We start from the raw sequence: 40,959 nt of genomic DNA, 5'->3' as shown, positions 1-40,959 counted from the left end.
CGGCAGCGGCGTGACCCGACCGCAGGGCACGCGTGATCCGGCACGTCAGGGGATCTGGGTCTCGATGTGGGCGAGGTGGGTGGCGAGGATCTCTTCGAATGCGGCGCGGCGGTCTGCTCCGAGGGGGCGGATGTCGCGGGCGAAGTGGGCCAAGGCGGGGAAGCGTTCGGGGTCGGCGCCGAGCACCGCGACGCGGAACTGCTCCATGCCCTGTTCGTACTCCTTGGGGGTGAGGGTGCTGATGCCGGCCTCGGAGGAGATCAGCGCGGCGAGGAGGATGACGATGCGGTGGTATCGCACCGGGACCTCCTCGTCGGGCAGGCCGGATGCGCGCAGGGCCTGCAGCAGCTCCTCCATGACCAATCGGGATCCGGTGCCGCCAGACCCGTAGTGCCCCCACACCACGGCGAGTTGGGGCTGCTCGCCGAACGCCTCGCGCAGGCGCAGGCCCAGGGCGGTGATGCGCTGCTGCCAGTCGCCTTCGGGGCGGTAGCCGTCCATGGCGGCCAGCAGGATCCGGTCGGCAGCGGCGCGCAGCAGTTCGGTCTTGTTGCGGAAGTGCCGGTAGAGGCTGGAGGAGTCGGTCCCGAGCGCTGCGGCGAGTTTGCGCACGCTGAACGACTCGGCGTCGCTCGTGCGCAGCAGTTCCGCCGCCGTGTCCAGGATCTCCTCGGTCGACCATCGCTTTCGACCAGTCATTTCGCCCCTCTCATCCGGGCCCAGCCTAACCTATGCACTTGCTGATGCACGCACTGCGTGCATAATGAGGGCAACGCACTGCCCGGCCACAACGACGCACCCGGCATCCGGCCGGGAGGGAAGAAGGAGACATGAGCGAGCTCACTACCGCGTTACGACCGCCGGAGCCGGACTTCTCGGTGATAACGACCGAGGAACTGTGTGCCTACCGCGACGCGGAGAACCGCTTCCGGGCCTCCAGCGCGGCGCGGGCGATCCTCGGAGAGCCGGACACCGGCGCCGCGATCGATTGGCAGGAGATCGCGCTGCCCGGCCGCGACCTACGGGTCCGGGTCTACCGGCCGGCGCCGACGGGAGACGACGAAGCCGCAGCCCGAACCGACCTGCCATTGGTGGTCCATGTCCACGGAGGCAGCTTCGTGGGCACGGCGGTGCAGTGCGACTGGACCAACAGCCACCTCGCCGCGCGGCTGCCCGCCCTCGTCGTCTCGGTCGAGCACCGCCTCCTCGCCCCCGGCAGCCCACTCGTGAACGCCGCCGACGACGGCTGGGACGTGCTCCGGCACGTGGTGCGACACGCCTCGCAGTGGGGCGTCGACCCGGCGCACGCGGCCGTCTTCGGTGAGAGCTGCGGCGCGCTGATCAGCGCGCTGACGGCCATCCGGGCCAGGGAGGCCGGGCTGGAGCTCAAGGCGCAGGTGCTGGTCAACCCCGCAGTCGACGTGACCGGGACGATGTTCGAGTACCCCTCGATCGCCGAGTACGCATACAGCCCGACCCGGGCTCTGCCGCTGCTGCGGCTCTTCCAGCGGCTCGCCGTCCCGCCGGGAGTCGACGCCGGCGCCGTCTCACCCCTGTATGCGGACGACCTGAGCGGGCTCGCCCCGGCGCTGGTTGTGGTGCCCACCCAGGACGCGGTCGCCGACCACGGCCGCCGCTACGCCGAGCGGCTGCGCGAGGCAGGGACCTCTGTGCGGCTCTCCGAATACCCGGGCGCAAAGCACGCGTTCCTCACCCTGCCCGGCGTGGAACCACAGGCCGAGGCCGCCCAGGCGGAGATCCTCGCGTTCCTCCGTGCGGCCCTGGCAAAGTGACGGAGGAATAGTGCACCGCACCCTTGGACCCGAGGGCCCGGCAGTCTCCCGACTTGGCCTCGGCTGCATGAGCATGACCGGCATATACGGCTCCACTGACCCGCACGAGGCCGCGGCAACTGTGCTGGAGGCCCTCGACTACGGCGTCACCATGTTCGACACCGGCGACTTCTACGGCGACGGAGCAAACGAGGAACTCCTGGGCCGAACCCTCGCACCGCACCGCGACCGCGCCGTGCTGGCCACCAAGACCGGAGTCCGGCGCACCGCCGAGGGCCTGGTGCCCGCCGGCTCACCCGACGATCTGCGGCGTGCCTGCGAAGCGTCGTTGCGCCGGCTGCGCACCGATCACCTCGACCTGTACTACCTCGCCCGTATCGATCCCGCCGTCCCCGTCGAGGAGTCCGTGGGCGCCCTGGCCGACCTGGTCGCCCAGGGCAAGGTGAGCCACATCGGCCTGTCCGAAGTCTCGGCCGCTACCCTCCGCCGCGCCCATGCCGTCCATCCGATCAGCGCCGTCCAGACCGAGTACTCGCTGTGGGAACGCCATGTCGAAACCGACATCCTGCCCACGATCCGCAGTCTCGGCGCCACCCTGATCGCCTACAGCCCTCTCGGGCGGGGCCTGCTCACCGGGGCCGTCGGCAGCACCACGCGGTACGAACCCGGCGACTTCCGCGCCACCGCCCCCCGCTACAACGGCGACGACCTCAAGGCCAACCTGGCCATCGTCGACGCCATCACCCACCTCGCCGAGGCCAAGAACGCCACCCCCGCCCAGATCGCCCTCGCCTGGCTCCTCACCCGCGGCAGCGACGTCATCCCCATCCCCGGCAGCTCCCGTCGCACCCACCTGCGCGACAACCTGGCCGCCCTCGACCTGCACCTGACCGCCACCGACCTCGGCAACATCGACGCCGCCGTCCCCGATACCGGGGCCCAAGGGGCCCGATACGGCGACCACGGCATCGCCCTGATCGACCAATGAAGAGACATGAAGAGGACTGACGAGAGAAGCATCCTGATGACGCAATCACCCCGCCCGAGGGCCGCTCGCAGCGATGTGCGTGGGGCCTGGCGCTCACTGTCCTCGCGACGATCGCCACGTACGTCGACTGCGGCACCACCCATCTGCCGGCCGATCACATCCGGGCCGGCTATCCCGACTAGTCCCAGGCGCGGGTCGACTCGGCCGTCACCACGTACCTGGTCGTGTCGTCCGTCATCGGAGCACTCGGCGTCCTTGGCTGGCTCACGGCGGCCTGGGCCGTCAAGGCAGGCAAGCGGTGGGCCTGCCCCGTCGCGACCGTGATGTTCGTGCTCTCCGCCAGCGCCGGACTGGCCGGGCTGCTGACCAAGGACACCTCCGGCGCGACCGGATTGCCGCCCAGCTGGGCCGGGCCGGGACGATTCCCTGTCTGGCGGGCGTTCTCGTGGTCACATCGCTGTGGAGAAGAAGGCGACCAGCGTGACGACGGCTCCGTTCGACTCCGTACGCAACCATCGCGACCGTACAGAGCCGCACCACACGAGCCACGACCACCGCGCACCACGGAGGACGACACAGTGCAGCGAATCGGCATCATAGGAGTGGGCGAGATCGGCAAGGCCCTCGTCGAGGGCCTGCGCAGCGGGGGCGGTGCGTCGCCGGAGATCTTCCTCTCTCCCCGGGGAGCCCGCGTCGCCGCCGAACTGTCCGAGCGCTTCGAGGACATCCAGGTGTGCGCCGACAACCAGGAGGTGGTGGACCGCTCCGAATTGGTGATCATTGCCGTGCGCCGCCAGGACCACCACGAGGCGCTCGCCGGGCTGAAGGTGGACGACGACAAGACCGTGGTCAACCTGATGGCCGGCGTCGCCATCGACGACCTGCGTCGAACCCTCGCCACCGGCGCCCCGATCGTCCACGCCATCCCGCTGCCCGCCGTGCGCGAGCGTCGCTCCGTCACCGTGACCTGCCCCTCGCACCCGGTGGTGGACGCTCTCTTCGAAGAGCTGGGCGGGGCGCTCTCCGTCGCGGACGAGAACGCCTTCGACGTCTTCTCCGCACTGACCGGCACCCTCACCGCCCACTACGCCTACCTCGCCACGCTCACCTCGTGGGCCACCGGCCACGGCATCGCCCCCGACGCCGCCGAACAGTATGTGCGCGGCCTCTTCCAGAACGTCGGCCGCTCACTGAATGAGGCGAGCCGCCCTCTGCATCAACTTGCAGCCGACCACGAGACGCCCAATGGGAACAACGAGCGGATCCGCACCACGTGGTTCGATCCGGCCAACGCCGCAGCCCTCAAGGAGGCCCTGGACGGCCTCCTCTCCGATCTGAAGTAAGAGCCTCCCGGTGGGGACTGGCGCCCGCGACCTGGAACGGCGACCCCTTGCACGCCTCTCGCAAACGGTGCCGTCCTTTGTGCGAGCAAGATCAAGGAGTGACCGCCGGGCCACGTCCGACCCTCGATCGACTCTCAGAAACCGTTCTCACTCGCAAGCGGGACGGACCCCATTCTGAGACGTGCATGGTGCGAAGATCCGGGCCTATGACGGACCCTCAGCAGCCCTCTACGGCCGAGCGGTCGGACGCCGACGACGTCGAGCAGAGCGCCTGTCCGCAGTGTGACGCACCACCCGGCTCACCCTGCCCCTCGCGCGGCGGCGCGATCGCCTCCGCGTACCAAACCCGCCGCTTCACCATGGTCCCCCGACTGAAGAAGGCGCAGCATGCCAACCCCGGCCGGCCGCAGCCCCGGGCGCCCCTTGGGCCCCTGGCGGCCCGGCACCCCGCCCTCGGCACCCATCGACCCGGATCTGCCAGCGCGGACATCCGCATCGGCTACGCCCGTTGCTCGACCCTCGGGCAGTCACTCGACTCCCAACTCGACGCGCTCAGCAAGCACGGCATCCCGAGGGACAAAATCTTCAACGAAGAAGATCAGCACCCGCGTCCGCGTACGGCCGGCCTTCGACGTGGCGCTGAGGACGGCGCGGGAGGTCAAGGCGTACACCCCGCACTGCCGGGTCATGTGTGCGAGCTGAAGCGGCTCGGCCGCGACGCCGCCGAACTGACCGCGCTCGCCGACCACCTCACCGCCCGCGGCCTGGTCCTGGAAATGCCGGCCGGGGCCCCTGCCTGGCATCTACGACCCCACCGGGCCGGGGAAGCTGCTGTTCGCATTGTTCGCCGCGATGGCGGAGACCGAACGGGGAGTCGGTCGAACAGATCCAGCCCGACCTGATCATCCCCACTTGGCAAGCGCAAGGGACAGAATCCCTCCGTCGCCGGCATTCACCGGGCTCTCGCGGAGCACGCCAAGCGCGAGACGTACCCCGAAGCCGTCGCCCAGGCGCACCACGGCTTCGCCGCCCTCACCGGCAGCGAGGTTCCTGAACCTCACACAGAAGCCAAGGCCCTGACGACACGCTGAGTCACTTTTCACTTCGCGGCAGCTTCGGGGGGAGAACAGGGCCAAGTCGGCCACGAGCGTGGGGGCGGAGGCGGCTGTCCAGGACCGTCGATCCCGAACTCGCCGGCGTGCGCATCACCCGCCGAGCCGCCGAAATGCTTTGGCGCGCCGTTCACGTGGACGCCGATCTCCTGCACCGCATCGCGGAGGGGGAACAGCGGATCGAGTCGTGGGTCCCGGTTTCGCCGGACGTCCCCTGCCTGGTCGTGGACACCACACAAGGCTGGAAGCCGTCCCTGGACGGACCGGATCGTCGAATTCGCCATGCTCAGGAGATCGCCCGCAGGCGGGCCGGGGTCGGCTGGGTGAGCCGGTCGAGGTGGGCAGCGGTGTCCTCGTCTGCGGGGAGCAGGACGAGGAGCTGCTGGGCGTCGGCGGTGAGGTCCAAGGTCTCGCGCAGCAGGCGGAGTTCGGGCCCGGCCGGGTGCTGGAGGCGGAGCGGGCCGCGGCGGGGAACGCGGTGGTTGCCCAGGCGGCGGGTGAACTCGGGGCCGGCCACGGGGGCGAGTTCGGTGCTGAGCCATTCGGAGTTCTCGGCCGAGGGGCCGAGCCAGAGATCGAAGGCCTGCTCGTCCGCGACCTCGTCCCAGTCGGGGAAGAGGGTGCGGGACCGGGGGTCGGTGAAGACGTAGCGAGTGAGGTTCGGAGCCGGGACGTCGAGCAGGCCGGCCGCGCCGAGGACGGCGGCGTAGCCGGTGGTGTGGGCGAGGATGTCGCCGAGGCGGTTGGTGACGGCGGCGACGCCCGGTTCGAGCAGGCGCAGGGTCTGGTGGACGGCCGGGCGGACATCGCGGGGCGGCGGGGCGGGCCGGGTGCGGCCGGCGCAGGCGCCGCCGGTGATCTTCGTGAGGTAGCGCAGGTGGCCGCGCTCGGCGGGGTCGAGGCTGAGGGCGTCGGCGAGCGCGTGGACCACGGCGGGGGAGGGGTTGCGGTCGCGGCCCTGCTCCAGCCGGGTCAGGTACTCGACGCTGATGCCGGCGCGGACGGCCAGGTCGGAGCGGCGCAGCCCGGGCGAGCGGCGGCGGCCGTGGTCGGGCAGGCCGAGCGTCTCGGGCTGGATGCTGTCGCGCTTGGCGCGGATGAAGTCCCCCAGTGGTGTGCCCATGCGACGAGCGTAACGGTTGGCGGCAGCACGGAGGGTGGCCCTGCGGGGGCCAGCCTGGGCACGGTCTGGTTGCGGCCGGCGGGCGGGCCGATGGTGGTGGCCATGGAGAAGAACACGCACAAGCTGGTGATCCTCGTCGGTAGCGTCCGGGAGGGCCGGTTCGGCCCGGTGGTGTCCTCGTGGGTGGCCGAACGGGCCGTCGCGCACGGCGGGTTCGAGGTGGAGGTGGTCGACCTGGCCGAGGTGGACCTCCCGCTGGCCCTGCCCGCCGCCTCGCCGAAGTTCGCGGGCGCCGACTACCCCCGCCCGGCCGGGATGGTCGGGCTGACCGAGGCCCTGGAGGGCGCGGACGCCTTCCTGATTGTCACGCCGGAGTACAACCACAGCTACCCCGCCTCGCTGAAGGCCGCCATCGACTGGCACTTCACCCAGTGGACGGCCAAGCCGGTCGCCTTCGTGAGCTACGGCGGCGCGGCCGGCGGCCGGCACGCCGTGCTGCACCTGGAAAACGTGCTGACCGAGCTGCACGCGGTGACCATCCGGGACGGCCTGGCCTTCCCGAACTACTTCACCGCCTGGACGGACGGCCGCCCGGACGACCCGCAGGCGTCCGGCTACGCCAAGACCATGCTCGACCAACTGTCCTGGTGGGCAGGCGCGTTGAAGCACGCGCGGGCCGCCGAACCGTACCCGGCGTGAGTGGGGGGAACGACGGAGTACGTCAAGCCCGGCGGCACCGACCCGGCGGTCAGCCGGATCGCGCTCGGCTGCATGGGCTTCGGCGGCAGCGGCCGCGGGCACAACCCGTGGGCGCTTGACGAGGAGGCCGCAGCGGCGGTCTTCCGGCGGGCGGTCGAGGTCGGCATCACCTTCTGGGGCACCGCCAACGTGTACGGCGGCGGTGCCCCGGAGGAGCTGGTCGGCCGCGCGGTCCGGCAACACCCGGCGCGAAGACGTCGTAGCGCGACGAGGGTGGCCTGCCGATGCGCGACGGCCCGGGCGGCTCCGGGCTGTCCCGCAAGGCAATCCTGGCGCAGGTGGACGGCTCGCTGACCCGCGTCGGTACCGACTACCCGGACCTCTGCAGGCTGCACCGCTTCGACCCGGCGACCCGGGTCGAGGACACCGTGGCGGCCCTGCGGGAGGTGGTGGCGGCCGGGAAGGTCCGGTACGTCGGCGCCTCCTCGATGTGGGCCTGGCAGTTCGCCAAGCTGCAGCACACCGCGGCGCGGGGACGGCGGCCCGGCCTTCGTGTCGATACAGCACCAGTACAGCCTGGTGCAGCGCGAGGAGGAGAGGGAGATGTTCCCGCTGCTCGCCGACCAGGAGGTGGGCAGCCTGACGTGGTGCCCGCTCGCCTCCGGGCGGCTGGCCTGCCCGTACGGGCAGGCGATGGCCCGCTCGGCCGGGGATCCGGTCGCCAGGCGGCTCTTCGCGGACGTCGACCGGCCGATCGTGGACTCCGTGCAGTCCTTCGCGCGGGCCCGGGCCTGTCGATGGCGCAGGTCGCGCTCGGCTGGGTGCTGGGCAACCCGGTGGTCACCGCCCGGTCGTCGGCGCGACCCGCCGGGCCACCTGGACGACGCGGCGGCCGCGCTGGACGTCCGGCTGACCGCCGACGAGCTCGCGGTGCTGGAACGTCCGTACACGCCCCGGCTGGCCACCGGGTTCTGAGCACGTCCTGGAGCACTACGACTTCGCCGCCCTCACCGGCAGCGAGCACACACGAGGCGAGCAGGGCTTTTCGGTTCACCGCGCGGAACCGGGAGGGTGGCTGTCGGTGAGGGCGGTGTCCACGTCACCGTGCCGGACGTGATGCTGGTGCTCGATGTTGTCCGGCCACTGGGGGTACAGGCCTCGGCTGAACACGCGCGCGCGAAGTCTCCGGCCACCCCCGGGCTCGCGAGGCTTCCAGAGGCGGCACGGCACGCACCGCCGCTGACGCACCTGCCACGAAACCCCGCGGCGCGGTCCGGCCAGGGCCCGGTCACAGCAGTGGCTGGCCTGTCAGATCTCCCACCTAGGCTGGCTTTCGCAGAGATCTACCAAGGAGCAGGGCAGTGCGAATAGAGCGTCACCAGGTGGGCGGGGCCGTCGTGTCGGCAGCACGCGAGGACTTCACGAACCGCATCGGGGGGCAGGTGCGGTCCATGTCGAGGGGCGGCCGGATGGCCACCTACGAATGGCAGTCGATCGCGGACGAGTTCCTCGACTACCTGGGCGCCCTCTCCGTCGAGACACCCGACCTCGACACCCCGGAGGCCAAGGCCGCTCTCAAGGACGCATCCGAAGCAGCGGTCGGCGCCGTCGCCTACGCCGCCTACCACCCGCACTGCAGCTTCCAGGTCTTCCTGGATTACGTGAACTTCGGCATGAGCTACGACCCCGGTGAGGATGCCCCCGAGGAGAGCGTCACGCCCGGGGAGTGGATCGATGCGCTCTGCCTGACGGTCCTCAGGGACAGAGCCAAGTGGCATGGCGAGGCCTTCCACTTCGCCCGGGAGAAGTTCGCAGAGAAGGCGCAGGGGACGCCCGTCGGCGAGCTCGCTACGGGATTGATGGCCGTGGTGCTGGACGACACCGGCAACGACGAGGAGTATCCGCCGAGCGCGCAGGCCAAGCTCACCGCCGTCGACGCGGCCCTGGACCGCGTCCGAACCCGATCCCAGGAGACGGGCGAGCCGCTCCTGGACCGACCGGACAGTGCGGCGCTGCTCACGCTGCGCGCCCTGACCGCCGAGGACCGGGAAGCCTTCGATGCCGCGCTGGCCGACCTCCTGGCCAGGCACTCCGCCCTGCACGGCCCGGCGGCCTCCCCGAGCACTCTCCTCCCGCTCGTTCCCATCGCCCTCGCCGCTCTCGCGTACCGGACCCTGGGCTGGGCCCCGGCCGTCCGCACCGACTACCTCCCGCACGCGCTGATCACCGGCTTCGAGACCCGAGGCCCCCGGGTCGGCGGGTTCGGCCGGAACCGGCGCCCGGACGCGGTCGCCGCGCTCGCCGCGGGCCCGCTGGTCGTGGAACGGCCCGTCTGCGCACGGACGGTAAGCCCGCAGATGGAGGCCAGGTACGAGGAACACGTCCAGGAGGCGTTCACCGCCGCCGACGGAGAACCCCTCGCCGTCTGGCGGCTCGGCGACGTCATGGGTGATCAGGAGCGTCTGTTCAAGTGGCGTGCGGGAGACTCCGCGGTCACAGACGCCCTGCTCGAGAACCTCCGGCTGGCCTCCCAGGCAGGGGCGGCTCTCTTCCGTATCGCCCTCGCGGAGCCGGGCACCGAGGCCGAGGTGACTGTCGGCGGCCGCACGCTGCGCTACCCGGCCGAGCGGGACGAGGAGGCCGGAGCCGGCAACTGGCAGACGGCCACCGCCTTCGCCCTCATCACCGGCGCACGCGAGGACCTCGCCCCGCTGGTCCTCACCGGCCCCACCTTCGCCGGCCCGGACGGTTCCGCCTTCAGCGCGTACCGCGAAGCCCTCCACGCCTATCTGAAGGGCACCGATCCCGAACCGGCCGCGCAGCGGGCGCTGCAACAGGCCGAGAAAGCCACGGACTGGGGCTTCGCCATGCCGCCGGCCGTGCTGCTGTCACAACTCGTGGAGGGCGACGAGGAAAGCTTCAACCTGGCCCTGGCCGACGCGCTCGAAGCCCACCGCGACTACTACCAAGTCGCCGACCGCGCCGACGATCCGGCCGCTTCCGTGAACCTGGACATCCTCGCCCTGGCCTGCCACGCCCGCCGCCGCGGCTGGGCCATCCGCGTCGAGTCCCCCTACCTTCCGCAAGATCTCCTGCGGGCCGCCGAACCCTTCTAGGGGGGCGGGCCGCAGCGGGATCCCCCTGCCGGCCCTCAGGCCGAGGACCGAGGGCGGACCGGCGCCTGTACGTGCCCAGGCGGCCGGTGGCTCCGGGAGGCAGTACGTTCCCTCACTCCAGGTCCATGAAGCCGGGAGGGGGAAGCTGCAGCTGCCCGGTCAGTTGCCGGCCGTGGGCCGGAGCTGCTCGAAAGGGCCCGGCGGGTACAGCGGAAGGTCCAGCGCGAGTTCGAGCAGGAGGACTGTGGGGGAGGCGGGCAGCCGGGTTCCATCAAGGACTGCCTGGACCGTGGGGTGGCTTGCCTGGGCCGGCCGGGCGAGCTCGCCGATGCCGAGGTCTCGCTGGCCATGGCCGCGGCCAGGATCTGTGCGAGGGCCTGCCCGAGGTGAGCACCGGGCGGGGCGTCGGCCGTCAGGTCGCCGGCCGGCCATCCGCCCTTGGCGAGGCGGTCCCGGGGACCACCTCCCGCGTCACGACGGCGTGGCGGTGATCCGCCTTGTGAACGTGAAGAGAAATCCCCAGGGCTGCTTGCATTCCCCACTTGGTTGCGCGGTGAACGGATGGGCTGGATTCGCCCGCCAGTTGAGGGTTCGGACGGCCCCTCCCCTCAAGGGCGCCTACGGCGTCATGTGTCCGCTCCGATCGCTGGTACGGCGTGGCATTGCCGCTCTATCGCTCGGCGGTGCCGTCCTCACCGTCAATCTCGTAGATCCGCTTTTGAAGCCGTTCACCGGCCCAGTCCAGCCCGACGCCCAGGTCAAACCAGTGCCGATCCTTGCGGACTCCGGGCGGTGAGAGGTTCACCGCCGCCCAGGAGAACACTCCCAGGAGGATGGAACGCCCGTGCTGCGTTGTGCGCACGGACAACGCAAACGGCGCGGCGAGTGCCGCTCGGGTGACCAACATGACTTGTTCGTCCTGAGAATGTCGACGCCCACCCGTGAGAAACCGGGGCGTTTCAAGGATCTTGACCCACTCAAGCACTGCGTCTGCCACTTGGGCGCGCAAGGACTCTTCGATGCCCTTGCGGACGGCGGTCGCGGGATCATCGCCGAGCCAGCCAAGCCAGTGATCAGGATCAGTGAGCTTGCTGAAATCGTCCTGTGGCACCCCGTGACGGGGATTCTCCTGGTACTCACCTGTCAGTTTCCCGCTGCTGTCCACCAACCACGCGCCGCGGATCGCCTCGGGAGGTACGTAGCCGTTCGGGTCGTCGATATACGTCGGGTCGATCTCGGCGACGCTGCCACCGGGATTCTCGGCAGCCGCAGCCAGCAGCGCCGGCTCGTTCGGTATGCCCTTACGCCTGCTTCGCGAGCCAAGACGCCCCACGTTCCCACCCTCACCGTTGTCCGCCCAGTTGACCGCGATTGTGCCGCACGTCAGGACCGGATGAGGGGATGCGCGACGGCGACGGGTGGGTGGGGAATCTCAGCGAGCAGGTCTGTACCACCCCTAAGCAAAGCGGTCAGCCAACGCTCAACCAGGTCACGACAGTCAGAGCGCGTGGGACCTGGGCCCGGCTCGAGCCGCACTTCGGGTCCGTGCCCGCCAGGAACATGCCATCGGCCGGATGGAGAACTACAAGATTCTCCGCGACTGCCGCCAGCGTGGCGAGGTCTCCATCACGCGGTCCAGGCCGTTGCCCACATGCACAACCTCGCCCTCGCGTCATGACCGGACGACCCCGTCCACGGGCTCTGACCTGAGCGCCGAGCGACGGGCTCCTTTCACGTGACTCTATACAGAGGTGTTACCTGTTGGTAACTTGAATCGGCATCAACTGCGTGGCCTGTTTCACGATCCCGGGGGAGTCATGAGAGAGAGCACCGTTCGGTACCTGGCGACCACAGTGGTTGCCGCCCTGGCCGTTACCGTCACTCCGGCCGCCGCGGCCGTGGCCGCTCCTTCCGTACCGTCGAAGGTTGCGGCGGATGACCCGTTCTACACCTACGACGGCGGCAAGCCGCTGTCCTCGTACGAGCCCGGCACCGTGCTGAAGAAGCGGACACTGACGTACCACATCGAGGGCATTCCCACTCCGGTGAAGGCGGTCCAACTGCTCTACCGCACGGCGGACGCGCAGGGCCGGCCGACTGCCAACGTGACTACGGTGGTGCGCAGTCTGCGAGGCGAGAGCAGCATGGCTGTGTCCTATCAGTCGTACTACGACTCCCTCGACCCTGCGGACGGGCCGTCCCGGGCCGTCGCCGGTGACGTCAGTCTGGGCGGTGTCATGGCCAACTCCGAGAACCTCTTCCTGGTGCCGCTGCTGTTGCAGGGTTACAACGTCGTCATCCCCGACACCGAGGGGCAAACCGCCGACTTCGCGGCCGGGCCGGAGTACGCGGCCAACACGCTGGACTCGATCCGGGCCGCGACCCGGTCGTCCGCGGACACCGGCATGAATGCCGACACCCGGGTCGGCCTGCTCGGCTACTCAGGCGGTTCCATCGCGACTGGTTGGGCGGCCGCGCTCGCGCCGAGCTACGCGCCCGATGTGAACGAGCGGCTGGTGGGCTTCGCCGAAGGCGGCCTGCTCGTCGACCCGGCCCACAATCTCACGTACGTCGACGGCTCCGTCCTGTGGTCCGGTGTCATCCCCATGGCGATCATCGGGGCCGGCCGGGCGTACAGGATCGACCTCAAGCCGTACCTGAGCAGCTATGGCCTGGAGGTGTACAACAGGCTGGAGGAGCACGGTTCGCTCCTCGACGCACTGGGCCACTACCCCGGGCTGACGTGGAAGAAGATGATGAAGCCGCAGTACGCCGACCCGAACTCGGTGCTCCCCTTCGTCGAGGCGGTGAACAAGATGAACCTCGGGTCGGCCGCCACCCCGACCGTGCCCGGGTTCATCGCCCAGGGCGGCGAGGGCGTCACGGAGGGAACCTTCAGCAACCCTGCGGGTATCGGATCCGGCGATGGGGTCATGGTCGCCGGAGACGTCCGCGCGCTCGCCCGGCAGTACTGCTCCACCGGCAACGAGTCGATCAAGTACCAGCAGTACAACCTGCTCAGCCACGTCCCCACAGCCGTGGCCTGGGCGTCCGGCGCACTAGGCTGGCTGAGTGACCGGTTCGCGGGCAGGACGGCCCCGTCCGACTGCGGCCACATACCCGCGGGCAACTCCCTGGAGCCGCAGAAACCGGCCTCCACGTCCTGACACCTGGTACCCCCGGACGCCCCGGCGCGCCCGAATCCCGCAATGAGGCACCCCGCCTGAGGTGTAAGAGGTCTGTTGCCGGAGTACGGCACCTCCTGGCCGCCACCGCCGCCGCGCATGCCGTCGCAGCGGCGCTGTGACGAGCAGCAGGGGGGGCCGCGAGGACTGCGAGGACCGCGAGGTCCGCGGCGTCTTCACTGCCAAGCCGAAGACGCCGGATTCGGACCACTATCGGCGGCTGTTTGACAAGGAGGCGGTCATGGGGCCCGAGATCGACGACCGTTGGCGGAGATGACCCCGCAGCTCACGGACCAGCGACCCTCGGTCGATATCCGGCTGAACGCCGACGTCTCCGGCAGCGGCCGGGTCTACCAAGCCGGACGCGACCAGCACATCACCGAGCGATGAGCGAACGGGGGCGCCGGCGTCGGAGCAGGGTCGGATCTTTCAGACGTCGGCGGATCCAGGCCGACCGCCCCCGACTCCGTCCGTGTTGCGCTTGTCGGGCGCCCGCCCAGGCCGCTGCGCGACCGGACGGAACTCTGCCAGGCGCTGAGCATGGCCGTGGCTGGCCACGGTGGCGCGATGTACGTCGTGCACGGCATGGGCGGCTGTGGCACTTCCCACGGGCAGCGCAGCGTCCTCGGTGAGGTGGCCGTACGGCTGGTGGAGGAGGCGCTGCCAGAGCGGGGCACGCAGGCGCCCCTGGTGCGCCGCCCGCTCGCCCTGCTGGCCCCGCACGGTTCGCGCCTGCTGGAGACGGCACCGGGGGAGTTGTCGGCGGCCCTTGGCGTGCGGCTGGTGCGGCAGGTGTACGAGACAGCGGACTGCGGCGTGGCCATGGTGCTCCCGCATTCCGTCGCCGACCGGGCCGGGGCGCGGCTGGGTGAGGACCATCCGGTGGCGCTGGACGCGCGGGACGTGGTGGGCAGGCCCGATGACCGGATCGGTGCGGCGGCCCACGCATCATCAACCCCTCCGGTGCGGCATCCCCCGCTGTGTTGGTGCCGATGGGGCCGAAGTCCAAGGTCGAGTTGTACGGAGTGATCCGTCGGGCTCCCGTGCCGGTCCGGCCATCGGGCCGTGATGCGCAAGCGCGGCATGGTCCACGCCACGGTGCAGGACGCCTTGTAGCCGGCCGACGGCACGGCGGACGTGCTCGGCCGGCTCCGGTCGTCGGGCGGGCGTCGAGTGCGTGGGCGGGCGAGCCGGCCCGGCGGAGCCGGCGGACAGCCAACTCCTTTTGGACACACAGCGTTTACATGCGTTCGACCTGTCGACCCGTGGGACTTGTTATCATGTTACTCATTGGTAGCAAGTTGAGTGGGGGGACACGGGGAGACCTGTGCCCGTCTCGCCGCCGGGGGAGTGGCGAGATGGATGACCTGGCAAGGGGGCCGGGTCAAACGGCTTCTGTGCGTGCACATGACGCGGCCGTCGAACTCCAGTTCCCTCACCCGCTGACCCGGACAGGTGGGACTCGACATCATGGCTCGTTCCCTGGTCGAATTACTGACCGTACACGCCCAGCAACAGCCCGACCGTACCGCCTACCGGTACCTCCTCACCGGCGACTGCGACGGGGACATCCAGGAGATCTCCTACGGACAACTGGCCCACCGCTCCCGGGCCGTCGCCGCCTGGCTTCAGGACCGCGGCCTGGCCGGCTCGCGCGCCCTGCTGCTCCATCCGCCGGGCCTGGAGTTCGTCTCCGCCTTTCTGGGCTGCCTCGCCGCCGGCGTGGTCGCCGTGCCGGGCGTGCCCCCGCAGGGACGGTCGCAGAACCACCGCGCCCTGACCCGGATGAAGCGTCTGATGGCCGATTCCGACGCCAAGGTGATCCTGGGCGGCCGGGAGGTCATCGGCGCCCTGCGCACCTGGACCGGGCACCTGCCCGAACTGGACGCGGTCACCTGCGTCGCCACGGAGGACATCCCCGACGACGCCGCGGGCTCCTGGCACGCTCCCGACCTCAGCGCCGACTCGGTGGCCTTCCTGCAGTACACCTCGGGGTCCACCTCCGCCCCGCGCGGTGTGGTGGTCACCCAAGGCAACCTGCTGGACAACGAGCGGATCATCACCGAGCGTATGGGCCACACCCCGGACGCCCTCGCGGAGCACGGCGGGGAGCTGATCCTCAGCTGGCTCCCCGTCTACCACGACATGGGCCTCATGGGCCCGATCCTGAACACGCTGTACCTGGGCGCCACGGCCACGCTCTTCTCGCCGCTGCACTTCCTGCAGCGCCCCGACCGCTGGCTGACCGCGATCAGCCGCTACCGGCCGCACACCAGCGGCGGCCCCAACTTCGCCTACGAGCTGTGCCTGAAGCACGCCACCGACGACCTGGTCGACAGCCTCGACCTGAGCGCGTGGAAGGTCGCCTTCAACGGTGCCGAACCCGTGCGCGCGGCCACGCTGCGACGGTTCACCGAGACCTTCCGCGCGGCCGGCTTCCGCCGTGAGGCGTTCTACCCCTGCTACGGCCTGGCCGAAGCCACCTTGATGGTCACCGGCGGAGCGGTGGACGCCCCGCCCACCCTGGTGGCGGCCGCCGAAAGCGGCCCGCATGCCGGTGAGGCGGACGCGGCCGCGGTGGGCTGTGGCCGGCCCGGGACGGGGATCACCGTGGTGATCGCCGACCCCGAGCGGCAGGAGGAACTGCCCGAGGGCGAGGTCGGTGAGATCTGGGTCGCCGGCGCGAGCGTGGCCAAGGGCTACTGGCGCAACACCCTGGCCACCCGCGAGACCTTCCGCGCCACCCTCACCGGCCGCGAGGGCCACTTCCTGCGCACGGGCGACCTCGGCTTCCTGCGTGACGGCGAACTGTTCGTCACCGGCCGCCTGAAGGACCTCGTCGTCATCGACGGGCGCAATCACTACCCGCAGGACCTGGAGCTGTCCGCGGAGTTGTCCCACCCGGCACTGCGGCCCGGCTGCACCGCCGCGTTCTCCGTGGACGCCGGCGGCGTGGAGGGCGAACAGGTCGTCGTGGTGGCCGAGGTGGCGCCCGAGGCGACCGGCGAGGCCGAGAAGATCACCGACCTGGTGCGCAGCGCGATCGGCGAGGCCCACGGCCTGTCGGTGAGGGACGTGGTACTGGTCCACCCCGGCACCATCCCGAAGACGTCCAGTGGGAAGATCCAGCGCCGCGCCTCCCGGGCGGCGTACCTCGACGGCACCCTCGCCGTGGTCGGCGTGCCCGTCACGGCTTGACCCCTGCGCCGCCGGCGCATGCCCGCGCCGGCGGCGGCCCGCCGTCGCACTGGCCGTACGCCCGCCCTCCGCGGCCGTACGTCACCCGATTCCAGCCGTACGCCGCTGCCTCATGCGGTCGTGCGGAATCCGCCCGCATCACCGCTGCTTGAGGACGCCTGCCCACATGCCTGCGAACGAGCACCAGAAGCAGTCCACCACCATGCCCCTCGCCACCGCCGAGGACGTACGGGCCTGGCTGGGGTCGGCCGTCGCCGAGGCGGCCGGACTCGACCCGCTCGCCGTCGACCCGGACCGGCCGATCGCGGAATTCGGGCTCGGTTCACGGCAGTTGGTGACGCTGGCCGCCGAACTCTCCGAACGGACCGGCCGGCCCCTGGAGCCGTCGCTCGTCTTCAACCATCCCACGATCGCCGCGCTGGCCGACGCGGTCCTCGGCGAGCCGGCCGCCCCGGAGGCCGACCCCGCCTCCGCCGGGACTCCAGCGCGGGTGGCGGAGGACGACATCGCCATCGTCTCCATGGCCTGCCGCTTCCCCGGCGGCGCCGACGACCCCGAAGGGCTGTGGCGGCTGCTTGCCACCGGCGAGGATGCCATCTCCGAAGTACCGGCGGGCCGTTGGGACACCCAGGGCCTGTACGACCCCGATCCCGAGGCCACCGGCAAGGCGTACACGCTGCGCGGCGGCTTCCTCGACGGCATCGACCGCTTCGACGCGCCCTTCTTCGGGATCTCGCCCCGCGAAGCCGACGCCATGGACCCGCAGCAGCGGCTGCTGCTGCAGACCAGCTGGGCGGCGATCGAGCGGGCCGGGATCGTCCCCGAGACGCTGCACGGCAGCTCCACGGGCGTCTACATCGGCCTGTACGACAGCGGATACCTCGCCTCCGCCTCGCTGGCCCGGCTCGACGGGCACGTCGGAACGGGCTCGGCGCCGAGCGTGGCCTCCGGGCGCATCGCCTACACCCTCGGTCTGCAGGGCCCGGCGGTCACCGTCGACACCGCCTGCTCCTCCTCCCTCGTCGCCCTGCACCTGGCGGCCCGCTCGCTGGCGGCAGGTGAGTGCGACCTCGCGCTCGCGGGCGGCGCGAGCCTGCTGGTGACCCCGCGCGGGCACGTGGAGTTCAGCAGGCTGCGCGGGCTGTCGCCGTCCGGGCGGTGCAGCCCCTTCTCCGCCGACGCGGACGGTGTGGTGTGGGCCGAGGGCTGCGGTGTGGTGCTGCTCAAGCGGCTCGCCGACGCACGACGCGACGGCGACCGGGTGCTCGCCGTGGTCAAGGGCTCGGCCATCAACCAGGACGGCCGCAGCCAGGGGCTGAGCGCCCCCAACGGCCCCGCGCAGGAACGGGTGTTGCGCGCCGCCCTCGACGCCGCGGGACTTGCACCCGGCGAGGTGGACTACGTCGAGGCGCACGGCACCGGCACCCGGCTCGGCGACCCCATCGAGGGCCGCGCACTGGCCGCCGTGTTCGGGCCGGGCCGCCCCGCCGACCGGCCGCTCGGCGTCGGCTCGCTGAAGTCCAACATTGGTCACACCCAGGCCGCCGCGGGCATCGGCGGCGTGATCAAGACGGTGCTCGCCCTCGGGCACGGGCTCATACCGGCTTCCCTGCACGCCGAGACCCTCACCGAGCACATCGACTGGGCGGGCAGCGGGCTGGCCGTGCACGGCAGCGCCCGGCCGTGGCCGCGCGGCGGCGACCGAGTGCGGCGGGCGGGGGTGAGCGCGTTCGGCATCAGCGGCACCAACGCCCACGTCGTGCTGGAGGAGGCACCGCAGGACGTCGTCGCACAGACCGGGGCGGAGGCGGAGCTGCCCGGCCCGACGCTCTTCCCGCTCTCCGCCCGCACGCTTCCCGCGCTCCAGGCACAAGCGGCTCGACTGAACGAACGCCTTGTCGTGCACTCGGAGTTGGCGCTGCCCGCCGTGGCCGCCACGCTGGCCCACCACCGCACTCACTTCGAGCACCGTGCCGTCGTCCGGGCGGCCGACCGGGACGAACTGCTGACCGCGCTGCGGGCCCTTGCGGAAGGCCGGCCCGACCCCGGCCTGACCGCCGGCCCCCGGCGGACGCTGCCCGCGGGCAAGGTCGCCTTCGTCTTCCCCGGACAGGGCGCCCAGTGGGCCGGCATGGCACGGGACCTGCTCGAAGGCGATGCCGTGTTCGCCGACGAACTCGACCGCTGCGACGCCGCCCTGCGACCGTTCACCGTCTGGTCCGCGGCGGCGGTCCTGCGCGGCGAGGCGGGAGCCCCGTCCCTGGACCGCGTGGACGTCGTCCAGCCGGTGCTCTTCGCGGTGATGGTGTCCCTGGCCGCCGTGTGGCGGGCCCGTGGCGTCCGGCCGGACGCCGTGATCGGGCACAGCCAGGGCGAAGTGGCCGCGGCCTGCGTCGCCGGCGCGCTCAGCCTCAACGACGCGGCCGCGGTCGTCGCCCTGCGCAGCCGCGCCCTGACCGAGCTGTCCGGCACCGGTGCCATGGCCGTCGTCGGCCTGCCGCACACCGAGGTCGTCACCCGCCTCGACGGTCTCGGTGGCCGGGTCTCGGTCGCCGCCGTGAACAGCGGCCGGGCGACCGTGATCGCCGGTGACGTGGAGCCGCTGGAGGGCCTGCTCGCCGACCTGGACCGGGAACAGGTCTTCGTCCGCCGCCTCGACGTCGACTACGCCTCCCACAGCGCCCAGGTCGAGCCGGTCCGTGCGACGATCCTCGACGAGCTCGACGGCGTGACCACGTACCCCACGTCGGTCGTCTGGTACTCCACTGTCACCGGTGAGCCGGTCACCGAGGAACTGGAGGCCGACTACTGGTACACCAACCTGCGTGAACCCGTCCGCTTCGCGCCCACCGTGGAGCGCATGGCGGCCGACGGCTACCGCCACTTCGTCGAGCTCAGCCCGCACCCGTCCCTGCTCACCGCCCTGCACACGATCGGCGAGGACCGCGGCCACGAGCTGGTCGCCGTCGGCTCCCTGCGCCGTGACGAGGACGGACCCGCCTGCCTGGACCGCGCCGCCGCCGAACTGCACGTCCACGGACGGCGGATGGACTGGAGGCGCCTGGTCCCCGGCGCCACCTGGGCGGACCTGCCGACCTACGCCTGGGACACCCGGCGCCACTGGATCGAACCCGAGTCCGCCGCGGGCGTCCCCGGTCTGTTCGACCGCGCCGCCCACTCGTTGCTCGGCGTCCAGTTGCAGTCGGCCGACGAGACCCGCTGGACCTTTCGCAACGAGTGGTCCCCGGCCACCGCCGACTGGCTGTCCGACCACACCGTGTTCGGCCGGACCGTGGTGTCCGGCACGACCCTGCTGGAGCTGTGCCGCGCCGCCCTCGCCGTGGCCCGCCCGGACGACCCGGCCGACGTGACCGACCTGCTGCTGCTCGCACCCCTCGTCCTGCCCGCCTCCGGCACGACCGAGGTGTCCGTCGAGGTCGTCACCGCCGGCCCGGCACCGGAGATCACCGTGCACAGCCGCCCGCGCGGCCAGGAGGCCACCGGCTGGACCCTGCACGCCACCGCCTCCGCGGCCGGGGCAACCGAGGCGGCCGGGCAGACGCCGGTGTGGCCGGAGGCGGCGGAGCCCGCCTGGAGCCCGGACACCTACGAGCGGCTGACCGGGCTCGGCCTCGGCTACGGTCCGGCCTTCCAGGGCGTACGGGAGGCGGTGGTGACCGGCGCGGGCGAGCTGCTGGCCCGGCTGTCGCTGCCGTCCGTGGCCCACGACCTGGCCGACCCCTACCCGGTCCACCCGGCGCTGCTGGACGCCGCGCTGCACGTCGCCGCGGCTCTGGAAGGTGCCGCCTCCGACGCCCGGGTGCTCCTGCCGGTCTCCGTGGGCCGCGCCGCGCTGTCGCACGCCGGTGCCGACGAGCTCACCGTGTCCGTGCGGCGCACCGGTGGCGCCGACACGGATCTCACGCTGGACGTGACGCTGTGGGACGGTGACGGCTTCCCCGCGGGCCGGCTGGAGGGGGTACGGCTGCGGGCCGCGAGCCCGGCGGACCTCGCCGGCGGTTCGGGCAACGGGCGGCACCTGTACGAGGTGGCCTGGACGGCGGCGCCCGAACCGGCCGTCGAGGCACCGGCCGGTGACTGGAGGGTCGTCGGCGGCTCGTCCGACCCGGAGGTAGGTGCGGCCCTGCGCGGCCTCGAAGCCGCGGGCATCCAGTGCCGCGACACCGGCGGTGAAGTGCTCGTACGGTTCTGGCCACGACCGGCCGAGGACGCCGAACCGGCCGTCGCCGCACGGGAGATGGCGGAAGCCGCGCTGGCTGACCTGCAGACACTCCTCGCACAGGAGAAGGCGCCCGCCCGGACCGTCTGGGTGACGTGCGGCGCGGTCGCGGCCGGGGAGCGGGACACGGTGCCGGGCCTGGCCCAGTCGGTGCTGTGGGGCCTGGCGCGCAGCGCCCGTGCCGAGCATCCGGACCTCGGGCTGACGCTGCTCGACCTCGACGGCACCGATCCCGCGGCCGCCCTGATCGCCGCCGTCGCTCACGGGGACGAGCCCGAACTCGCCTCGCGTAAGGGCACCTTGCTCGTGCCGCGCCTCGTGCGCGCCCGTGGCGCGGACCGGGACGGCGTGCGGATACCCATCGACGGCACCGTACTGATCACCGGAGGCCTCGGCGCCGTCGGACGCCACATCGCACGGCTCCTCGCCGAACGGGGCGTGCCCCGCCTGCTGCTGACGTCCCGGCGCGGCGCCGACGACCCGCGCACGGCCGAGGTCACCGCCGAACTGGCAGCGCTCGGTGCCGAGGTGGAGGTGGCGGCGTGCGACGTCGCCGATGCCGCGGCCCTGGCCGGCATCGTCGGTGCCGTCGCCGGTGAACTGCGCGGCGTCGTGCACTGCGCCGGCGTCCTGGACGACGGGGTGGTCGCCGAGCTGACCCCCGAACGCCTCGCGCGGGTGCTGCGCCCCAAGGCCGACGGCGCCGCCCACCTGCACCGGCTCACCGCCGACCTACAGCTCGACCTGTTCCTGCTGGTCTCCTCCGCAGCCGGGGTCGTCGGCAACGCGGGCCAGGCCAACTACGCCGCCGCCAACGCCTTCCTCGACCAGCTCGCCCACCACCGGCACGCCCTGGGGCTGCCCGCCCTGTCGGTCTCCTTCGGCGCCTGGGCGGGCGAGGGCCTCGCCGCCGAACACGCCGACCTGGAGCGGATGGCTCGCCTCGGCCACCGCGCCCTCACCCCGGAACAGGGCCGCGACCTCGTCGAACTCGCGCTGCGCCGGGGCGCCCCGCACCTGGTCGCCTGGGCGCTGGACCTGCCCCGCCTGCGCGAGACCACGGCCGGCGCGGGCGGCGACGCGGCCGCGCTGTGGCGCTCGCTGCTGCCCGCGCCCCGCGCCGGGCAGGACGGCGCCGACGGCCTGGAGGGACGGCTGGCCCGGCTGCCGGAGGCCGACCGCGCCGACCGTCTCCTGGCCCTGGTCCGCGAGGAGGCCTCCCGCGCCCTCGGTCTGCGCTCGGCGGAATCCGTCCGCCCCGACCTGCCGCTGCGCGACCTCGGCATGGACTCGGTGACGGCGGTGGAGCTCCGTAACCGCATCGGTGCCCGCCTCGGCTCCCGGCTCCCGGCCACCCTGCTGTTCGACCACCCCACCCCGGCCCGCCTCACCGAGCACCTGCTGGCCACCGTGATCGCGACGAGCGGCCCCACCGCCGGCCGTCCCGCGTCCGCCGCGCCTCACACCCGCGCCGCGGCGCACGACGAGCCGGTCGCCCTGGTGGCCATGGCCTGCCGCCTGCCGGGCGGCGTGGGCGACCCCGAGGAGCTGTGGCAGCTGGTCGCCGAGGGCCGTGACGCGATCGGCCCCTTCCCGGCCGGGCGCTGGGACGTCGAGTCGCTGTACGACCCCGACCCGGAGGCCCCGGGCAAGTCCTACGCCCGCGAAGGCGGCTTCCTGGACGACATCGAGTCCTTCGACGCGGGCTTCTTCGGCATCACCCCGAAGGAGGCCGCCGCCATGGACCCCCAGCAGCGACTGCTCCTGGAGACCGCGTGGGAGGCGCTGGAGCGCGCCGGGATCGTGCCCGCCGAACTGGCGGGCAGCACCACCGGCGTGTACGTCGGCATGTTCGGCAGCGACTACCTTTCGGGCTCCCGACTCGACCAGCTGGACGGATACGTCGGCACCGGGTCGGCGCTCAGCGTGGCCTCGGGCCGGCTGGCGTACGCGCTCGGGCTGCACGGCCCGGCGCTGACGGTGGACACGGCCTGCTCGTCATCGCTGGTCGCGGTGCACCTCGCGGCGCAGGCGCTGCGGTCGGGCGAGTGCGACCTCGCGCTGGCCGGCGGTGTGACGCTCATGGTGACCCCGCAGACCTTCGTGGAGTTCAGCCGGCTGCGGGGCCTGTCCCCGACCGGCCGCTGCCGCTCCTTCTCCGACGACGCCGACGGCGCCATCTGGGCCGAGGGTGTCGGCATGCTCGTACTGAAGCGGCTGAGCGACGCGCGGCGGGACGGCGACGAGGTGCTGGCGGTGCTGCGCGGCACGGCCGTCAACCAGGACGGCCGCAGCCAGGGCCTGTCCGCGCCCAACGGCCCGGCGCAGGAACAGGTGATCCGGCGGGCCCTGGAGCTGTCCGGCCTCGAACCCGCCGACATCGACTACGTGGAGGCGCACGGCACGGGCACGACGCTGGGCGACCCGATCGAGGCGAACGCCTTGGCGCAGGTCTTCGGTGACACCCGTCCCCGGCACCGCCCGCTGTACCTGGGCTCGTTGAAGTCCAACCTCGGGCACACGCAGGCCGCCTCGGGCATCGCCGGGCTGATCAAGGTGGTGCAGTCGCTGCGCCACCGGATGCTGCCGGCCACCCTGCACGCCGGCACACCGAGTCGGCACGTCGAGTGGGACGGCAGCGGCCTGCACCTGCTGCAGGAGGCCGTGCCCTGGCCGGCGGCGGGGGAGCGGGTCCGGCGGGCCGGGGTCAGCGCCTTCGGAATCAGCGGGACCAACGCCCATGTGATCGTCGAGGAGCCCCCGCCGTCCGCGCCGGCGCCCGAGCCCGCACGCGAACTCCCGCCGGGAAGGCGACTGTTCGTGCTGTCCGGGCGGAGCGAGGCCGCGCTGCGGGGGCAGGCCACACGGCTGGCCCGGCACCTCACCGGTGACACCGCGCTGCCGGACGTCGCCTACACCCTGGCCCGGCACCGGAGCCACTTCGCCTGGCGGGCGGCGGTCACGGCGGGCGACCGGGACGAACTGCGCGCCGCGCTCGACGCCGTGGGCAGCGGACGGGCGCGACCGGCCACGCCGCGCGAGGCGGAGACGGGCAAGGTGGCCTTCGTCTTCGCCGGGCACGGCGGTCAATGGCCGGGCATGGGCCTGGAGTTGCTGTCCGGATCGCAGGCCTTCCGCGAGGAGCTGACCCGGATCGACGAAGCGGTGCAGCGGCACGTCGGCTGGTCGGTGCTCAACGCGCTGCGAGCGCCCGAGGAGTTCTCCCCGCTGCACCGGACCGAGTGCCTGCAACCGGTGCTGTTCGCGGTCAACGCGGCGCTGGCCGCCGCATGGCGGGACCTCGGCGTCACCCCGGACGCCGTGGTCGGGCACAGCCTGGGCGAGATCGCCGCCGCCTACAGCGCGGGCGCCCTCGGCCTGGACGACGCCGTATCCGTGGTGGCCGGGCGGGCCCAGGCCGTCGTCCCGCAGGTCGGTCAGGGCGGCATGGCCGCGGTGGAACTGCCGCGGGCGCAGGTCGAGGAACTCCTCGCCCCTTACGCGGACCGACTGTTCGTCGCCGCGGTCAACAGCGCGGGCTCCACGGCCGTCTCCGGCGCCGCCGACGCGCTGGCCGAGCTGCGCCGCGGGCTCGAGGAGCGGGGGATCGCCGTACGACGGCTGTCGACGCCGTTCGCCTCGCACACCCCGCTGATGGAACCCCTGCGCCAGGAGCTGCTCGACCGCTTCTCCGGCATCCGGGGCGCACGGGCGTCGACCCCGCTGTACTCGACGGTGCTGGCCGAACCCGTCTCCGGCGACCGGCTGGACGCCGACTACTGGTACGCCAACCTCAGGCAGCCCGTCCGTTTCGCCGACACCGTCCGACGGATGCTGGACGACGGCTACCGCTACTTCGTCGAGCTCAGCCCGCACCCGTCGCTGCTGTCGTCCATCGAGGCTGTGGCCGCCGAAGCCGGCATCGACGTGGCCGGCATCGGCTCACTGCACCGTCAGCAGGACGGACCCGACGTCCTGCTGCGCAGGGTGGGCGAGTTGTACGTCGCGGGCCACACGCCCGACTGGCCGGCGCTGTTCCCCCAAGGCCGTCGCGTCGATCTGCCGACCTACGCCTTCGCCCGCGAACGCCACTGGCTCACACCCGCCCCGGCCATCGCCACGGGCTCCTCACCGCTCCTCGGCACGCACGTCCAGTCCAGCGACGAGCCCGACCGGCACCTCTTCCAGAGCGACATCGACCTGCGCGACAGCCGCTTCGCCTATCTGAGCGACCACCGGGTCAACGGTGAGGTCTGGCTGCCCGGTGCCGCCTTCCTCGACATGGTGCTGGAGGCCGCCACTGCGGTGCAGGACGGTCGCCAAGTCCAGCTGAGCGAGATCGTGTTCGTGCAGCCGTTGCGGATGGATCCCGAACGGCCCGTACGGGTGCAGCTGGTACTGCGGCCCGCCCAGGACGGCTTCCGGTCCTTCACCGTCGCCTCCGCGGCCGCCGGTGAGCGGCGCCCGCGGTGGGAGCGGCACGTCAGCGGACGCGTCGCGGTGACCGGCGAGCAGCCCCCGGCCGACGAGCGGCACGACGCCGTACGGCTCGCCGCCGCGCGTGAGCGGTGCACGCAGGACGTGGACCTGCCGTCGGTGTACGCCGGGCTGACCACCCTCGGCATCGACTACGGCCCCGCCTTCCGAGGCCTGGAGCACGGCCGCCGCGGACACTCGGCGGCCCTGGCGCGACTGGCCGCCAGGCCCGCCGCGGGTCACCTGCTGCACCCCGCCGTGCTCGACGCCGCGTTCCACACCGCGGCCCTGCCCGGGGACGCGCCCGAGGGCCGGGCGTTCGTGCCCGCCGGGGCGGGACGGCTGCGGTTCACCGGCCTGCGCACCGCGCCTGCCTGGGCCGGCTGCGAAGTGCGCTCCATGTCCGGCGACACCGCCACCCTGGACCTCAGGATCTGGGACGAGGACGAGCAACTCCTCCTGGAGATCGAGGAGTTCCGGCTGGTCGCGCTCTCACCGCTGGAGGGCTCCCTCTTCGAGACCCGCTGGCATCAGCGCCCGGTGGCGCAGGAACCGCCGGTGAAGGGCAGCTGGCTGATCCTGGCCGACGACACGGGAGTGGCGGATGCCCTCGGCGAGCGGCTCGGCTCCTCGGTGCCGCACGTCGTCGCCCGCAGGGGCAACGCCTTCGCCGTCGAGGGACGGGGACGCTACGTCCTCGATCCGGCCGACCCCGACCACCTTTCCCGGCTGCTGGAGGAGGCCTTCGCGGGCGGACAGCCCGAGCAGGTGGTCCAGCTGACCGCGCTCGACGCCCCGCCGATCGGCGACGCCGGATCGGCCGAGCAGGCGGCGCGGCTGTGCTGCCTGAGCACCCTGCACCTGGTGCGCGCCCTCGCGTCCCGTCCGCAGGGGCGGGCGCCGCGCCTGTTCGTGGTCGTACGCGGCAGCCAGGCAGCCGGCGACAGCACCTGGGTGACCAACCCGCAGCAGGCGCTCGCCTGGGGCTTCGGGCTCGCGGTGGCGCAGGAGTACCCGGAGCTGTCGACCACGCTGATCGACCTGCCGCCCACCGACGGTGTCGATGCCCTGTGGGCCCAGCTCAGGCACGCCGACGACGAACGGCTCGTCGCCCTGCGCGGGACCGGCCGTCTGGTGCCGCGGCTGGCCCGCACCCGCCCGGACGACGGCGGTCACGGCGAGACCTCCGTGGATGGTGTGCACCTGATCACCGGCGGTCTGGGCGGTCTCGGTCGCGTCGTCGCCGAGCGGCTGGTCCGCCGCGGGGCCCGCCGGCTGGCTCTCATGAGCCGGGGCAGGCCCGACGCGGAGGCCGGCAACTGGATCACGGGTCTGGAAGAGCGGGGCGTCACCGTGCACCTGGCCCGCGCCGACGTCGCCGACCGGGCAAGTCTCACGGCCGCCCTGGACGCCGTACGGCACGCCTGTGGCCCGATCGCCACGGTCGTGCACACCGCCGGTGTGCTCGACGACGCCACGGTGGCGAACCTGACCGACGAACGCGTCCTGCGCGTCCTCGCCCCGAAGGTCCTGGGCACCGCTCTCCTCACCGAGCTGGTCCCGGAGGCCCAGAACCTGGTCCTGTTCGCCTCCGCGGCAGGACTCCTCGGGTCGGCCGGGCAGAGCCCGTACTCGGCGGCGAACGCCTTCCTCGACGCCTGGGCACACCACCTCTCCCGCACCGACCGTCGGGCGCTGAGCCTGGACTGGGGTGCCTGGGCCGGTGTCGGCATGGTCGCCGGGTCCGGCACCAGGGCCGCCGAGACCAGCCGCTCGGGCCTGGTCGCCTTCTCTCCGCAGGAGGGAGGCGAGTTGTTCGAGCGGGTACTGGCGAGCGCCCGCCGCCAGCTCGCGCCGATGGCCCTGGACCGGGAGATGCTGACGCTCGTCCCCGACGCCGTGCGCACCCGCCCGATCCTGGGCGACCTGGTCACCGCCCCGACGGGCACGGCCGCCTCGGACGACCTCGTCAAGAAGGTGTGCGCGGCGACGACGGACGAGGAGCGCGCCACCTGGCTGGAGGCGTACGTCCGGGCCCGGGTCGGCGAGGTCTCCGGGGGAGTGGTCGACGTGTCGGCGACCACGGGCCTGAAGGAACTGGGCCTGGACTCCCTGATGCTGGTGCGGTTGCGCAACGCCTTCGTCCGCGAACTGGGCGTGGAGCTCCCGGCCGCGGACGTGTTCGCGGCGTCCGACATCCGCGGCCTCGCCCAGGCCCTGGCCCAGGGCCTTCCGGAGCGAGGGGCCGTGCCGCAGCAGGACACCGGCGGCCACGGCGACCTCGCGGGAGAGGTCCCGGAAACCGAACTGCGGCCCGCGACGCGCGACGTCGTACGACTGCTGCGCAGCGCCCAGCCGGGCATGCCGGACGCGGCCCACGGCATCGGCCTCGCCGTACGGCTGATCGCGCCGACCACCTCGGAGACGCTCACCGGCATCCTCACCCGGCTCGTCGCGCGACACGCGGCCCTGCGCACCGCCATCGTCACCGGGGAGGAAGGCGTCCGGCAGCTGCGCGTGGACCGGGAGCCGGCGCAGCCGGTGCTGCGCTGGACGGTCGGCGAAGGCCCACTCGACGGCGCCGAGCGCCTGCGTGCCCTGCTGGAGCCGCCGTTCGACCTGGCGACCACACCGCTGTGGCGGTTCGAGCTGGTGGACGGCGGTGCACACGGCCAGATTCTGGTGTTCGGCGCCCACCACGCGGTCAGCGACCTGCAGTCGCTGCTGCTCGTGGCCGGGGAGGTCGACGCGGAACTGTCCGGCACCCCGCTCGACGACGCCGTCACCAACCGCGACATCGCCCTGCTCATCGAGGCCCAGCAGGGCGGTGAGGGGGCGGGCGCCGAGTGGCGCGGGCACTTCCACGGCAGCGAACGGCTCGACCTGGAGCTGGCCCGGCCGCGCCCGGCGACCCGGTCGTACCGGGCCGGCAGCGTGACCGTGACGATTCCCGACGGGCTGATGGAACGGGTCGCGGCGGCCGCGAGCAGGCTGGCCGTCACTCCCGCCGCCTTCTGCCTGGGCACCCTGACGGTGCTGCTGGCCAGGAAGCGGGAACGGGAGCGGTTCGTGCTCGCGGTGCCCGTGGACACACGCATCCACGCCGACGCGTACGACGCGGTGGGCTTCTTCGGCGTGCCGGTGCCGTTCCCGGCCGAGGCCCGCGCGGGCGAACAGGTCGCCGAGGTGCTGCGCCGCACCGATGCGCGCCTGCAGCGCCTCCTGGCCAAGGGCGCCATGTTCTCCGACGTGCTGGCCACCCTGGCCCGGCAGGGCCTGCACCGGGAGCACGCGCCGCTCGTCGAGGTCTACTTCAACTACGTACGGTCCTCGCGCCGGCTCACCCGGCTGGAGGTGCTGCCGGTCGGCACCGGCTACTCCGATCTCGACCTGATGATCACCATGACCCCGGACGCGGCAAGCATCCGGCTCGACCACAACCTGGACATCCTGGACGCCGCGACCACCGCCGAGTTGGGGGAGGAGTTCCTGCGGTTGCTGGGGGAGGCGGCTGAGAACCCTGCGGCACCGGCGCGCGCCGGCACCCGGGCTCCCGCGGGTACGGCGCCCGCACCTCGCCGGTCCCTGGCCCTCGCCGCCACCTTCGCCCTGGGCAACCTCCCGCTGATGTGCCAGGCAGCCGTCGAGAACGGGGCCACGGACGGCGGACCGGCGATCACCGAGGCGCCGTACCACCACGTGCTCGCGAGTCTCCAGGACCCCTCGGGCGTCTTCGCCGACCCCGCGACCGCGGTGGGTGCGGTGCTGCTGCGGGCGGTGGACCTGGAGCGCTTCGGCGCGGTCGACGACGCGCTGCTCGCCGAGCTGCGCACCGCCTACCCGGCCGCACTGAAGGCCCTGTCGGAACGCACCCGCAAGCCGCTGGTCGTCGGCTTCCTGCCCGCCGCCCGTCAGGAGGACCGACTGACGCAGTGGGAGCGCGAGGTCGCCGCCGACCTGGCCGGCCTGCCCGGCATCGCGGTGCTCGGCCCCGACGACTGGACCCGGCACCACCCTGGCGGGGAACGCTTCGACGAGCGGACCGAGCGGCTGGCCCACCTGCCCTTCACGCCGCCCTTCCAGGCGGCCGTTGCGCTGCGCCTCGCCGACGTCGTACGGGCGGTGCTGCGCCCCACGCCCAAGGTGATCGCGGTGGACGGCGACGAGACCCTGTGGGGCGGGGTCGCCGGCGAGATCGGCCCCGAGGCCGTCGACCTGACCGGTCCGCGCGCCCTGCTCGCGCGAAGGCTGCTGCAGTGGCGCGAGGCGGGCGCGCTGCTGGCGCTCGTCAGCAACAACGACGAGGCCACGGTCCGCGCCGTGCTGGACCGCCCGGACAGCCTGCTGAAGGCGGAACACTTCAGCGTGCTGTCGGCCGCCTGGGGACCGAAGCCGGGCCGCCTGGCCGAGGCCGCACGCACGCTCGGCCTCGGCCTGGACAGCTTCCTGTTCCTGGACGACAACCCCGCCGAGATCGCCAAGGTGCGCTCCGTGCTGCCGCAGGTGCTGTCGGTGACCTGTCCGTCCGCGGACGAACTTGAGGAGTTCCTGGGCCGGTTGTGGCCGCTGGTCCCCGCGGCGGTGACCGCCGAGGACGTGCTGCGGGCCCGGTTCTACGCGCAGGAACGGGAGCGGGAGACCGTCCGCGCAGCCGCCGGGTTCGAGGAGTTCCTCGCGCAGCTGCAGCTGGAGGTCGACATCCGGGCGCTGTCCGAGGCCGACGTGCAGCGGGCCGAGCAACTCGTCCGCCGCACCAACCAGTTCACGCTCCACTGCCGGTCGGCCGACGGCGGCGACGTCGCCCGGTGGCGGGAGCGGGGCGAGGTGTGGACGGCGGCGGCCCGGGACCGGTTCGGTGACTACGGGCAGATCGCCCTTCTCGCCCTGTGCGCGGACCGCGACCAACTCGAGGTCATGGGCTGGCTGATGAGCTGCCGGGCGCTCGGCCGAGGGGTCGAGGAACGCCTGTTGCAGTGGCTGGCCGACCGGGCCGAGGAACTGGGCTGCACGAAGGTCCGGCTGACGGCGGAGCGCACGGAGCGCAACGTACCGGCGCGGCGACTGGTGGCCGCGCTCGGCGGCGGTGACCAGGACGACGAGCGCCTGGAAGCCGTGGTCACACCGGACCACCTGAGGGCGTTCCGGTCCTGGGCGCAGCAGTGAGGACGTCCCGCACCAGCTGGTGAGGACTTCGTCAGGAGCAAGGACCTTGTCGGAAAGCAAGGACCTTGTCGGAAGGCAAGGGAAAGGACGCGCACATCGTGGAAGGGCTCTCATGCGTGACGTGACCGAGGACTCCGGGCAGCGGGCGACCGCCGAGGCGATCGAGCGCGGTGGCGGCGGGCTCAGCGTGGACGACCTGCTGGCCAGGGTGATGCAGGCCGCCACCGGTACGGACTCCGGTGCCGCCGCCGCCCCGCCCCGGGACGTGGACGGCGTGGCCGCCGCCATCGCCGCCGCGGCGGGCCGCCACCTGCCCGCGGGACACCTGTCGCCCGACGCCGACTTCTTCGACGCGGGGGGCACGTCCGTGCACGCCGTGGAACTCGTCGCGGAGCTGGAGGGCGAGCTGGGCATCGAGTTCGATCTGGATGAGGTGTTCGCCGACGCCCGTCCGATCAGTCTCGCCCGGCGCTGGCTGCAGGCGAGCGGGGCCGGAGCGTCGAGCGAGGCCGCCCCGCCGGCCGTGCACGCGGGCACCCCGGCGCCCACCGTCCAGGGCACTCTGCCGGTCCCGGCCGCCGGTGTGCGGCCGGCCTCCGGCGCGGATGCTGTTGCGGTTCCGGCCTCCGGCACGCTGCCGGCTACCGGCGCGTGTGATGCTGCGGTTCCGGCCCCTGGCACGCTGCCGCTCTCCGCTGCGGGCGCTCTTCCGGCCCCCGCCCCGCCTACCCTCCCGATCCCGACTCCGCGTACCCCACCGGCGCTCCGCCCCCGTGCCGGCAGCAGCGACGACCGGTATGCCAGGGCCCGCCGCGAGGACCTCGACCAGATCCTCGCCGATCTGGCCCTCGCCGACCGCCTGCCGTTCGCCGACGTGCCCGAGCCGCTGCCGCCCCGCCGGATCCTGCTGACCGGCGCCACCGGCTTTCTCGGCAGTCACATGCTGCTCGACCTGCTCCGGCACAGCGACGCGCATGTCTATTGCCTTGTTCGCGCGGCCGACGAGGAGGCGGCCGTCGCCCGGCTCGGCGAGGCGCTGAAGAATTACCGGCTGCCCTGGTCGTCGGAGGTGCGGCGCCGGGTGACCCTGCTGCCCGGCGACATCCGGCGGCCGCGGCTTGGCCTGTCCGACGAACTGTGGCACACGCTCGCCCACGAACTGGACAGCGTCGTGGGGGTGGCCGCGGCCGTGGACTTCCTGCGCGGCTATCAGTCGCTGCGGGCGAGCAACGTCCTCGGCGCGCTCACCCTCGCCGAACTCGCGGCCACCGGGCGGCCCAAGCCGCTGCACCACATCTCCTCGATCGCCGTCTTCAACGAAGTCGGCATCACCTCCATGGGCGAGGACGATCCACTCGCGCACGTCGACCGGCTCGTCTCGGGCTACGACCAGTCGAAGTGGGCCGCCGAGGTCGCCCTGCGCCGTGCCCGCGACCACGGCCTGGTCGTCACCGCGCTGCGCCCCGGCGGCATCGGCGGCCACACGAAGACCGGCGCCTACAACCCGCAGGACCTCAGCAGCGGCCTGATCTCGGCCTTCGGCCGCTTCCGCACCGTACCTGCCTTCCGCTGCCTGAACGCCGCCCCGGTGGACTGGGTGAGCCGGGTCGCCGTCGCCGCGATCTGCGAGCCCGACGCCTGGGGCTACGACTACAACCTCACCGGCGTGCCCAACACCCTCGACGACGTCGTCCGTGACATGGCGCTCGGAGGCATGCACGTGCGCGTCCAGGACTGGGACGAGTGGCGCACCGACGCCCTGGCCCGCCTGGAGGCCGAACCGGTCCCCGAACTCGCCTTCCTGGCCAGGGTGTTGCAGAGCCCCACCGCCCTCAAGCTGTGCGAGGCGACCCTGAAGGGCCCGGCGGCCGGAGGCGCACGCACCGCCGCGCTGGTCGAGGCTCTCGGGCTGCCGCCCGCGGCCCGCTACGACGCACCGGCACAGATGAGGACCTTCGAGCGGCTCGCCGAGGACGGCCTCGCCCGGCTGCCCCACAGGGACGACCAGCCCTACCTGTGGTTCTCGGAGACGACACAGGGCAGTGTGGGACCGGTCGGCGCCCCCTCCGACAGCCCCTGCTCGATGGCGCTCACCCTTTCCATCGCGAGCATGTACCAGCTGGTGAAGGAGCGCCGGGTGGACGTGACCGGCGAGGTCGTCTGCGCCGCCGTACATCCCGAGCCACTGACCGTCGAGCACGGCGACGTATGGATCCGCCCCGAGGAGGGGATCCCGCAGCAGCACGGCCTGCGGCACCAACTCCTTCGCTATCGGCTGCGGTTGCGCGACGCCGACGGCGGCCACTGGTGGCTGGAGGGCCACAAGTACGCCCGGGCCCGCCGCGACCTGTGGCGGCAGACCCGCGCGCTGACCGTGCGGATCGGCCGCGAGGACGAGGCGGCGAGCCTGGCGGGCGAGGTCGTCGTGCCCGCCGACTCCTACGTCCGCGACCAGATCGACGGCATCAAGGTCGACCCGCGTCTGACCAGCCAGGAGAAGCGGGCCGCCAAACTGACCTGGCTCGCCTGGTTCGGCCTGGAGATGGGCCGCGGTCTGCTCGGCCCCTTCACCCGCGCCGCCGCGGACCTGCTCGACCTGCGCCGCACCCCGACCCTCACGGAGCATGACCGATGATCTTCAGGACGACCACCTCCCGCGTCGCCGGGCCGGCACTGCGGCGGGTCAGGACCACCGCGGCCCTGCGCCCGCTCCATCACCGCCTCGACCCGGCCCGCGTCGAGGAGATCCCCTTCCGGGCGGACGACGGCGTCCGCCTCGGCCTGACCCGCATCCACACCGGCGCCACGGACCGCCCCGCCGTGCTGCTCCTGCACGGACACACCGCGTCCGCCGACATGTTCCTGCTTCCGGAGACCCGCAACCTGGTCGACGTCCTCCTCGACGAAGGCTACGAGCCCTGGCTGCTCGACTGGCGGGGCAGCTGCCGGCTGCCGTACAACGAGACCGGCCAGAGGTACACATACGACGACGTGGCCCTGTACGACATCCCCGCGGCCGTCAGTTATGTCCGTGAGCGCACGGGCGACCGCCCGCTGTTCGTGGTCGCCCACTGCATCGGCTCGCTCACGCTGTCCCTGAGCATGGCGGCGGGACTGGTGCCGGGCCTGGCCGGCGTGGTGTCGCAGGGCGTGTTCCTTACGCCCAAGCTCGCCGGCCGCACATCGCTGCGGATGTCGCTGGCGGGGGAGCTGCTGAAGACGCGGATCGACCACATTCCGGTCGACTTCCGCAAGGTGGGCCTGTGGTCGAAGTACACCCCGCTGTTCGCACTCGCGTCACGGAAGGCGAGCTGCCCGGACCCGACCTGCCAGATCCTGCACAACTCCGCCTGGGGCACGGGCGCCTCGCTCTTCCTCCACGAGAACCTCTCCGAGGCCACCCACGCCCGCCTCGCCGACCTCCTCGGCCCCGCCCCGCTCTGGATCCTGCCCCACCTGCGCCGCATCGAGCTGGCCCGCAGCGTGGTCAGCTGGCACGAGACCGATCACCGCTACCGTGCCCTGCCGCCCAACGCACTGGACGCGGCCGGCCGTATCGACACCTCCGTGCTGCTGCTCGCGGGCAGCGAGAACGGGTTGTGGCTGGACTCCCAGCGACTCTGCCACGACGTACTCGCCCGTCGCCAGCCCCAGTTGGACGTGTCCTACACCGAGATCCCCGGTTACGGCCACCTGGACACGTTCCTGGGCCGGGGCGCCGCCCTCGACGTCTTCGGGCACATCCTCGAATTCCTCGGCGGACGGGGGTGATGGACGGCCGGTCGGCCGACTACCGAACTCGCCCCAGACCCACAGGTTCGCCACATCCCCTCCCGTCACGCCTACTGCCGAACGGGTACACGTGAGGCCGCTCCGCACGCCAGACCACCGCTCGGATCCCATAGACAACCAGCATCGCCGCGCTGACAGTTCCGCGAACACATCCCGCCCGCCGACCGGCACGTAGGTCCGGTTCTGCTTGGCCACCTGATGCACCTCCCACCCGGACCGTACGGACAGGTGCCTTGCTCACGCCGGGGCGTCCGTGGATCTCTGATCATCCGAGCGGCAGACGATGCGGGAGTTCAGCGGGGCGTTCGGCGGACGTGATCAGAGGTTGGAAGGCTGGGCGTACGGGGAGCCGTGCGGGCTTCGGCGGAAGCCCACCAACCACGTCTTCTGGTGCACCTGCGCCGAGGACTACACCCACATCAAGCCGGTCTGGAAGTTGACCACCACCGACAAGGAGAAGACGGCGCTGTCCTCGATGCTCGACACCTTCACCAACTGACCCGCTCTCGACATCAGCTGGCGGTCACCGGGCAGTTGTCCGGTGACCGCGGGCTGCATGCCCGAAAAGGCACCGGCCTTGGCACACACGGATGGGTGGTCGAGCTCACCTTCGCGTGGCTCCACGGCTTCCGGTGCCGGGCGAATCTGCTGGCAACGGCGGGCCGACATCGGCGAGGTGCTTCTCAACCTGGCCTGCTGTCTGATCGGCCACCGGCTGCTCACCGTTGTGAGCGGGCAGCTTTGTCAGTTCCGCTTGAGTACCCCGCTCAGTCCTGCCGGCACGGCTGTGGTCAGAACCCAGCCGGCGCCGGAGAGCAGCCACGAGCAGTACAGGGCGCCACCGGTGAGCAGCCATGCCTTCCGCTGTCCGAGGTCGATGATGGGTACCAGGACGGTCTGCGGCCTGTCCGCAGGCCGCCGCAGATGCCAGTTGATGCTCTGCTGCCGTCAGTTCGTCGGCGGCCGGCATCGTTCCCCCATCGGCTTCGGACAGGTCATCGCCGTTCTCGCGCGCCCCGGCGACGCAGTCGACCCGATCAGGTATTGGCCAGGATCACGTGTGTTTTCCCTCTCCCGCCGGCAGGGCTCCGGCTGCTGGTGCGGAGCCGCCTAGAGCAGACCGAGGTCGCCGAGTTCCTTGTGGAGGTCGGCGCGCGGGTGGTCGGAGCGCACTTGAACGTTGCCGCGCGTGGCCGGCCCCGGTCCCTGGCGAGAGCCCGCGCCTGTGTCGGCCCGCGAGCGCCGGTCCCGGAAGATCCAGGCCCCGGCCAGGCCGCCGATGAGGCCTCCCAGGTGTCCCAGCCAGCTCACTCCCGGCGTTCCGGGGACGGCCACGGTGAGCAGGTAGGCGAAGGAGGCCGCCATGACCACACCGATCAGCGTGTCGATCAGGTGCCGGTCGAACAGCCCACGCACCACGACATAGCCGAAGTATCCGAAGATCAGGCCGCTGGCGCCGACCGTATCCACATCGCCTCGTTCGAGGAACCACACCGCGAGCCCGCTGGTCACGCCGACCAGCAGGCTCAGACCGAGAAAGCGGGCCACCCCTCGGTAGGCGGCGAGGAAACCGAAGACGAACAGTGGCCCGGAGTTGCTCTCGATGTGTGCCCAGTTCCAGTGCAGCAAAGGCGCGACGAGGATGTCGGGCAGCGTGCCGACGTCGCCGGACCTGATTCCGTAGTCCCTGGAAAGGGCGTAGTGGTCGGCGTAGTTGACGAGCTGCAGAACCCAGATGAGCGCGAGGCCCCCGAACATCACGAAGAACGCCTTCCGCGCCTCCGCGATGACCTGCTCCGCGCTGACAGGCAAGGCGTCGGCCTGGTCTGTGTATGACGCACCCATGGCACGCTCCCTCCCCTGGCGGATCCGCATCCGCACCGCAACACTGCACACTCTACGTAGTGTCGGGCGGTCGCTGCGGGCGACGTCGGTGCCGGGCTGCCACTGCCTCTGCTTACGCCGGCCGGGCAGCGCCGCGGCGGACGGCTCAGCGGCGCCGCTCGGGTGCTGGCGCAGCGATGCGTCACCATGAGCGGGTCCGGGTGGCAGAACGTGTGCGGGTTCGTGAGATCGATGACGGTGAAGGCCGGAGGTTGCTGCAAAGCCCGGCACCTGGGTCGGTGTTCCGGACTCCGCACTCTTGTCGGTCTCGCGGGTCAGCTTGCGGAGGGACGCGGGGCGCGCAGGTGCGCCCGTTCCTTCAGCTCCTCCTCGTCGACCAGCGTGAGCATCGGCTGACCCGGCGCGCACACCATGGTCACCACGAACTTGGTCGGTGCGTCCGACAGGGCGTTGCCGTCCTGGTAGTGGATCACGTCACCGCCTGGCTCCCAGAACGTCCCACCGGCCTCGACCACACGCTCCGGCTCACCCTCGAGCTCGAACCGGAGCGCGCCCTCCATCACGTAGCCGAACGACGGGCCCGAGTGGCGATGCGGAGGGAGCCCGGGGTGACCGGGAGGCCACTCGACGAGGATGGTCATTCCCGAGCCGCCTTCGGGAAAGAAGGGCGGAGTGACTTCCTGCAGCAATGTGACTTCGGGCGGCAAGGAGACCTCGGGGGCGCTCCCGTGTTCTGGGTTCTTCGCGGACATGTAACCACACCTCCGTAAGCCTGCCCGGAGTGGACGATCTTGCGTCGGCCACCGCATTCGTATCCGTGACAGGCCGTGTGCCTTCTGCCTCGCCCAAACGGTCTCGACACCACCCTGCCTCCCGTCGGCGGCCGCCACAATCCGGGAGCCGGCGGTATCGAGACCGCATCGCGCCATGTCATCGGCGGGCATCCAGCGCCGTAGCGATGTCCGTCCGAACGGGTGGCGCCGCCCTCACCGGCTTCGCGGGAGCGCTCCTCGGCCGCCGGGCCGGCGTCTGGGCGGCCGGCGGCGGCCCTCCTCGGCATCCTGGCGACCTGGGCCGCCACCGTCGCCTGGATGCACGTCAGCTTCCAGAACGCGAACTTCGACTTCTGAGCGTGGTCATCAGGGCCGGGTAACCCGTAGGTGTCGTCGTTCGGCCAGTTCCTCCGCGCCGACCACGGTCAGAACCGGGGTGCCCGGCGGCGCGAACATGGTCACCACCAGCTGTGACTGCGCGTCCGGAAGGTTGTTGGCGCCCTGGTAGTGGATCACGTCGCCCCCAGGCTCGAACAGGGCGTCACCGGCTTTGAGCACCCGGGGCGGCTGCCCCTCCAGCTCGAAGAGGATCTCGCCCTGGGTCACGTAGCCGAAGAGCGGCCCGGGGTGCCGGTGCGGCGGTGCACCGGGGTCACCGGGTGGCAGGGTGACCCGGATGGTCCTGGCTTCGGCGCCGGCCGGGATCCGGGCCGCCGCTTCCGGCAGGGTCACGATCACCTCGACGCCTGGGGGCAGGTGTGCGTGCTCAGCGCTCATGTTCTCCTCCAAACAGGGACTGTCCACAGGAAGGACAAGACGGCCTCGCGGTTTGTGACAGCTCAACGCCGGCGAACGCGGCGATGCAGCCGCCGCAGGATCGCAGCGGGCGGGCGTCCTCGCGTCCGAGTGCTGGTCCTTCAGAGGCTGAACCCCGTGGAACGGGCGGCCCACGCGCTGCGGGAGGCGTTCGGCTACGCGTACGACGAGATCGCGGGCGTGCTCCGGCTGAGCCAGGCCACTACGCGGCAGATCCTCAGCCGGGCCCGCAAGCGCCTGTCCGCCGAGCGCCGGGAACCCGTCGAGGCGGCCCAGCACCGACGGGCTGGTCGAGGCTTTCGTCGCCGCCGCGCAGAACGCCGTCGTCACCGGCTGGACCACAGTCCTGAGCAGGCTCGGCATCAACTGAGGTACCGCTCCCTCTGCATCACGAACAGCAGCTCCGCCGCTGGTGTGGCATCGTGGTGGCTTGCTGGGCCTGCCGCTTTCCCCCGTAGCGGCGGGCCCAGTTCTCGTTCGGCGAGCCGCGGGTCGTGATCTCGTGCGAGCGGAGCTGAGGTGCCGCGCGTGGGTGTGCCTCGTGGAGTCACTGTGGCCCACCCCGGTCACCGACCCCGTGCACCCGCCCATCAGCGACGAAGACCGGCAGGCACGCACCGAGTACGCCAACCGCGATGGCCCGCCAGGCGGAGCAAGCCAGTGTCGAGTACGCCGTGTACCTGACAGGAATCGGCCTGGGCGCCCAACACAGAACCGCACCTCGGCTCACGGCTCGCCACCGGCCGGCACTCCTCGGGCGGTGAACCCCCTTTTTCACGGGCACCACCCCCGCGCAACGAGGCGTGCTGCATCTGCTTCACGGAGAGTCGCGTCGGTTACCGGGCCTCGCCCGCAGAAAGGGAAGCGCCGTTTCTGCGGCAACGGGGCTCACGGCCGCAAGGGCTTGCCGGGTGCGGCGCGAGTCTGGTTGGGTACCACCGCCCCAGACACATGGGGCGTGCCGGGCAGGGTGGGGAGCGGAGCAAACAGCGTGCATACGACGGTACGGGAAGACGGCTCGTGGCCCTTGCCCGACGGGCTGGCGGAGGCGATTCGTGGCACTGCTGAGGAGATCGCCGCGCTGGTGCGCAGCGCGAGCGACACGGCGCTTGCCGTGCCGGGGTCAAAATGGACCGTCGGTGAGGCCGCCGCCCACTTGGCCATAGCCAACGAACTGATGGCCGACCTGGCCGCCGGACGTGAGCGCCCCTACGGCGACGGAACGCCCCAAAGCCTGGCCGAGGCCAACGCACAGTCCCTCGCCGTCTTCGCGGAACGCCGGGCGGAGCCACTCGCGACGATGATCGCGGAGCAGGCCGAGGCATTCCTGGACGCTGTCTCGCGCTCTGCGGCCCACGGCCCCGCACCAGCCACACCCCTGGGCACGATGAGCCGGTCCGTTCTGGCGTCGTATCTGCTCACGCACATGCTCGGCCATGGATACGACCTGGCCCGCGCCCTGAAACGCCCACACATGGTCGACCGGGCACGAGTGGGACTGTGCATGCCATTCATGCTCTCGGTCATGTCGCGTGTCGCGGACCCGTCAGCCACGGCCGGGCTCGCGGCCCGTTACCGGATCCGGCTGCGCGGGGGCGAGACATTCGGCGTGGCCCTGGCCGACGGCGCCGTGCAGGTTACCCCGGGCGCGATGCGACACCGCGCGGACTGCACCATCCTGCTCGACCCCGTCGCCTTCCTGCTCATCGCGCTCGGCCGGCTGAATCCCTGGCGTGCCATCGCCCAGGGGCAGGTCCTCGCCTGGGGCCCCCGGCCCTGGCTGGCCCCCCGCTTCCCGACCCTGTTCACCGCCCCCTGACCCGGCTGACAGGACGGACACCGTAGTCAGCCGCAATACGGGGGCCGGGCCCAACCTGCCCGCCGGCGCGGCCGTCTCCGTCCATGGCATGGAGCCTTCTTCGCGTCTCGGGCACGCCACTGTGACGTCTCCAGCAGAAGCCACTGCTCAAGCTGTTCCAGGCTGACGGGCCCCTGGCGAAGGCGCTGTCACAGCCAAGACGGGCGACGGTCGCGGTGGAATCCGGGTTTCTCAGCGGCGCTTCGCTCTCCCCTGAGAAACCCGGACTGGCGGGAGTTGCCGGTGAAGCGGGTGCCGGAGGGTCGATCTCGCCGCCGACCCCGCAGCGCCCGGGCGGCACGCCGACGAGCTGAACGCCGACGTGATCCCGGATGGATTCGCCGAGGGCGCCGGCGACCGCGTCAGTGATCGCCCGGGTCAGCTGTGCCGGGGCGTCGTCGATCCCCAGCACGTGCAGCGCGGTTTCGCGCACATGGAGCGAGACGACGGGGGCGTGCACGCCGCCTGGCGCACCGCCGACACCCCAGCGGTGCCTCGGGATGCCGAAGATCTCGACGACGGCCATGGAGCGCCCCCCGCTCGCCGTACACCTGGACCAGAGCCTCGGTGAGCGACCGGACCAGCCGGCCCTCGACCGTCCCGTCGAGTTCTTCCTCGTGGACATGTACCTGGAAGTGCGGCATTGGGGTCAGAATCCGATGGTTTCGCGGAGCAGCAGGACGGTGCCGCGGCCGGGGAGGTATTCCGCGTTGAGGATGAGCAGCCGGTTGACCGCGCTGGACCACCCGTAGGTTTCCTGGGTGCGGGCGCTTTCCAGCGGGAGGCAGTGGTCTTCGACGCGCCGTAGCGCGGTGTCCAGGTCGGGGACCACCTTTTGCGCCCCGACCACCCAGATCGAGCGGGCGGCACCGCCGGCGTGGCCGGGCAACTGGCTTCCGCTGCCCGAGGCGATCACGAGAGAGCCGGTTTCGGTGACCGCGTGGACGCTGCCCACGATGACGTCGGGGCTGGCGGTCAGCCGCCGGATCTCGTCTCCTTCGGTGGCGCGGTCCATGGCCAGAATGCGCGGTTTGACGGCGTCGTAGCGCCCGCTGTCATTGATGTCGTCGGCGATGCCCGACAGGCGGAGGGTCTCGCTGGCCCCGGTGAACACACTGGCGCCCTCCGGTATCAGGTCCTTGATGCGGGCCCGCGCGTCGGCGGCCTTGTCGAGGATCTCCACGGTGAAGCCGTGTGTGGCAAGCGCGGCGGCGGCTCGTTCCACGCGCTGCGCGGGCGCCGGGTCGGTGAACGCTGTCGTCGGCATCGAGGTGGTCATGATGGGCTTCCTGTTCGCTGGATGATTTGTTCGCCTCAGCCGGTTCGACAAGACAGCCCGGCGGAATGTCAGGCCACTGCAATGGCGGGGAAAAAGCCCCGCGGGGGTGGTGGAGCGGGGAAAAGAGCATGAAAACAAGGGGGGCCGGGAACCCAAGAGA

The 40,959-nt window shown here is 72.0% G+C and carries 23 protein-coding genes and 2 pseudogenes; 17 read left to right on the top strand and 8 right to left on the bottom strand.

What is annotated here, in order from left to right; all coding sequences use genetic code 11:
- Positions 1–45 precede the first annotated feature (45 nt).
- Positions 46–699, bottom strand: coding sequence for a TetR/AcrR family transcriptional regulator (locus tag ACWDEN_RS21475; protein ID WP_351614593.1), 654 nt, complete (start codon positions 697–699; stop codon positions 46–48).
- A gap of 131 nt (positions 700–830) precedes the next feature.
- Here ACWDEN_RS21475 and ACWDEN_RS21470 point away from each other — a divergent pair, with 131 nt between their 5' ends.
- The 4 genes from ACWDEN_RS21470 (at position 831) to ACWDEN_RS21455 (ending at position 5,026) form a co-directional block, all read left to right on the top strand.
- Positions 831–1,793: an alpha/beta hydrolase gene (locus ACWDEN_RS21470; RefSeq protein WP_351614590.1), complete on the top strand. Its 963-nt coding sequence runs from the start codon at positions 831–833 to the stop codon at positions 1,791–1,793.
- Between the two features lie 10 nt (positions 1,794–1,803).
- Positions 1,804–2,781: an aldo/keto reductase gene (locus ACWDEN_RS21465; protein WP_351614586.1), complete on the top strand. Its 978-nt coding sequence runs from the start codon at positions 1,804–1,806 to the stop codon at positions 2,779–2,781.
- A 578-nt stretch (positions 2,782–3,359) separates the two neighbouring features.
- Positions 3,360–4,124: an NAD(P)-binding domain-containing protein gene (locus ACWDEN_RS21460; protein ID WP_450859896.1), complete on the top strand. Its 765-nt coding sequence runs from the start codon at positions 3,360–3,362 to the stop codon at positions 4,122–4,124.
- 185 nt (positions 4,125–4,309) lie between these two features.
- Positions 4,310–5,026 (top strand): recombinase family protein, encoded by a 717-nt coding sequence (locus ACWDEN_RS21455; protein ID WP_450859895.1) that lies wholly within the window; start codon positions 4,310–4,312, stop codon positions 5,024–5,026.
- Positions 5,027–5,522: 496 nt separating this feature from the next.
- On the opposite strand, the gene ACWDEN_RS21450 is transcribed toward ACWDEN_RS21455, so the two are convergent.
- Positions 5,523–6,359, bottom strand: coding sequence for a helix-turn-helix domain-containing protein (locus ACWDEN_RS21450; protein WP_351614577.1), 837 nt, complete (start codon positions 6,357–6,359; stop codon positions 5,523–5,525).
- 102 nt (positions 6,360–6,461) lie between these two features.
- On the opposite strand from ACWDEN_RS21450, the gene ACWDEN_RS21445 reads away from it, so the two are divergent.
- The 3 genes and pseudogenes from ACWDEN_RS21445 to ACWDEN_RS21435 all read left to right on the top strand — a co-directional run bounded on the left by ACWDEN_RS21445 (position 6,462) and on the right by ACWDEN_RS21435 (position 10,174).
- Positions 6,462–7,058, top strand: a complete 597-nt coding sequence (locus tag ACWDEN_RS21445; protein WP_351614575.1) for an NADPH-dependent FMN reductase — start codon at positions 6,462–6,464, stop codon at positions 7,056–7,058.
- A 72-nt stretch (positions 7,059–7,130) separates the two neighbouring features.
- A pseudogene (locus ACWDEN_RS21440) lies at positions 7,131–8,033 on the top strand (aldo/keto reductase).
- Between the two features lie 407 nt (positions 8,034–8,440).
- Positions 8,441–10,174 (top strand): immunity 49 family protein, encoded by a 1,734-nt coding sequence (locus tag ACWDEN_RS21435; protein WP_450859934.1) that lies wholly within the window; start codon positions 8,441–8,443, stop codon positions 10,172–10,174.
- A gap of 670 nt (positions 10,175–10,844) precedes the next feature.
- Here ACWDEN_RS21435 and ACWDEN_RS21430 read toward each other — a convergent pair.
- Complete coding sequence (locus tag ACWDEN_RS21430) at positions 10,845–11,507, bottom strand: hypothetical protein (protein WP_351614572.1); 663 nt, start codon at positions 11,505–11,507, stop codon at positions 10,845–10,847.
- Between the two features lie 205 nt (positions 11,508–11,712).
- On the opposite strand from ACWDEN_RS21430, the pseudogene ACWDEN_RS21425 reads away from it, so the two are divergent.
- The 8 genes and pseudogenes from ACWDEN_RS21425 to ACWDEN_RS21390 all read left to right on the top strand — a co-directional run.
- Positions 11,713–11,852 (top strand): annotated as a pseudogene (locus ACWDEN_RS21425) (IS5/IS1182 family transposase); the annotation flags it as partial.
- A 139-nt stretch (positions 11,853–11,991) separates the two neighbouring features.
- Positions 11,992–13,341 (top strand): lipase family protein, encoded by a 1,350-nt coding sequence (locus tag ACWDEN_RS21420; protein WP_450859894.1) that lies wholly within the window; start codon positions 11,992–11,994, stop codon positions 13,339–13,341.
- 558 nt (positions 13,342–13,899) lie between these two features.
- Positions 13,900–14,388, top strand: a complete 489-nt coding sequence (locus tag ACWDEN_RS21415; RefSeq protein WP_450859893.1) for a hypothetical protein — start codon at positions 13,900–13,902, stop codon at positions 14,386–14,388.
- A 441-nt stretch (positions 14,389–14,829) separates the two neighbouring features.
- Positions 14,830–16,557 (top strand): fatty acyl-AMP ligase, encoded by a 1,728-nt coding sequence (locus ACWDEN_RS21410; RefSeq protein ID WP_450859892.1) that lies wholly within the window; start codon positions 14,830–14,832, stop codon positions 16,555–16,557.
- A 166-nt stretch (positions 16,558–16,723) separates the two neighbouring features.
- Positions 16,724–30,436, top strand: a complete 13,713-nt coding sequence (locus ACWDEN_RS21405) for an SDR family NAD(P)-dependent oxidoreductase (RefSeq protein WP_450859891.1) — start codon at positions 16,724–16,726, stop codon at positions 30,434–30,436.
- Positions 30,437–30,548: 112 nt separating this feature from the next.
- Entirely contained in the window at positions 30,549–33,071 is a 2,523-nt protein-coding gene (locus tag ACWDEN_RS21400) for a thioester reductase domain-containing protein (protein ID WP_351621086.1), read from the top strand.
- Complete coding sequence (locus ACWDEN_RS21395; RefSeq protein ID WP_351621089.1) at positions 33,068–34,207, top strand: alpha/beta hydrolase; 1,140 nt, start codon at positions 33,068–33,070, stop codon at positions 34,205–34,207. Before ACWDEN_RS21400 ends, ACWDEN_RS21395 begins: the two co-directional genes overlap by 4 nt.
- 304 nt (positions 34,208–34,511) lie before the next feature.
- On the top strand, positions 34,512–34,727 hold the full coding sequence (locus ACWDEN_RS21390; RefSeq protein ID WP_351621092.1) for a hypothetical protein: 216 nt from the start codon (positions 34,512–34,514) through the stop codon (positions 34,725–34,727).
- Positions 34,728–35,338: 611 nt separating this feature from the next.
- Here ACWDEN_RS21390 and ACWDEN_RS21385 read toward each other — a convergent pair.
- The 3 genes from ACWDEN_RS21385 to ACWDEN_RS21375 all read right to left on the bottom strand — a co-directional run bounded on the left by ACWDEN_RS21385 (position 35,339) and on the right by ACWDEN_RS21375 (position 37,623).
- Positions 35,339–36,073 carry a rhomboid family intramembrane serine protease gene (locus ACWDEN_RS21385; protein ID WP_351621095.1) on the bottom strand — a complete coding sequence of 245 codons (735 nt, stop codon included), beginning with the start codon at positions 36,071–36,073 and terminating at the stop codon, positions 35,339–35,341.
- A gap of 314 nt (positions 36,074–36,387) precedes the next feature.
- Positions 36,388–36,825, bottom strand: coding sequence for a cupin domain-containing protein (locus ACWDEN_RS21380; protein ID WP_351621098.1), 438 nt, complete (start codon positions 36,823–36,825; stop codon positions 36,388–36,390).
- 387 nt (positions 36,826–37,212) lie between these two features.
- Positions 37,213–37,623, bottom strand: coding sequence for a cupin domain-containing protein (locus ACWDEN_RS21375; protein WP_351621101.1), 411 nt, complete (start codon positions 37,621–37,623; stop codon positions 37,213–37,215).
- Here ACWDEN_RS21375 and ACWDEN_RS21370 point away from each other — a divergent pair.
- Both ACWDEN_RS21370 and ACWDEN_RS21365 read left to right on the top strand, forming a co-directional pair.
- Entirely contained in the window at positions 37,603–38,160 is a 558-nt protein-coding gene (locus tag ACWDEN_RS21370) for a sigma factor-like helix-turn-helix DNA-binding protein (protein WP_450859890.1), read from the top strand. The two genes, ACWDEN_RS21375 and ACWDEN_RS21370, sit on opposite strands and share 21 nt — an antisense overlap.
- A gap of 493 nt (positions 38,161–38,653) precedes the next feature.
- Entirely contained in the window at positions 38,654–39,481 is an 828-nt protein-coding gene (locus ACWDEN_RS21365) for a maleylpyruvate isomerase family mycothiol-dependent enzyme (RefSeq protein WP_351621104.1), read from the top strand.
- Here the strand turns inward: ACWDEN_RS21365 and ACWDEN_RS21360 are convergent.
- The gene (locus ACWDEN_RS21360) at positions 39,468–40,046 is read right to left on the bottom strand and encodes a tautomerase family protein (RefSeq protein WP_351621107.1); all 579 of its coding nucleotides are present in this window, start codon (positions 40,044–40,046) and stop codon (positions 39,468–39,470) included. The two genes, ACWDEN_RS21365 and ACWDEN_RS21360, sit on opposite strands and share 14 nt — an antisense overlap.
- A 123-nt stretch (positions 40,047–40,169) precedes the next feature.
- Positions 40,170–40,959, bottom strand: a 790-nt coding sequence (locus ACWDEN_RS21355) for a lactate utilization protein (protein ID WP_450859889.1), incomplete at its 5' end; no start/stop codon positions are given.

It is taken from the genome of Streptomyces sp. NPDC001153 (assembly GCF_053598315.1).
The sequence above is the reverse complement of the archived record's forward strand: the minus strand, read 5'-3'. Positions and strand labels throughout refer to the sequence as shown.

Bases quoted from the DNA above. Each gene is read 5' to 3' on its own strand.
- ACWDEN_RS21400 (WP_351621086.1), top strand. From the start codon at position 30,549: ATGCGTGACGTGACCGAGGACTCCGGGCAGCGGGCGACCGCCGAGGCG.
- ACWDEN_RS21410 (WP_450859892.1), top strand. From the start codon at position 14,830: ATGGCTCGTTCCCTGGTCGAATTACTGACCGTACACGCCCAGCAACAG.
- ACWDEN_RS21450 (WP_351614577.1), bottom strand. From the start codon at position 6,359: ATGGGCACACCACTGGGGGACTTCATCCGCGCCAAGCGCGACAGCATC.
- ACWDEN_RS21470 (WP_351614590.1), top strand. From the start codon at position 831: ATGAGCGAGCTCACTACCGCGTTACGACCGCCGGAGCCGGACTTCTCG.
- ACWDEN_RS21360 (WP_351621107.1), bottom strand. From the start codon at position 40,046: ATGGCCGTCGTCGAGATCTTCGGCATCCCGAGGCACCGCTGGGGTGTC.
- ACWDEN_RS21380 (WP_351621098.1), bottom strand. From the start codon at position 36,825: ATGTCCGCGAAGAACCCAGAACACGGGAGCGCCCCCGAGGTCTCCTTG.
- ACWDEN_RS21420 (WP_450859894.1), top strand. From the start codon at position 11,992: ATGAGAGAGAGCACCGTTCGGTACCTGGCGACCACAGTGGTTGCCGCC.
- ACWDEN_RS21375 (WP_351621101.1), bottom strand. From the start codon at position 37,623: ATGAGCGCTGAGCACGCACACCTGCCCCCAGGCGTCGAGGTGATCGTG.
- ACWDEN_RS21385 (WP_351621095.1), bottom strand. From the start codon at position 36,073: ATGGGTGCGTCATACACAGACCAGGCCGACGCCTTGCCTGTCAGCGCG.
- ACWDEN_RS21475 (WP_351614593.1), bottom strand. From the start codon at position 699: ATGACTGGTCGAAAGCGATGGTCGACCGAGGAGATCCTGGACACGGCG.
- ACWDEN_RS21415 (WP_450859893.1), top strand. From the start codon at position 13,900: ATGGCCGTGGCTGGCCACGGTGGCGCGATGTACGTCGTGCACGGCATG.
- ACWDEN_RS21445 (WP_351614575.1), top strand. From the start codon at position 6,462: ATGGAGAAGAACACGCACAAGCTGGTGATCCTCGTCGGTAGCGTCCGG.
- ACWDEN_RS21390 (WP_351621092.1), top strand. From the start codon at position 34,512: ATGCGGGAGTTCAGCGGGGCGTTCGGCGGACGTGATCAGAGGTTGGAA.
- ACWDEN_RS21455 (WP_450859895.1), top strand. From the start codon at position 4,310: ATGGTGCGAAGATCCGGGCCTATGACGGACCCTCAGCAGCCCTCTACG.
- ACWDEN_RS21395 (WP_351621089.1), top strand. From the start codon at position 33,068: ATGATCTTCAGGACGACCACCTCCCGCGTCGCCGGGCCGGCACTGCGG.
- ACWDEN_RS21405 (WP_450859891.1), top strand. From the start codon at position 16,724: ATGCCTGCGAACGAGCACCAGAAGCAGTCCACCACCATGCCCCTCGCC.